The following is a 50,641-nucleotide window of genomic DNA, read 5'->3' as shown; positions in this document are numbered from 1 at the left end:
AAGATGATCTTCATACAATACATATTTGGTATACGTTCCATGCGTCAAACCATAAGAGAAATTGAAACAAATATGGCATATATAAAATACACGAAAAAAATTAGCAAATTGGACTTGGCAATCTGCTTGAAAGTGCTCAACTAGTTGATTGGAGCGGCAGGTGTTTGACTCCTCGAAAATGCTATGCATTTTCTTCGTGCGATGCTTACGCTGCCGTTGCCTTCCTTGTCCTGGGGGATTAGCGTTACAGGCGAGACCCCGCAGAAGCGGGAGCGCCGAGGAGGCTCGGCGAACGCCCCCCGGAAAGCAAACACCTGGAGCGGAAATCAACGTATTTTAATCGCAATTCCATCCCAAATTGACAAAAGACACCGAAAGGGAGTCCTCTCGATGCCTTTTGTCGACAATCTGAAACGGTAGTCCAATGACTACCGTTTTTTACGCAATACTATTTTGATGATTCAACCTCGGGTTTTTTATCCTTTTCAAATAAAACAATTAATGAAGGTAGTAATATCCCTCGAATTAGGAATGTATCCATTAATATTCCAACAGCTACGATGAATCCAAATACAAATAAAATTTCAACAGGCTGTGTCATTAATACAGCAAAGGTGGCTCCAAGCAGAATTCCTGCTGATGAAATGACACCACCAGTACTTGAAACAGCTATTTCTACCGCCTTTTTCACAGAATGCTTCCTTCGCTCTTCCTGGAATCTCGAAATTAAAATAATATTATAATCGATTCCAAGTGCAACTAAAAATACAAACGAATAGAGTGGTACACGATTACTTATTGAATCAATGTCAAAGAATAGATTGCTTAAAAACATTCCTAAGCCAACTGCTGCTAGAAATGAAATTAAGATTGTTCCCAACATATAGATTGGCATTTTAGCTGATTTTGTAAGAATAATTAACATTAGAAATATCAATATTGATTCTAATAACACAATCAGGATCAGATCCCGATTATTAATTGAGCGATCATCGACTTTCATCGCTGTTTCACCAGCAAAATATAGATCACCATTAAGGTTATTGTTAGAAACAATTTTATCTGCATGATCGATCAACTTATCCATTGCATCCATTGACTTAACCGAATAAGGACTCTCTTCAAACGTCAGACTATATTTCACTACTTTATCGTCATCTGCAGTTCCACTCATCCGAACAGTACTTACAAGCTCTTCATTCTCAAGGGAACTTCTCAATTGCTCTTGCTCATCAGTAGTAATTGTTTCTTTTGATTCAAACAACACCGTTGTTGGTGCAAGATCACCTTTATGAAATTCCTTTTCTAGTATTTCATACCCTTGTCTTGATGGCATATCATCTGGAAAAGACTTCATCGTATCAAACCCATACTTTAAATTAAACATATTACTAGCAGATACCAACAGAATAACACCAATTACTACAACAGATAAAATTGGTTTTTTTACAACAAAACGGCCAATTTTGCTCCAAATTGAACTAGTCTTAATGGTTGGATCCCCTACATGAGGAACTTTTGGCCAAAATGATTTTCTTCCAAATAGAGTAAATAATGCTGGAACAAGTGTTATTGAAGCCGCCATAATAACTACCATTGTCGTACCAAAAGTAGGCGCAAAGTTTCGATAGTCTCCAAATTGTGCAAAGAATAAAACTAGCATTGCCGCTAAAACTGTTCCACCTGAAAAGAATACAGGTAAGCCAGTTTCTCTCATTGCATGTTTCATTGCATCATACTTATTATCATAATGCTTTAACTCTTCTCTGAAACGGGAGAACACAAATAATGAGTAATCAATAACTGCTGCAAATAGAAGGATTGTCATAATCGAAAGGGTCTGATTATTCATTACTAATCCAGCTTTACCCATTAATCCGAGCACTTGATATACAACTTCATACACGAATACTGCTGCAAGTAATGGAATTAATGCAAGCAATGGTGAACGGTAAATAACGATTAATAATACGAGTATTAGACCAACTGTTGAAAAAAGTAATACAAGGTCTGCTCTTGAAAATAGATCCAATGTATCAGTAGCAATACCTGCAGGTCCTGTTACATACAATTTCAGATCTGATTCTTTTTTGACGAGAGCTTGTATTTTTTCTTTTGAATCCCTTATTTCTTTATTCTCAAGAGAGGATTCAAAGGTCAATGGTATAACGACAGTTTTTTGATCATCAGAGAAAAAGCCAGCTGTTGCTTGTGGTGGTAATGAGGCTAAAGGTATGATATCTTTTATTCCTTTTATATTTTCCTCATTTATTTTTTCCAGAATCGTTGCAATTTCCGTTAACTCAACCTCATCTTTAGTGGATTGAAAAACAAGAATCGCTGGAATTGCATCTTCATCTTTAAAGTATTCATCTACCTTATTTTGAGCAATTGTAGATTTTGCATCATCAGGAATTGAATCAATACTTGAAACCTCATAGTCCTTTGCACTCGGGGCAAAAACTGCTAATAACATGGTAATCAATAGCCAAGTTCCAAGCGTAATCCACATGCCTTTTTTCGTTGTTACTCGGTCAGTAATCTTATTAATTATTGACTTCATTTTTTATATCTCCTCACTGCTAAAACATTTTTAATGACACCAATGTCACTTTACGTAATATATAAATAAACACTATTGCCACTTAAATTATCTTTCAAAGTGACGTGTGTGTCAATTTATATATTTGTGAACATTCCATGACTTATAATTTCCTTGATAGATTGAATCCATTCTGATTGTGGTACACCGGAATGATTAGGAATAGCAATTGTTTGAAAGATCATACCTAAAATTAATCCATCAGGAATCGTTGGCTTTAAAAGTCTTTCATCTCTTCCTAACTGAATAAATGCCCCCAGTTGAGTATACATATCTAAATGAAGTTGATCGAGTGTAGCTCTGTTCGCTTTTACCTTTTCATTACTGTCTATTGGAATATGACGTGCAATTCCAATCATTTGAGGAACTTCATGATGCATTAATATAAAATCTAACAGGAAATCAAATTGAGAAGTAAATCCTCGATATTCATGTATGACTTTTAAATTAGTTAAAAACTGCTTCATTTCATAAATCATATAATCAGTAATTAACTCATCGCGATTTTCATAATATTTGTACAGGGTACCTCTTGCCACATTTAATCGATCAGCTAAAAGGCTAAAAGTAAATCCTTCATAACCATTTTGAAGTAGAAGTTGCTTTGTTTCTTGAAATAATTCATCCGTAGAAAATTTACGCTCTCGTGCCATTTTGTTCACCTCAATACGTATTATATATAAATTTACCATGAAAACAAGAAAACTCGAACGATTGATGAAATCGTTCGAGGTATGAGGTATTAATTCTGAAAGGTTGGTTTATAAAAACTTCGGTTATCTAGAGCAAATACGCGGTCAGAGAATTCTCCAGGCTTTACCCGTTCTAATGCACGATCAAGCATATTCATTTTTGCATCTAGATTGTCGATATAATGAAGAATTTCGGCCTCTTTAATCATTGGCGGTTTCGGACTCCCCCATTCTGCCTTTCCGTGGTGGGAGAGCACAATATGCTGGAGTACTGTTATTTCCTCACCTTCAATCCCAAGCTCTTTTGCTGCTTGTCCAATTTCATTCACCATAATTGAAATATGACCTAATAGGTTTCCTTCAATGGTATAACTTGTTGAGACTGGTCCAGATAATTCAGTAACCTTGCCGAGGTCATGAAGGATGATGCCACTGTATAATAGATCAGTATCCAATGATGGATATAGCGTTGCAAGCGATTTTGCCAAGTCGAGCATCGAAACGACATGATAAGCAAGACCTGATATAAATTCATGATGATTCTTCGTTGCAGCAGGATACTCAAAAAATGAGTGCTGATGTTTTTTTAATAAATGCCTTGTGATCCTCTGAATATTTGAGTTCTTCATATCAAAAATATATTGATTAATTTTATCAGCCATTACGTCCTTTTTAATGGGGGCAACTGTTAGAAAATCTGATAACTGCACTCCGTCTAAATCCGTCGCTGGTCTAATCGTGCGGATTTTTAACTGATTTTTTCCACGGTAGCTATTAACATCACCTAAGATTTTGACAATATTTTGGGCAGCATATGATGTTTCATCCTCTGGTGTTGCATCCCATAATTTTGCTTCAATCTCACCACTTTGATCTTGTAAGATCAGGGTTAAAAATGGCTTTCCATTACTAGCAATCCCTTTTGAAGCTGATTTGACTAATAAAAAAATATCTACTTGATTCCCTACCTCGTAATGGACAATCCCTTTTACCATTGTTCATTCCCCCTGAAATAAAATGATAGTATCGAAATTATAACATAGATAACTAGTATTCTAAGTCAAAAAATATGGCTCCACGCTTTGAAATTTATCTACCATGTGTTGATGGCAAGTAAATAGCAATACTTGATGATCTTTTGAAACTTCCTCTAATAATTGGATAGTTTGATCTAATCGTAAAGAATCAAAATTTACGAAACTATCATCGATAATAAATGGATACTTTTGGTTTGGGTGCATGGTACCAGCTAATGCAAATCGTAAAGCAATGTATAATTGTTCTGCCGTTGCCTGACTCAATTCATTTGGCTTATAACGTACTCCATTTTTCCCTTCAACAAGAAACCCATCATCTTCATTTGCTGGAAAAATCCTAACATACTTCCCATCTGTAAGAAGGTGATAGTATTTTTCAGCTTGATTCAAAACCATCGGAAGCCGTTCCTTACGATATTTCTCAACCGACCCTGTCAAAAGATCCTTGGCCACCGCATATACTGCCCATTGTTTTGCATATTCACGAGCAATTGATTTTTTACCTTCAAAGGAATGCAGCAGTTCTGAGTATGTGCCCCCTTCCTCAAGTTCTTCTATTCTAAGCTTAATTTCCGATAATTGCAGTTGACATTCCTTTTCCTGCAATGCAAGCTGTTCAAGTCTTGTTGTTCCTTCTTCTATCATCATTTGGTAATTTTGATGAACCTGACATTTCTCAACTATTTCCCCGTAACGATCTAACTGTGCTCTTAAAATACTCATCTTCTTTTTGATATCTTTCGCATGATCAGAAGCATGGCCTTTTGCGCGGAATTCATCTTCAGTTGCGACTTCTGCTTGATTCCATAACAAGATGCATTCTTTTCTGAGATGTTCTACTTCCAATTCCAAATGTGTGATTCTTTCTGATACCTCTTCAATCTTTCTTTCAAATTGTAAAACTTGTTCTTGTTTATGTTTTTCTTCGAGAAGCCTAGACACGACAGTATCTATCGCTAAAAACGGATCGTCAATGACTATCTTAAGATGACTACATATATTTTGTACTTTGTTCTGATATTGTTTGACCTCATCTTCGAGCATTTGAATTTCAATACCGTTACGTTCCTTTTGTTGAATTTTCCCTTTTAATCCTTCTAGCAATTGATAAGCATCTAGTAAAAGCTCATTTGATATATCAAGTGGTAGCTTGTATTTCTTTTTTAGTACTTTTGACTTCTCATTGACTTCAAAACTACTACTTTCCCATTCTTCATAGCTTACCAATACCTTCTCATATAATTGTTCATATTGTTTGTATGAGGCTTTTTCAACTTCTAGACGCTGTCTAATTTGTTGATCCTTCATCAGAGATACGGTAGCATCATGATTGTTCGTTCCTTTTACACTTGAAAGCTGTTCATCCAAACTGGCTAACCTTTTTAGTAAATGTAATTTATCCTTTTTCAACTCTTGGATGAAGTTTGTTTCGGCTTGAGAGCCAATCAATTTTGCAATCGGCAATAGTAATAGCATTAAAAAAATTGATAATATACCGAACAGCCACTCGGCTATTACAATCGCATAAACAGCAGCAGATAGGAGGGCTATCCCAATGATACCAAATAGGATATTAATCTTGCGTTTACGACCCTTAACTTGCTTCGTAAGTGAATCCATTTTTTTGTCGATTCTACTCATTTCATCATTAAGAAATCTTTTTTCCTTTTCGATTTCACTCTTCTCTTTTTCTAATTCAATGAATTCTTCTAGAGTATTTCTCTCACTTTCTGGCAGAACCTGTTTCTCTAATTCATTAATGATTGCTTCACAATTTTCAATTGCATCTTTAGCCCTATTAAAATTTTCATCTAGAAATTCCTTTCGCTGTTTGGAACGTTCTACTTCAGAAACTACAGTTGAGAACATTTCTTTTGCAGATATGCTTGTATCAAATGACAGAATTTCATCTTCTTTAATTTCAATACGCAAAAGCTCTTTTTGTTTTTGAACTTCGTCTTTTAATTGTTGATGTGAATCCTTTGCAGCCTGTAGTCTGTACTGCTTTTCCTCAAACATTCCTTTTTTTGAGCTCAACCCAATAATCGTAGTTTCATAGGTTAGGAATTCTGAATCTAGATTAATAGCAGCATGACCTTTCTGCCACTCATTTCTTTGGGTAGTTAATGCTGATAATTGCGCCTCATATGGCTTTAATTGTGCTTGCAATTGATCTAATTTATGCAAGCCATCCTCAGGGAAAGGCTCAAAAGCTGGCAATTGATTGATTTGAATTGCTAAAAGCTCATATTCAGAAAGAATAGGTTGTATTGATTGAAAACGCTCGCTATCTCTTATTTGTACTTGATATGAATTTTTTTGAAATTCATTTTCTGTTAATTTTTTCTCAAGATTAAGCTGTTGCTCAAGTAAAAATTGGTAGGAATTATTCTTCTCCTGCCACCTCATGAGCTGGCTATGATCTTCCTTCAAATCTATTAACTCGGCATTTAAAAGAGGCTTTTTTCCATTTGGTTTGAATAATGCTTCTTTTTCCTTTGTTAACTTTTGCTGTAAGGACATGAGGGCATCCGTTCCGATTACACCCGAAGAAAAAAGGAATCTACCTAAATCCTCACTTTTCAAGTGCTGTACCCCTTGAAGGCCATGGATATCAAAGGAATAAATGCTTTGAAAGAACTTCTTGTCCATACCGTTGACGAGCTTAGATAGAAACCCCTCCCCTTCGGTCATTCCATTAGGTAAATAAATCGTTACATCTCCTGTTGACTTTCCCGGAATCCGTTCGATGATAATTGTCCCATGTTCTTCAGTTAGGACAATTAGTTTACCACCGTACTTCATCCCTCTTTTTGGTATATATCTTTGCTCTTGTTGAAGCTTAGTTGGAAATCCAAATAAAATACTATGAATAAAAGACATCAACGTTGATTTACCAGCCTCATTTTTACCATAAATCACTTGTATATTCGATGAAAAGTTGCTAATTTCTAAGTTCTCTAGCTTCCCATAACCATATACATGTAGTCCAATAATTTTCAGCGTGCTCACCCCCGCTTCGTTTTATAAATTTCTTGTAAAATATAGTTTTCAGCATCTGTTAAGATTTCCGCTAATTCTTCCTTTGAGAAGCCAGCTAAAAACTTTCGAGCTCCTGAGTGGAGATGTAGAGGTGATAGAGCCTCATCAAACCCTTGATATCTATCAATACTTTCAAGTAGATCTCCTACAAAATGGGATTCTTGTTTTAGCTTGCTACGATCAATTAGGAGCTGACTTTTTATTTTTATCAAACAAATATAAATAAAATTCTCATCCTCTATTTCCTCATTTAATACAGCTAATAAATCATCCATCAAGCCTTTATCTAAAAGCTGATTATGTAATATACTTCCCCCTGTAAATTCTATTGTTAACAATATACCTTGCTGATCTCTACGTAATTCTTCTATTCTTTTAAAACAGTGATCTAGTAACTGATCATAGGTAGTTATTTGCGAAATATCGATTTGAGAATATTCCCAAATAATTTCTGCAGTTGGGATAAACGTATAGGAAACTCCCGAATTGGATAGTTTTACAAGATATCCCCCTTTTTCACCCATCTCCTTACGATGCCTTCCCTGAATATTTCCTGGGTAAACAATCAATGGATTCTCAGATAAAATCTGGCGTTTGTGAATATGACCAAGTGCCCAATAATCAAAGCCCTTATGTTGAAGATCCCTTATGGAAAATGGGGCATAGCGACTATGTTCATTTTCACCTTCCATACTTCCATGTAAGAGACCGATATGAAATGGTGGTCCCTCTTGTTTTAAGTATGATGAGGTTTTATTTTCGACGACAGCTTTTGTCAAATAGCTAAAACCATATAAATTAGCTAGGACTTCGCCATTTTTTACAAAGGTCTTTACCTCCACATTTGAGCTTGAAAAGACATGGACATTCGATGGCCACTCAAAGTGTGGCCAGCTACCGCCTAAATGATCATGATTACCGTGAATGAGATATACCGATATGTGATGTTTCTGTAAGCGTTCCATTTCTTTACGGAACCTGGATTGCGCCCGCAAGCTACGATCTTCACCGTCAAATAAATCTCCTGAAATAACAACAAAATCAACCTTATTCTCAATCGCAACATTGATTAATTTCGAAAAAGAAATAAAAGTACTTTCCTGTAGTCTCTTATATAATCTTGATGGCAGCTTTTGTAGCCCGACAAATGGGCTATCCAAATGTAAATCAGCAATATGTAAAAAAGTGAGTGACAACATCACAACTTTCCTTCCTAATCAATTAGTATCTCTATTCTACCACCTCTAAAATACGAATGCACGTTCTTGGTTGGAGGAAATTAATAAAAAAACACGTACCCTCTTAAAGAGTACGTGTTTCACTATTTCTATTTCTCATTTTTCGTAAGCTGTAATGCTTTTTTAATATCTTTGAATGAAGAGGATTTCCCGTACATGAGAACACCGCCACGGTATACACGAGCCCCAAAAATAGCTAATAATACAATTGTTAATACGAGTATTCCAATACTCAATCCAATTTCCCATGCTGGAATGGTCAGCATCCCAACACGTAAAAACATGATCATTGGTGTAAAGAATGGAATAAAGGATGTAACCTTAATAAATGATGCTTCAGGAGTACTTAATCCAAACATTGCAATCATGAAAGCTGCAATGATTAACATTGTCATCGGTGTAATCATTTGTTGGACATCCTCGATTCTACTTACTAATGATCCTAGGAATGCCGCTAATGTTGCGAATAAAAAATAGCCTAATATAAAGAACACAACTGCATATACAAAAGTAGATACAGGGAGACTGTCAAATCCAATGGCTTCAAAAATGCCGCCTTCAGTCTTACTCATGCTTTGTTTTATAGAAACAAAACCAATGCCTACAATAACTACAACCTGTGTCAAACTAAGTAATGCAATTCCTAGTATTTTCCCGAACATCTGCTTAATCGGTGAGACACTTGAAATTAATATTTCCATAACTCGTGATGATTTCTCAGTCGCTACTTCCATCGCAATCATGCTTGCATACATAATTACCGCAAAATAAATAAAGAATAATAAAATATATACTAAAACACGTGCTTGATTCAACTCATCTTCAGTTTTCGCATTCTCAGATAATGCAACTTTATCAAAGGTAACTGGTGCATACAGCTCTGTAATTTGTTCTGGGCTTAGCCCCGCTTTTTCAGTTGCAATCGCGACCTTTAATTGCTGTAATGCTTGTTCAAGCTGTCCATATACATCTGAGTCTGTAATTGATGGTGCCTTATATACCCCTTGTGGTAGACCTTCTTCACTTTCAGATAAAACAAGGATACCTTCATATTCACCCTCATCTACTTTGTTCTCTGCATCATCTTTTGTACCTTCAAATTTTTTGATTTGTAATTCAGAAGACATTGTAGAAAAAGTCTGTTCAAATGGAGCATATAGTTGACCAGTCTCATCGATTACCGCAATATTTTTAACTTCGTCTTTATCAAATGCTTTAATAATTGTTTCAATATTTGTAAGCCCTAGTACAAGAAGTGCAGTAATAATCGTTGTGATGATAAATGATTTTGTTTTTAATTTTGATAAATACGTATGGAATAAAATGATCCAAAACTTATTCATAAGAAGCACCTACCTTTTCGATAAAAATATCATTAAGTGAAGGCTCTTCTAATACAAATTTCCGAACAAATCCTTTTCCGCTTATGGACTCGAGGATTTTCTGCGATATTGCTTCACTTTCAACCTGCAGATGCAATCCTTCCGCAGTATTTTTCGATTTTGTCACACCGGGAATATCCTTTAGATGACTTAGATCAAAATCAGCATGAACGATTACATTTTTCTTTCCAAAAGAACGTTTTATTTCCTTTAGTGACCCATGAACAACCGGCTTTCCATGGTGCATAATACATAAATGCTCACACAATTCCTCTACATGCTCCATCCTATGGCTTGAGAACACGATAGATGTTCCATTATTTTTCAAATCAAGAACAGCCTCTTTAAGAAGTTCTACATTCACCGGATCAAGGCCACTAAATGGCTCATCAAGAATAAGAAGCTGAGGTTTGTGAATGACAGATGCGATAAATTGGATTTTTTGTTGATTCCCTTTTGATAATTCCTCTACTTTTTTTGTAGCATATTCCGGCACTTTGAACCGTTCTAACCAATAATCAACTTGCTTTAAGATTTCTTGCTTTTCCATTCCCCTTAATCTAGCAAGATACACAAGCTGTTCCCGTACCTTCATTTTAGGGTACAACCCTCTCTCTTCAGGTAAATATCCAACAAGATGACTCGTGCTATAATCTATTTTTTTACCATCCCATAAAATACTTCCATCAGTAGCGTCTAGTAATCCAAGGATCATTCGAAAAGTTGTTGTTTTTCCCGCTCCATTCGCCCCTAAAAACCCGAACATTTCTCGTTCAGGAATTTCAATTGATAAATTATCGACAGCAGTAAAATTCCCAAAGCGTTTCGTCACATTTTGTAATTGTAATGACATTTGTATTCCTCCCTTGCCACTTCTTAATACGAAATTCCTCTTAGAAAGTTTCAATTTTTTCACCAACTAATCATAACATATCCAATCTATTTTTTTATTGCATGAAAATTCCCAATCAACTACACTTTAACTATCATTAGAATTTTTTACAAAAGGGGAATTGAACATGAATTATGTATTAACTGTTTTTGATAAAAGCGGCGAAAAACTTTTAGAGGAATCTTTTGAAGCCGCTACAGAAAAAGAGGCAAAAGAAGTTGGAGAAGCAAAGCTAAAAGAAAAGGACTTCTTAGAAGCTACCCACCGTTGCACAAGTTCTGCAGGAAAACTCGTGTTGTTTCATCGATAAAAGGTTACCGAAAACGGTAACCTTTTTATTATCTGCCTACATAATTTGGTTGTCGCTTTTCCAAAAATGCACTGATTCCTTCTTGATGGTCAGCAGTTCTTCTCATAGCTTGTTGTCCTTGCTTCTCTAATTCTAGTATTTTTTCTAATTCTGGCAAGCTGGACTGAGCTAAAATTAACTTTGTTTGCACCATTGCTTTTACCGGTTTCTTTAACCAATTGCTTACTTTTTTAAGAACTGCACCTTGAAGGTCTTCCCTAACAACCTCATCAATTAGCCCCAATGTCAATGCTTCATCTGCAGACATTTGCTTCCCATCCCAAATAACCTGCTTCGCCTTTGATTCACCTAATCTCTTTTGCATGAAGAAATGGCCTCCACCATCTGGAATAAGGCCAATGCCAATGAAGTTCATTGCTAATACAGAATGTGTATCTGCAATGATATAATCTGCCGCTAATGCGAAGCTAAGACCTAGGCCGGCTGCCGGTCCATGGATTGCACTAATTACCAGTTTTGGCATCGTGTACAAAGTCGTCATCATTTCTGAAATCGTTTCCATTATTGGTGAAAAAGCACTTTCATCCGAGGAACTAAGCATTGATTTAATGTCACCGCCTGCTGAAAAACCACGTCCACTCCCTGATAATATCAAAATATCAATTTCATCATTTACTGCTACTTCCTTTAATTTTTGAACAAGCTCTTTTAACATATCAACGTCCATCGCATTTAATACTTGTGGTCGATTCAATGTTAGATGTGCAATCCTATTATCCATATGTAAAAATACTGTTTCAGTTGTCATTATCCAACCTCCTAATCGTTTCTGCTATTATTATACAATTATATCAAAATAATAGATATAATTTTCGGATTATTTAAGCCACCCCATTTTTCAATAGGGTGGCTAATGATGATTAATTTATCCCGCATTAACTGGCAGTAAAATCCCCACTTCAAAGCTTAAGTGGGGGATAACTGCCAGTAAAAGCCCGATTGGTTCAACTATCAATCAGTAGGGGATAGAACCCCCTTCTGATTGAAGTTTCACTTTATCTCTGTTAGATGTTCCTTTAATTTTTCGCGTAATGCCATCTTGAGGAACTTTCCAACAGATGTTTTTGGAATTTCATCAAGGAATACAATATCATCAGGCAGCCACCATTTTGCAAATTGTGGTTTTAAGAACTCATACAGATCCTCTTTTTGCAGATTATCTTTGGCAGCATCCTTTAAAACAACACAAGCAACTGGGCGTTCCTGCCATCTTTCATGTGGAACAGCCACAACTGCAGCTTCAAATACACCCTCATGAGCCATTAATGCATTTTCAATATCAACTGATGAAATCCATTCGCCACCACTCTTAATTAAGTCCTTTGTACGATCAACAATTTTTATATTACCTTCTTCATCAACGGTTACCACATCACCAGTGTGTAGCCACCCATCTCTAAATGCATCGTTCGTACGCTCATCCCGATAATATTCATCCGCAATCCAGTTACCTCTTAGTAATAATTCGCCCATTTCCTTTCCATCCCAAGACACTTCTCCATCTTTTCCAACGACCTTCATCTCGACTCCTGGCACAAGTCCTCCTTGTTTTGAGCGGATTTCAAGTTGTTCTTCAGTAGATAAATCCTGTTGATAGCTTTTTAACCTAGATACGGAAACGAGTGGAGTTGTTTCTGTCATCCCATATGCATGGATAAAAGGTATTTTATATTTTGTTTCAAATGCCTTTATCATTCCCTTTGGTGCAGCTGAACCTCCACATAAAATTCGGTTAACACTGCTAGTATCATAGTTACCTTGTTCTAATTCATTTAGAAGTCCAAGCCAAATTGTCGGTACTCCAGCTGTAGTTGTTACTCTTTGTGATTCAATAAGCTCTGCAAGAACTTTCGGGGTAAAATATGGACCTGGCATGACTTGTGTCGTTCCAAACCATGTTGCTGCAAAAGGAAGTCCCCAAGCATTAACATGGAACATCGGAACAACCGGCATTGCAATATCGCTTTCCGACAGACCAGCATTATCAGCTAATCCTAAGGCCATACTGTGTAATACCATTCCGCGATGTGAATATACGACTCCCTTTGGATTGCCTGTTGTTGCTGACGTATAACACATTCCAACTGGGTCATTTTCATCTAGATCTTTCTCAAACTCAAAATCCGGGTTTCCTTCTTCTAATAATTTTTCATAGTGATAGACTGGCTCCAAAGTTGTTTCTGGTAACTCCTCTTTATCTGTCATGATCACAAAAGCCTGAACAGCTGGTAATTTATCCTTTACAGCTTCAATAAGAGGTAGAATATCCTCATCAATTAGCAATACCTTATCTTCAGAGTGGTTGATAATGTATACTACATGGGCAAGTGCTAAGCGAATGTTAATTGTATGTAGCACTGCGCCGATACCAGGTATTGCAAAATAAGCCTCTAGATGACGGTGATGATTCCACGCTAATGTCCCAACACGCTCACCTTTTTGTACACCTAATTTTTGGAGTGCACTTGAGAGCCTCCTTGTCCTTTCACCGATTTCCTTGTAGGTGTGTGTAACGATTCCGGTTGACGTTCTTGAAATAACCGTTTTCTTTGGAAAATATTTTTCCGCGCGCTCGAGCATTGATGAGACAAGTAATGGTACATTCATCATTTTAAATTCCCCCAATTAATTAATTTTTGAAATAAAAGTACAGTTGCTCGTATTTCCCCCTTTACGAGATGTTTCTTGCATATGCCCCCCAACACCTGCTTTTAACCTCGTGGTGGTGATTCGGTTATTTGCACCACTGGACTTTCCACCTTCATCCTTTTTTGGTGGTGATCCTGGCTTTTGCACCACCATTTTTTCCACCTTTATCCTTTTCCAGTGGTGATTCGGCTATTTACACCACCATTTTTCCACCTTTACCCTTTTTCAGTGGTGATTCGAGTTTTTGCACCACTTGAGTTTCCACCTTTATCCTTTTCCAGTGGTGATTCGGCTATTTGCACCACCTGAGTTTCCACCTTTACCCTTTTTCAGTGGTGATTCGAGTTTTTGCACCACTTGTTTTACCCTTTTCTCAAAGCCCCATATTCTTTACAATAATCGTCTTCATAATTTCATTTGTTCCTGCGTAAATCGCTGAAACTGGAACATCGCGGTATCTTCTTGCAATCTCATATTCCTCCATATAGCCATAGCCACCATGGAGCTGCATACTTTCGGATGCAACCTTTTTCGCCATATCTGTAAGCCACCATTTTGCCATTGAGACCTTCGTTACGACATCCTTACCTTCAATATGTTGCTCAATTAAATCATCTAAGAAAGTCCGACCTATCTCAATCTCTGTTGCCATTTCAGCAAGACGAAATTGTACAGTTTGAAACTGACTGATTGATTTCCCAAAAGCCTGCCTTTCCTTAACATACTTAATTGCTAGCTTTAGCATCACCTCAGCTGCTGTTTGAGCGGAAATACAAACGAGCAATCGTTCTTGTTGCAGCTGCTTCATTAAGTAATAAAAGCCCTCTCCTTCCTTTCCTAATAAATTTTCCACAGGAACCTTTGCATCCTCAAATATTAATTCTGCGGTGTCCTGTGCATGCAAACCGATTTTTTCTAGCTTTCTTCCTCTTGAAAAACCGGGCGTGTCCCTTTCTATCATTAGTAAACTAATTCCTTTATGTCTTTCCTTTGGATTCGTTTTGCATACAACTAATATCAAGTCTGCATGGATCCCATTTGTTATAAAAGTCTTTTGACCATTTACAATATAATGGTCGCCATCTTTTACAGCTGTTGTGCCAATTCCCGCGAGATCTGAACCTGCACCAGGCTCGGTCATCGCAATTGCGGTAATGTACTCACTAGAAATACATTTTGGCAGCCATCTTTTCTTTTGTTCTTCTGTCCCATATTCATTTATATATGGAACAACAATATCATTATGAAGGCCTATACCGATTAGACTTGTGCCTACCTTTTCAAGTTCTTCATTAATGACGACAGAATAGCCGAAGTCAGTATTTAAGCCTCCAAATTTTTCATCAACCCAAGGACAAAGGAAGCCATTATCCCCCATTTTTGCCCAAAATGATCTTGGAATGATGCCAGTATCTTCCCAATCATTAAAATATGGATATGCTTCTTTATCTAAAAATTTTCGAAAAGCGTCACGAAAAATATGATGCTCCTCCTGTAAGTACCTTGCTGTCATCGGGAATCCTCCTATTTATTTTACATTTGCTGAATCAGGGCTAAATTGCTGCCTCAAGAGGAATTTTTGTATTTTTCCGCTTGCATTACGCGGAAGCTGATCAGCGAAAATATATTTTCTAGGCCGTTTATAATTTGCTAGTTTTTCATTATTTTTACAGAATACTTCTAGCTCATCTGCAGTAAGCGCTGGATCTTTTTTAACAACAACCGCAACTACCATTTCTCCCCATTTTTCATGTGGTTCTCCCAAAACAGCAACATCTAGAATTCCAGCATGCTCATACAATACATCCTCTACTTCACGTGGGTAGACATTCTCACCACCGCTAATGACCATATCATCAACCCTATCGGCAACAAACAAATAGCCATCCTCGTCTAAATAACCTAAATCCCCAGAATGATACCAACCTTTATACAATGCTTTCTCAGTCTCTTCTTCTCGATTAAAATAACCAATCATTGTGCTTGGTCCCTGAACAATTATTTCACCAACTTCAAATGGTGGTAATAAATCCTCTGGATCTGATGGTCCATCCTCATTTGGTCGAACGACACGAATTTCATGATTAAAGCATGCTTTTCCAGCAGAACCTGCCTTTGTTAATTGTTCATCCTCAAATTGGAATGTAATTGCCGGACCCATCTCGGTCATTCCATAAGCTTGAATAAGATCGGTACCTAATTTTTCCTTACACGCTTTTACTAATACAGGTGCCATTGGTGCGGCGCCATATAAGCCGAGTCTTAAAGTTGAAATATTATATTGTTCTAAATTCTCTTGAAGGAGCATATTCCACATTGTTGGAGCACCAAAGAACTCGCTAATCTTCTCATCCTCGATTACTTGTAAAACCTGTTTCGGCTCAAAATGATGGACAATAATATTACTGGCACCGACATGTACACGAGGTAGAAAACAACAATGAAGCTCAGCACAATGAAACATTGGTGCCATTACAAGACCACGGTCATTTGGAGTTAATCGTTTTGCCGCGATACAAGTAATGCTTTGCTCAACCATATCGCGGTGTCGATGCATAACTCCTTTCGCCTTTCCAGTCGTACCACTCGTGTACATGATTGCATATACATCATTTTCAGAAACATCTACTTTGGGTGATTTCGTTGAAGTGTGTTCGATACGCTCATAGTAGTTATCAGCATAGGTTGGGGTGTCATTTTCGATATACCAAAAAGAAGTTTGTGGAAAATCTTCTGCAATTGCAGCAATATTAGGCTCAAGCATTTTCTCAAATATGAATACTTTTGGACTTGCATCATTTATGATATATGCAATCTCCTGTGATTTAAGCCGGAAATTAATTGGATTTAAAATGACGCCTATTTTTGCACATGCAAAATAGGTTGTTGCTAATTCACTATTATTAAATAAATATGTAGAAACCCGGTCACCTTTTTTGACACCTGATGAAATGAAGGCATTTGCCAATTTGTTAACTTCATTGTTCCATTGTTCATAAGTCCACCGAAGCCCTTTTGTTACATCAACCAACGCCTCCTTTTTTGGGTATTTCGACACAGTCTGCTCGAATAGCCTGCCAATACTAACATACATTCGGTTACCTCCTATCGCTTTAGGAAAACGCTTACAGAATTAAAATATTAAAAATGTACTCTGTTAACTTTATATGGGACTAATAGTAGATTAATTCTCCATTTATAATGAAATATCCTGTTAAATTTCAAAATTTTCTAAATAAAAAAACTCCCATTCCTAAGATTGAGAGTTTGTAGTCGTGAAAAGCTCGTCTAAAATTTTTATTTTCTTTTCTGTATAATCAATAAAGCTATCATTATACGATTTTGGATCTTTCGGATTTGCAAAATGATTAATTTTCCCAGTCTGGTGATCAATGAACTTACTTGCAGCGCCACAGCCAAGGCCGATTATTGTTTGTTGCTCTTCCATAATCATGATGTTATAAATGCTTTCTTGTCCTGGGAATGCGTAGCCCACATTCTCTAAATTCCCTAGAATATTTTTCATTCGGTATAAATAATACGGGACGTAGCCATGCTCTTTCGTCCATGTGGATGCATTATTCATCATTTGTGTAATTTCTTCACGGTCGGCAACCTTGTACTTATCTTTGTTTTTTGTCATTTCAGATGCACGTTTAAAAGAAAGGGTATGGACGGTTAATGATTCAGGCATCAGTTTTTCAGTTTCGGATAGAGTGTAATCAAATTCTTCAATACCTTCGCCCGGTAATCCAATAATTAAATCCATATTTATATTATTCATGCCCATTTGGCGTGCAAGATGGAATTTATCAATCGTTTCTTCAACCGTATGATGACGTCCGATTGCTTTCAATGTTGCCTGGATATATGATTGTGGATTAATACTAATCCGGTCAATATTCCACTTTTTCAATACATCAAGCTTTTCAGGTGTGATTGTGTCTGGACGACCTGCTTCTACTGTAATTTCTCGGATATTTTCAACATCAGGAAATGACTGAACCATTTCTTCATACAACAAATCCATCTCTTCAGCAGTGATGCTTGTTGGAGTTCCCCCTCCATAATAGACAGTTGTAATTTTAACTTGATTGTCTTTTAACCAGCGGCCAATTTCCCGCATTTCATAATGGAGTCCACCTAGAAAAGAATCGACTGACCCTTGTTTTCCATTAATTGCATAAGCTGGAAATGTACAATACGCACATTTCGTTGGGCAAAATGGGATGCCTATATAAATACTAACTTCATTTTGAAGATCATATAAATCAGGTACCATTGCTAGCTGACGGTCAACAATATGCTGCATGAGGTCAATTTTATCATCAGTGATTAAGTAATCTTCTTTTAATTGCTTATGCGCATCTTGTTGCGAGATGCCCTCGTGCAGTTTTTTATGGAGTAGTTTCGTCGGTCGAATTCCTGTGAGTACTCCCCAAGGCTGGATCATTCCTGTTAATTCTTCTAGAACCTTAACATAGACAAATGTAGCAGAACGTTTTACTTGAATGAAACGTTTCTTTTCATTTTCGAATGGAGGAAAATCCTTAGCATAGTTCGCTTCATATGTTTTTCCGGTTGTCACTTCGATTAGCTTTGCATTTGAGGAGATGTTGTTTCCATCTTGTTTGCAAATAAGCTCTATTATTAAGCTGGGATCCTCTAAAGCTGTAATTGATATTTCACTTTCTTCATAAAAAAGATTTGTTATTAATTGTAGGGGTCGAATAAATCGTTCGTCCTCTATTCCTCTAAATAAAATACGCATTTTTTGTTCACCTTTTCTAAAATTAGCTTATTTTAGTGTACAGAATAAAGGTTTTTTTATCAATATGAATAAAAAAGGTAATATTTTTCAGGAAATTTGATTAACTTGCAAAATGCTGTGGGGTAGATCGCTAAATCTTCTGCGAAAATGCGGACTGGTAAGCAAGATATGTGCAATTCACTGGATTTATGCGCATTTGCATAGATATATGTGCGCTCAGCTAAATATTTGCACGTTCACAGGGGTATTTGCGCGCTCATTCAAATATTTGCTCGCTCACGCAGGTATTTGCACGTTCTCACGGATATATGCGCGCTCACTCGGATATTTGCACGTTCTCTCAGATATTTGCTCGCTCACGCAGGTATTTGCATGTTCTCACGGATATATGCGCGCTCACTCGGATATATGCACGCACTCTCAAATATTTCTCTCGCTCAAGAAAAAACCCACAATCAAAAATTGTGGGACCCAAATCATCTATTTCTCAATTTTAATTTGCTTTAAAAATTCAATTCGTTGTTGTTTTCTAAAATGCTCCTTAATCATATAGGAGACACCGTTCATATTATTAGAACGTGTGACCCAGTCTGCTGCAAATTTCACTTCTTTTGGTGCGTTCCACATGGCTACACCTAATCCTGCAGCTGCAATCATCTCGATATCATCTGGAGAATCACCAATGGCTACTGTTTTCTGCAGTGGGATGTCTAGATGATACGCCAGTGCTCTAAGTCCATTTAGCTTTGAAACACCAACTGGAACAATTTCAAGCTTTTTCCCATCTACAGCCTCAATTCGAATTCCTTCAAAATGGTCCTTTAACGTATCCTCCACATGTCGGAGCTCACTCTCATTTTGACAGAACACTTCAATCTTAGGCGGAGCAACGGGGTTATCTCGGAGTGAATCCCCTAATGAATCAACAAATTGCATTGGATAAAAAAGTGGATCACCTGAACCAAATACAGCTTTCGCCATTAAATTCCCCGGGAATTTCATTCGATTTCCTATTGAGAACTTCTCATGTAATAAGCGAATATTACATTTGTAATTTTCAAGTACTTGAACGATATTAAATGTTTTTTCCTCTGAAATTCGTCGTTCAAACATTGGTTCTTCAAGAGTTGAGCTAACAAATGCACCATTATGTGTAATGAGTAATGAATCTAGCTTTAATGCTTTCGCAATCTTCTTTGCTGATGGAAAATTCCTTCTTGTAACAAGAGTTACATATACTCCCTTATTCCGGACAAAATCAATTGCTTCCTTCGTACCAGCTTGCAACCGACCATTTGGACGTAATAATGTTCCATCAATATTTATTGCAAGTAACCTATACATAGTTGGATCCTCCTTCTAGGTGTTGCGTTCCTATATATATGGTTATGAATTAACGAAAGGCAATAGAACAAATAAAAACCCTACATTTCTGTAGAGTTTCATAGCTTACTTTTCAGTCATCGGACCATATAGTTCTTCTAATGGCTTCATAATAATTTGGTTTAATTCACCAATGATCATACTCATTCGTTGTTCTGCTTCCATTAATTTAGTAATTTTATCATGTTGTTGAACAAGTGCAACTTGTTGTTGTGCTTGCATAACTTCTTCCTCTGAAATATCCTCGCCCATCATTTGTTTTTGCTGAAGCCCCAATTGGATATCACGAAATTTCTCGAACATATTTTTAGCTTGTTCATCATTATTAACTTCAGCGTACATTTGCTTTAAATTTCTAAATTCTTCACTTTCTCTTATCGCCTTTTCTACACTATATGCAACATCGTATAAATTTACAGTCATCACATATCCTCCTTCATTCTTTTAATATTCATACAAAAAGATACCTTTCCACTATACCAAACTATTCCAGAAAATTCTTCTCTAGACGTAAGTCAATTCATAAACAAAGCGATTACGCCTTGAAATACCCCAATAATTCCTCCAAGCAATGCACCTAAATAGGTGATCATTTTAAATTCACGTTTAGAAATTGAAAGGATCATTTCCTCTAGTCGGTCTACAGAAAAAGTCTCTACTTGGTTCTTGACAATATCAGCTAGATGAAGACGCTCCATCATCTTTTCAACTCGGTTAGCTAGCATTTCTCCAGCTAATAAAATAACTTTTGGAATTCCCTCGTTAATTAGTCTATCTTTAAATGGTTGTAAAAGTGAATAAACTGGCCTCTCAAAATATGTACTAATCGGTAATAGATTTCTAGTCTGTTTTTTTACAATTGAAAGAATTTTATCTGAGCCAATTAATTCCTCAACCTTTCCAAATTCCCATGCTTTAACCTTATTCCATTCTTTATCGATTAATGATACTAAAAGCTCTCTTGTTCCAGGATTGCTTAAAAACTTTATAATCTCTGGTTGTACCTTGTCTACCATGCTTGAATTTCCTAAAAACATTTGAACCATGTTTCCAAGCATCCCACGGGTCGCCAGAAAATCATCAATCATTTTTCCTAATCGACGTTTTCCTTCTTCACTTTCAAAATAATCAATTCCTTTATCTGCAATATAATTTGCAATATCAGGAAATTTCATTTCAATTTTTTCTATTAGCCCAACAGGTAGAACCTCTCCAATTTCTTTCGTACGAAATTTATTACTTAACTCAACAAATTTCTTCTCAATAAAAGTTAGGATTTTTTCTTCTGTCTTACGATCAAGATTTTGTACTCCAAAAAATTCAGCAACTTGGATTATATTTTTATCAGAAGCTAATAGTCTCTCCGCTTCTTCCTTTGCCCATGTCTCCATCCCGTTAACAAAGCTCTCGTCCCGAAGCTTTTTCTTGATGCTTTCGGGTGTTAACAAATGCTCCACAACAAGTTTTCCCATCTGTCTAGCTAACTCGTCTCGGCGTTTCGGAATTAAACCTGGTGTAAAAGGAAGCCTCTTCCCACCAATATAGATTGCTTTATAAGGGTGAAATAACATTTTAATCGCCAAATGATTTGTTACTCCCCCAATAATTGCACCAATCACAACCATAAACAGTATTAATATTAATCCTTCCATATACATCACCTTTCAAATTTCAAGATTCCGCTCACAGATTTTTATGTATTATCATACGATACTCATATCAGCATTAGCCCAATTAGAAATGCGTAAGGCGCCTGGAGCTAGACAATTAGAAATGCGCAAGCCGCCTTATCCTTAGGCGCTGGAGCTAGATATTTAATAACATCTATATGCTTTTCACTTTATCCATTATAGAGCTTGTCTTTCAAGTTACGCAAATGGGGTTATCATATGACAGAGAAAATTGTAATTGAGATTATACCTGTTCCTGATGAACAGTTAACAAATAAAGAAATAAAAATAAGTGAAAATATCGTGCAGCGTTTGTCACTTCAAACCCAAAAATATATCGAACTATTTTGTAGTAGGAATAGTGCACTAGTTGAAATCGTATCTATAAAAGAGAGTGAAGATATTATATACGGCTCTCATTCCCTTTTAGGCAGCCTGAATCTTCCAATTGAAGAAATTACTTTATCAATTCAAAAAATAGCTAAAGATAAAATTTCAATTGGACCAATTGTATGTGTCCTAACCGAGATTCATGAAAAAGAGAATAAAATTTCCTTTGGCTCCATCGATGAGTTTTGTGCCGAAATGGCAATTTATTCACATCAAGTGGGAGTATTGTTTTATGTTACCTCATTAAAAACCTTTAAAGAAAATAGTGGCTATCTATTCATTAATTCTGTGTGGACAAAGACAGTTGTTCCTTACCCTGAGGTCGTTCACAATCGCATTCATTCAAGAAAGAAGGAACAATCAAATCAATTTATATCCTTCACAGATCAATTGAATGAACATCATATTCCCATTTTTAATGATCATTTTTTAAATAAATGGGAGGTTCATGAAATTCTCCAAGCCAATGATCACTTACTACCTTACCTACCTGACACCCACCTTTTAACAAATAAAAATAGCTTATATGAAATGATTGAAAGACATGAGTGTATTTTTGTCAAACCTGTTCATGGTAGTCAAGGCAGACATATTATTCGAATTAGAAAAAAGAATAACCACACTTATTTTTTAGATTACACATCATTTTCTGGTGACTTAGAGACCGTCTACCCTAGTATTAATTCTTTATTTCAATCATTGAAATCACGCTTCATCCAAAAAACCTTTATTATTCAAGAATGCTTACAACTCCTATTATACGATGAAAAACCATTAGATTTTAGATTTCTTTGTCAAAAGCAGAAACATGATAAATGGGAAATTACATCAGCCGTAACAAGAGTTTCCTCCAAAGGCCAATTTGTTTCAAATATTGCACGAGGAGGAGAAATAAGGAAGATAAATGAAGTATTACATGCCAATTTTGATATACAAAAAATTCCACATATAAAAAAAATGATGCAGGAGTTATCACTGGAGATTGCATCAATTATCGATATCTCATCAAATGGTTATTTCGCGGAGCTTGGAATTGATCTTGCACTTGATGAAAATGGGAAACCCGCTATTATCGAAGTCAATACAAAGCCTTCCAAAAATATGGAACAAGAAAAGGTTCCAGGAAAAATCCGGCCTAGTGCGAAGGCAATTATTCATCATTGTATTTTCTTGGCTACAAGAAAGGAGAGTTCAACATGATCTCATTTGGTTTTATTAGCTTATACCCTCATCAGGAGAATTTGCATGCAACTGAAATTGCTAAGCGTGCACAGCAATTTCAAATTCAGATGTATCGTTTTACGCCAACATCAATCCAGCCTACTACTGAACAAGTCCGTGGAGAAGTCTTCAATCAGCAAACACAAGAATGGCAGAAAGCACTTTTTGAGATTCCAACTTATTTATATGATCGATGCTTCTATAGTAATAATGATCATTCAAAAAAAAGTAAACCGATTATGAGCTGGCTTAAAAAACGACCAACATGCTATTTTTTAGGCCACGGGCTTCCTAATAAATGGGATATTTTCCAAGCATTAAAAAAGGATTCAATACTTAGTCCATATGTCCCCGTTACTGAGCGAGCCACAAGTAGTGGAAAGGTTATTCGAAAATTAAAGAAAGAGCAGCAACTCATCCTTAAGCCAGAATTAGGTTCGATGGGAAAAGGGATATTCCGCCTTTTTCTACACAAAAACTTTGTTGAAACAACTTATACAGAAAATCAGAAAGTACTAAAAAAACAGTATTCTAATAGAAGTGATCTAACAAAGTGGCTTGATCATTTATTTTCATCTCAAAATTATCTATTCCAACCATACCTACCATTACAGGATGAAAGTAAAAGACCATTTGACATTCGTATTTTAGTACAGAAAAATCAGCAGGGGCATTGGCAGGAAGCTGGCAGAGGTATTAGACGTGGACTCCCAGATCAAATTATTTCAAATATTGGTAGTGGCGGTGAAATCCTATCATTTGATAATTGGATTTCGGCATTACCGAAAGATCAACAATTATTATTAGTTGAAAATATTGAGTCCATTATTAACAGGCTACCCGCCGTACTTGAAGATGCATTTCATCCATTGTTTGAATTAGGGGTTGATTTAGGGATGGCAGACGATGGCTCTGTATGGATTCTGGATTCAAATTCAAAACCTGGAAGGAAAGTGATTTTAAAAACTTCCCCTAACTATCATGATGATATTTATTCTGCACCATTACGTTACTGCAAGTACTTGGAGAATAAGTTAAATATTAATATTTGAAATAAAGGAGTTGTATGACGTGATAGCACCTCTTTCCCTTACAATTCTACCGGATGAGGTAGGAACTATATATATACCTGCAACAATTGAATCCAACTCCACGATTCAATCTGTTGCATTTGGAGCTTCATCAATTAAATGTAAAGTCGTACATCAAGAAATTGAAGAGATTAAAATGACAGAGGATATTTTTCACGAGTTAAAAATACCGTACACTAATAATACACAAATTTTCCTTCATGACGATACATTATACCTCGGTCCTTTGGTCGGTATTTTCACAGCAGGATTCAGTGAGTCAACCATACGACCAATTGGTGAAAGATCACTATTTTTCGCAAAGCTTCTTGCTGCTGAAAAAGCAGTAGGTGCGTTTGTTTTCATATTTGGGGCCCAACATATCGATTGGGAAAAAGGAATTATTCAAGGATTCTTCTACCATAAATATGGCTGGGAACAGATAGAAGTTCCATTTCCAAATGTTATATATGATCGCCTTCCTAACCGAAGAACTGAAAGTCTCCGTTCATTACAAAAAATTAAGCAAAGACTGAATGATGAATATTTAATTCCATGGTTTAACCCTGGTTTTTTCAATAAATGGGAAATCCATCAGATACTAAAAAGTGAACATCAAGTATCTGACTTTTTACCTGAAACACATAAAAATCCTTCATTCTCATTAATTGAGCAAATGCTTGCTAAATATCATCATGTATACTTAAAACCTGCAAATGGAAGTCTTGGATTGGGGATTTATCAAATTCTCTATAGTCGAGAAGATGAAGCATATTATTGTAGGTATCGGGATGACAAAGATGTAAACCGGCTTCAAAAATTTTCAACTCTAGAAGCTCTTATCAATACTCTTTTCCAAAAAAGACGCTTAGATACTTACATTGTTCAACAAGGAATCACACTTATTCGACTGAACCATAAGTCGGTAGATTTTCGTGTTCATACGAATAAAGATCAAAATGGGAATTGGCAGGTTAGTGTAATTGCCGCCAAAATCTCTGGTCGTGGTAGTGTAACAACACATCTGAATAATGGTGGGGTAGTAAGGACCGTAGATGAAATTTTCCAAGACAGTTCAGAATGTCAACGAATTACAAAATCACTTGAAGATACAGTACTGACGTTAAGTGAAGTCATCGATACGAAGCAAGAAGGGAATATTGGAGAAATTGGTTTTGACATTGGTATTGATAAAAATGGGAAGGTATGGTTATTTGAGGCGAATTCAAAGCCTGGACGATCTATCTTTGCACATCCAAAATTAAAAAAATATGACACATTGTCAAATCAATTATCATTAAAATATGCGGTCCATTTAACAGAGAAAACAATTAAAAATCCACAGGATGTTTACAAATGATAACGATATATTATGATACTCAAACAAAAAATTGGTTTCATCGTGATTCATTAACTACCTACACTTTTGGGAAAAAACAGCAAACCATAGACTATTTTGGGAGCAATCATACACATTTGCTCCCTTTTCATCTTGCTAACAATGAAAAAAAAGTAGGTCCCCTTGTTGCGATACTTACTGGGGATTCTACTAATGAAAATGCCTTTTTGGGAAATATAAGAAATTTGCAGCGCCTTCTAACATCCCTTCAAACGAAAGGAGCTCTCGGTGTCGTTATTACTCCCTCATCTATTAATAAAGATTACATGGATGGCTTTGTTTTTTACACTCCACTTAAAAGTTGGATAAAGTTAAAAATCCCCATTCCTGACATAGTCTATAATCGAATACCGTATCGTCAAATTGAAAAAACAGATGATTACATTGAGACCATTCAGTATCTGAAGGACAATGATGTACCCTATTTTAACCCTTCTTTTTTTTCAAAATGGACTACTTACGAAGTTCTTATAAAAAATGAATTCCTTTCTACTTTTCTGCCCTACACAAGCTTATTCAGTGGGAGAGATCATCTTCTTGAAATGCTCTCCAACTATCAAAATATCTATATAAAATCTTCCACTGGTCATAAAGGGATTGGGGTATATCAACTTAAAGTTGATAAATATGCTTTTTCCATCCAATCCTCTAAAATCAATCAAACCTTCCAAACATTTGATCAGTTCTGGAAAGAATTTGAAAGTGTTTTTTCAAATGATAAATTCATCCTTCAAGAAGGAATTTCATCTGATACTTTTAATAGCAAACGTTATGATCTTAGGCTGCTATGCCACTTTCAAATTGATTCATATGTAATCAGCGGTATAGGAGTGAGAGTAGCTGGTGATCAAGAAGTGACGACCCATGTACCAAACGGTGGGAAAATTATTGCCTTTAATGAGATAAAGAACCGAATTAATATCAATCTTTTAAAAATGATTGTAGATGAAATTGGGAAGACTCTTTCGATTGAAACCGAAGAATTCATTGGTGAATTTTCAGTAGATATTGGTAGAACAGAAGCTGATACCTATTTTATCTATGAAGTAAACTCAAAACCAATGGTATTTGATGAACCTGATATTAAAGATCAGGGACTTGAAAATTTGACCAAACTCCTTATAATGAAGGCATATACAACCTAGGGGGCGCAAGGTATGATCTCACACTTTCAATGGAAACCATTATTTAAAAGCAATAAGATACCAGGATGGACGATTTCTTTTTATCATAATGGGATGAAATATCATGGAACTTATAATAAGGATGGCAGTATCAATTGGAATGGTGAAACTCCAGCCACAGATTCATTAGAAGATATTATCACACAAATTCATGAATTAATGCTTTTTCACGTGTACGAGTAACTCAAAACATGGATTATTTTTCATTCTCCTTCACAAACTAAGCTATATTTGAAAGGAGGACTATTTATGAGTGAAAAAGAGAAAGCACGTGAAGATTTAAAATATGAAGGAAAAGATGAAGTGTTTATGGATGTTGATCGTATGATCAATGAAGGCTTATCTGGAGGGAGCGTCCATCGATATGGAGATTCCCCTAATATAGAAGAGGCCCGCGATCTTACCCCCGAAGAACCCCCACATGAAATAGATTAATAAGCGATATCTCCTTCTGATATAATGGAAGGAGATTTTTAATTTCGGATACTTTAGAGGGGACAGGCAATGATGATTGAAAACTTAAAGAAATTTTATAAAGATGCATTAATTACTGCTAATACTCCTGAACAAATGGACAAGTTCATATGGTTTATTTCTGAAAAAGGTTCTTTTTTTGGAATTGACATAAAGGTCATTACTTCGCAAGAGATTAAGCTATTGTCATCACTCTTTACGCGATTTGATTCTCAACAAGCAGAAATGACTGATATTCAAGCTTCTTGGTACAATTTTTTATATCTTAATGTAGACTCCTTACTTTCATCTAATCATTCCTTTACTCAGAGTCAATTTATTCTATTTCAAGCAAGCAGACCTATATCTGATAGGTCTGAATTTCAAGTTGCCTTAGAAGCATTAATGCCATGTGAAATTATATTATTATGGGAAAATGATATGAATGGTGTAGTGATCGCGGTTAATAGTGGTGAGCTAATAGAAGATGTGGGCTATGACGAGATAATTGCTACACTAACAAGTGATTTTTATGTAGATATTCATCTATTTATTGGGCGTTATCATCCTATCAATCATTTACTTCCTAATGAATTCTCTTGGGAGAAAAAATGTTTTGAAAAAGCTCTACTATATCTACATAAACAAAAAGTGTCAAGACTCCATGATGTGATTCCTTTTATGATTCTTGAGAATATTGATCATAGTCTTAAAGACCGAGTTAAAAATGTGATTCTTCAGGAGCTGCAAGACGATCATGAGCTAGTAGAGACAATTAAAGTTTTTTTAGAAAGTGACTTAAATGTATCAAATGCATCTAAAAAGCTCTATATGCATCGAAATAGTCTCCAGTACCGAATTGATAAATTTATTGAAAAGACGGGTATTGATATTAAACATTTTCAAGGAGCAGTTACGACTTATTTGGCGATTCTTAGTCTTGAACATTTTTCTGATTCGTAGACTTGCACAAAACCTCCAGTTCACTTTGTGCACATTACACATTTACCATTCTGGACATGATGGATTAAACTAATAACAGATAGAAAACGATTACATTTTTCAGGAGGTAAGAAAATGGCTGAGTTAAAATTAGAAAATATTTATAAAGTATATGATAACAAGGTTACAGCTGTTGAGGATTTCAATCTTCATATTAAGGATAAGGAATTTATCGTATTTGTAGGACCATCTGGTTGCGGTAAATCTACTACTCTTCGTATGATTGCTGGACTTGAGGAAATTTCAAAAGGTGATTTCTATATTGATGAAAAACGTGTAAATGATGTTGCTCCAAAAGACCGTGACATCGCAATGGTATTCCAAAACTATGCGCTTTACCCACATATGAACGTATATGATAATATGGCTTTTGGTCTTAAGCTTCGTAAAACTCCTAAAGAAGAAATTAAGCGTCGTGTAAATGAAGCTGCTAAAATTCTAGGACTAGAAGAATACTTAGACCGTAAACCAAAGGCTCTATCCGGTGGTCAACGTCAACGTGTTGCATTAGGTCGTGCAATTGTTCGTGACGCAAAAGTATTCTTAATGGATGAACCTTTATCAAACCTTGATGCAAAGCTTCGTGTAGCAATGCGTGCGGAAATTACAAAGCTTCACCAACGTCTACAAACAACTACAATCTATGTAACACATGACCAAACTGAAGCAATGACGATGGCTACTCGCTTAGTTGTTATGAAAGATGGTATTATTCAACAAGTTGGTACACCGAAAGAAGTATATGATAATCCTGATAATGTATTCGTTGCAGGCTTCCTTGGATCACCAGCAATGAACTTCTTCCACGGCACATTAAAAGAAGATTCAATTTCATTAGGAGATGTTTCCGTTTCTGTTCCTGAAGGAAAAATGAAGCTACTTCGTGATAAAGGCTATGTTGGTAAGGAAGTTATTCTAGGAATTCGCCCTGAAGATATTCATGATGAGCCTGTTTTCATTGAAGCATCTCAAGGTACTAAGGTTACAGCATCAATCGAAGTAGCTGAATTAATGGGTGCTGAAACAATGCTTTATTCTCAAGTAAGTGGTCAGGAATTTGTTGCTCGTGTTGATTCACGTACAGATATTAAACCTGGTCAAACATTAGAACTTGCATTCGATATGAATAAGGTACATTTCTTCGATGCTGAAACTGATTTAAGAATTAGAGGTTAATAAAATCTTCTTAAAAAGTCGCCATTTTGGCGACTTTTATTATTCCTTAATCAGTCTTACTTCCCCATTCTTGCATGTAGAACAATAAAATAAATGAGCGCACTCATGTTGACTTAGTGTTGAAGCATAGCCATCACTTTTTTTCATATCATCTATCTCCATGTATGCACTATAATCATCAAAGTAATCGATGATTCGACCTGTATCCTCTAAATGATTACCACATTGATCACATGTAAAATTTATGTTTCTTAATCCATTACAGAGCGGACAAATATTCATATTTTTTCTCCCCTATTACATATTAATATTAGTTTAAGAAAAAATTTGAGCACTATCCTCGTTTTTTTTTAGGAATTAATTGCCACATACATTTTCGAATAGTACATACGAAAAAGCTCCATAATAGTTAGTACAAACACAGTAACATTTCAACAAGGGGCAAGTAAATTATAAATAAACGGGTTAGCCTAGAGGCTAAGGATACCCTTATCTGGTGCAATTCCAGAATGACCCACCAAAACAATCAAAGTTTAAGGAGATGAAAGGATATGGCAAGTAACAACAGTAACCAATTACTAGTAGCAGGTGCTCAGCAAGCGATCGACCAAATGAAGTATGAAATCGCTTCAGAATTTGGAGTAAACTTAGGTGCCGACACTACATCTCGTGCAAACGGATCTGTTGGTGGAGAAATTACAAAGCGTTTAGTTTCTTTCGCTCAGCAATCTATGGGCGGTCAATCACATTAATAAAAATTAAATATTTTGGCTAAGGGGCACCCTTATAGGGTGCCTCTTATTTATAGTTAGCGATATACCAAGTTTTGTCTTGATTGATAATTTGGTTTACTTGAAATACTAAAAGTGAATAAACAATGAGAAAGAGGAGTGTTTTTTTATGAAGGAAAATAACAATAAACAAGCCAATAATCTAGCTGGTAGACATTACAAAGCTGAGGATTATCAAAAAAATGATCAAGTTTCTTCTGGATTGGCCACAACACATGAACAAGTAAGTGATGCATATATGGAAGGTGAGATTAAGGCCGGGATTGATAATAATGAGCGAGCTGAATGAACGAATAAAGACGGTAACCACTAAGATACAAGGAAGATTAGAAAATGCCTCGCAAGTAGTTCTAGCAAAGGTGAATGAGTTCTTTCAAAAACCTTCTATATCACTAGAGGAACTTGCTTCTTTTATTTCTTCTCATCCAGATACAGGATGTGAAACGAAGGAGTTCCTTGGATTCCAATACAGTTTTTATCAACTGAATATTGAGGATCTTACTTTTTATTTAGAAACAAAAGGACAGCAAGGAGAATATATTCTTGATTTAACAGTCTCTGATCAGTTAAAAACACTATTTGAATATCATTCATTCGATAAAAAACACGCCCAAGATACAAAATTACACATACCTGATGCTATAAAAACCATCGTTCACTAACTCACTTTAATTAGAAAAGAGGAAAGCCGCTGGCTATCCTCTTTTCTAATTATTTATTCAGACTCGGTCAACATTGGTCTATTGACCTCCACCTTAACTTTTCGGATTCGGCGATTTTCAACTTCTGTTACAGTTATCGTTAAGTGCAAGTAATCCAGTGAATCACCTGCTATTGGAATTTTTTCAAAGGATTCAAAGATCCATCCACCTAATGTATGATAGGAGCTTTCTGGTTCTTCAATTTCCATAAATTCAGCAAACTCATCGAGTGGCATTTCCGCATGTATTTCATAAAGTTTTTCATCTATTTGGGTAATATTCTTAACCTTCTCATCGTGTTCATCCCAAATTTCTCCAACGATTTCCTCTAGAATATCTTCTAGTGTAATGATACCAGAGGTCCCACCAAACTCATCAACAACGATAGCAAGATGTGTCTTACTCTTTTGCAATTCGGGCAACAAGGTTGAAATCTTCATCGATTCAACAACAAAAAAAGGTTTTCGAAGTAATGTACGAATATTCACTTCCTTTTGTTGAACAAGATGACTTAAAAATTCTCGTTCAGATAAAACACCGATTATATTATCGATATTATCTTCATATACAGGTACTCTTGAAAAGCGTTCTTCTAATAATAGATCACGTATATGTTCAATTGAATCATTTACCTCAACTGCAACCATGTCAATCCTTGGAGTTAAAATTTCCCCAACCAAAATATCATTAAAGTCTAAAGAACGATGTACTAATTCTCTCTCTTTAGTATCTATGACTCCTTCTTCTTCACTCAAGTCCAGCATCACCTTTATTTCTTCTTCGGTAAATGATGGAGAATCATCCTTATTTTTAATAAACCTTGATGCTAAAGATTTGAGTAAACCAAATAAGAACGTAATTGGTGTTAAAATTTTCATTAAAGTAAATAGTACTCCAGAAACTAATAAGGAAAAGGATTCAGCATTTTCTTTTGCAAAAGATTTTGGTAATACTTCGCCAAATACTAAAATTAGTATCGTCATAACTACAGTACTAATGACCAGTCCAGTGTTTCCACCAAAAATATCATTCGCAACTTTTGCAGAAATGGATGCAGCAGCAATGTTTACAATATTATTACCAACTAGTATAGTTGAAAGTGCATTATCAAAATGCTCAGTAATGTAAAAGGCCTTTTTACTTCCTCTGCGCTTTTCATCAACGTAGTTTTTAAGTCTGATTCGATTCACACTTGAAAAGGCAGTTTCCGTTGCGGAAAAGAATGCTGATAATAAAATTAAAAACACTAACAAAATAATGGTACTCAGTGGCAAATCGTCCAAGAGACATTCACACTCCTATTTTTTTAGAAAAGTTCACTATTTTTAGTAAATAGATAGTTTTATAATAGCAAACATTTTCTAAAATGAAAATCATTGAGTGTCTATGTGTGATTTTAATCACTTTGTGTAGTTTTTAGTATTGATATAGTATTTATATTATAAATATAATGATGGTGGTGTGTTTTAATGGAAAATCTAAGTTTACAGTCCCTGTATGAACAAATTGGCGGTGCTGAAACAATCGAAAAATTGGTGAATACATTTTACCCTAAGGTATATGCCGATCCAGATTTAATTCCATTATTTGAAGGCGATATTGAAGAGATCAAACGGAAACAACGAATGTTCCTAACTCAATTTTTAGGAGGGCCTACACTTTATAGTAATGAATTTGGAGCTCCTGCAATGAGGATGCGACATCTTCCATTTGAGATTACACCAACTCGCGGTCTAGCTTGGTTACGGTGTATGAAGGAAGCATTTGAGGAAATTGAACTCACCGGTCCTATTGCCGATGCGTTTTACGCACGTCTTCAACAAGTTGCTGGAATAATGGTTAATACGGAGGAATAAAGGAAAGCGCAAGGGCCTTGAGCTAGACAGAAAAAAGACTCATCGCTTAATTGATGAGTCTTTCTCACGTCTTTTTAAGATTCGATAAAGATTGTACCGATGAAAAAGATAATAACTAAAACAGATGCAATATTAAATGTAACTGATAATTCTTCCATATGTATCCCCTCCAAAATTGTAGCCTTTTTAATATAAGACTACCACTTGAAGGGCTTTGAGCATTGTATACTTTTTGTCCATGGTGTGAATTTTTTTTGAACTTTTTTTGTAGTTATGAAGCCATTCATCCTAAATATCGATGATAGAGTGATTTTGCTACGGATATATCCTTCGTTCCATGGACCAATACTCGGCCATCCTTAAAAATAACCATCCTATGTTCACTCACTGTAAAAGAGAGTAAGTATGGATTTTTATCAACCTTCCCTTGTGCAGATAAAATTTCAGCCAACTCATCAAGATCACGCTCCATCCGTTCAGCAGGTCGAATTTGAACAGATTCTCTTCCGCATAACACTGCTGACTTCGTTTGATTTTCATATGACAAATACGGATAGGAGCGATCTGTTCCACAAGATAAACAGCTTTTCTTTTTTACCTTATCAACATTTATTGCAGTATGTTGATTTTTCCACAGATCAAAGGAAACTAGTTTGCCACGCAATGCATCAAAATCTTCCACTAAAATTTTCAGTGCCTCCGTTATCTGATAAGCAACAACCATTTGAACAGCAGGGCTTATAATCCCAGCTGTGTCACATGTTAAGCCGCCCATGGGTACTGTTTCTAATAAGCAGTTTAAGCAAGGTGTCTTCCCAGGTAAAATTGTATAACTTATCCCATAACTTCCTACACATGCACCATAAATCCATGGGATATTATATTTTTGTGATGTGTCGTTTAGCAACATCCGAATATCAAAATTATCCGTAGCGTCAATCATCAGATCAACACCTTGAATGAGCTGCTCTATTTCCTCAACAGATACATCCATAATATGTGCATGAATATCAACCTCAGAATTCACCTGTTTTAAACGCTCTTTTGCTGCAATTGCTTTTGGCAACCTTTTAACTGCATCTGACTCAACATAAAGCTGCTGCCGCTGAAGATTACTCCATTCGACATAATCACGATCTACAATCGTTACCTTTCCAATCCCTGCTCGTACAAGACCTTCAGCACTACCTGTTCCAAGAGCACCAGCACCAATAATTAACACATGCTTACTTCGTATTTTTACTTGTCCATCTACTCCAATTGGAGCAAATATCTCTTGTCGAGAATATCGTTCACTCAACCAATGCTCATCCCTTCCATAGGACTGCTTGCACTTGCATACTGTTTCTTAGGTATCCTACCCGCTTCATAGCCTAATCGTCCCGCTTCAATCGCTAGCTTCATCGCCTTCGCCATTTTGACTGGATCATTCGCTCCTGAAATAGCTGTATTCAGCAACACACCATCAGCACCAAGCTCCATTGCTATTGCAGCATCTGATGGTGCACCGATACCAGCGTCGACAATTACAGGTACCTTCGATTGTTCAATTATAAAGCGAAGATTGACAGGATTAATAATCCCTTGACCCGAACCAATTGGTGAAGCGCCAGGCATTATCGCGTGACATCCTAATTCTTCCAATCTCTTTGCAAGCAGAACATCATCTGAAGTATATGGTAACACAATAAAACCCTCTTTTAATAGCTCTTCAGATGCTTTTAATGTTTCAATTGGATCCGGTAATAATGTTTTTTGACAGCCAATTACTTCGACCTTTATCATATCGCATAAACCTGATGCTCTTGCAAGCTTTGCTATCCTTATAGCTTCTTCAGCAGTACTTGCTCCAGCTGTATTTGGGAGTAATTTGTAATTATTTAAATTTAGCTTTTCTAAAAAATTTGGTTGGTTCGCTTCAAATATATTCATTCGTCGGACAGCAAATGTTAAGATTTCCGCACCAGAAACCTCAACAGCTTCCTTTTGAATATCAAAATTTGGGTATTTCCCTGTTCCGAGAAGTAATCTAGATGAAAACTCATATGTCCCTATTTTTAACATCTCATCCGCCCCCTACAAAATGTACGATCTCTATTCGATCCCCATCAGAAAGTTGAGTATCTTGATGGTTAACTTTTTCTAAAATAACTCCATTGACCTCAACAATGACAACCTTTTGCTTCAAATCAAAATGCTCCAACAAACCGGTAACATTTCTGATTTGATTGGGAATATCTATTTTGTCACTATTAATTATTAATTGCATTCAACACACTTCCTTCAAGAATTAATTATTTTGGTAATCGATTAAGACCAAAAGCCTGTAATTCGGGAACTACGTTTCCAATAACAAGTTCTGCGACTAACTCGCCAGTTACAGGTGATAGTAATATTCCATTTCGAAAGTGCCCAGCAGCAATGAACAATCCTTTATAACCGGAGTGTTCTCCAAGGAATGGTAACCCATCCCCAGTTTGGGGTCGAATCCCTGCCCATGCCTTTTCCCACTCAGCATCGACTATTGAAGGTATAATCTTTTTTGCTCGTTCTAACAAAATCGAAATTCCGTCAAGACTTACTGTTTCATCAAACGTATTTTCCTTCATTGTCGCACCTACAATGATTCTGCCTTGAGATTTAGGAACGAGATAACAACCGTGAGAAAAAATCGTTTTCTCAAGTAGTGTTCGATGTGATTTAACGGAAAAACATTCACCCTTCACAGGTAAAATATCGAAACCAACACCTAATTCGCTTACTATCTTGCCACTCCAGGCACCACCTGCAATAATGACATTTTCAGCAAAAAATCCCCCTTCATTTGTAATGACTCCCTGAATCTGATTCGCCTTATCATTAATCGAAAAAACCTCAGTAAACTCCTTTATTTCCGCACCAAGCTTCAAAGCGGAATAAGCAAATGCAGCTGTCAGACGATACGGGGAGACATGCCCATCATTTGGGATATACATTCCCCCTCTAATTTCCTCCGAAAGAGTGGGTTCATCCTTTCGCAATACATCCCCATCTAGCCATTCCGCTATTTCTCCTGCTTGACGATGAATCTGAATAATCCGTTTATACTCATGCTCCTGATCTTCTGAAAAAGCTATTTTATACATTCCCTTATTTACTAGTTCAATATCAATACCACTGATTTCCTTTAATTCTTCTGCAAGATGTACGAACATGGCTCTACTTCTTCTTGCCAATTGAAAAAGTGGACCATTATTTTCTAACTCCGCTTGCGCCCCAAGCATTCCAGCAGCAGCACCTGATGATTTACTAGCAAGTCGGTTCTTTTCGAGTAAAAGAACCTTCATTCCCCTTTTTGTTAAATTAAAAGCAATAGCTGCACCATTCACTCCACCGCCGACAATAATTGCATCATAGCTCCTTTTCATTACTTACTTCCCCCTTCTAATTCACAAGCATATTCCTTCACAGCTTGTAAGGGATTATTCGCTTCCAGCACACCAGACATAATAGCAATACCAGAAGCACCTGCCTGAATGACATCTCTTACATGATTTGGTTTTATCCCACCAATTGCAATAATCGGTAGACTCGTATTTTTAGAGATTGTAGCTAATTCCACAATACCCTTTGGTTCTAATCCTGGTTTTGAAGTCGTCGTAAATATATGTCCAAATAATCCAAAATCAGCACCCGACTCATATGCAGACTTTACTTCCTGATTGGAATGTGTCGATTTTCCAACCTTTAATCGTGGAAAGAATTGCTTTACTACTTTAACATCTAAACTGTGATAGGCTAATTGAACCCCTGAAATTCCTTGAATAACTGCTACATCAACACGGTCATTCACGATAATCTTTGATAATGGAACACCCTTTACAGTCAATAAATCGATTACTTCAGATAGTTGCCTCGCATTTAAGTGCTTTTCTCTTATATGAAAATAATCTGCATATTCATGAATTTGACCAGCTATTTTCACAAATTTTTCAATTGATTGCTTACCTGTGGAGATGATATGCAGCTCTTTTTTTGCCATTCTCAATACTCCCACTCCCTTTAATGAAAATATGGGAAAAATACCGATACATAATACCCAAGTGTTAACATAATTCCGAAGTATAACAAGAATGTGATGTCATGTTTGGAAAATCCGATTTGATAAAAATAAGTTCTTGTTGCGTAATCAGAGAATCTTTTCGCCTCCATCGCTACTGCGATACGGTGGGCACGCCTAATGCTTTGTGATAGTAGTGGGATTGAATATGCTTTGAGCTTAAAATATATCGATCTTATTCCCCGTTGACCTTCAACTCCACGAACCTTCATCGCATATTGAATCGTCTGAAACTCTTCCATCATAATCGGAATTAGACGTAGGCCAGCCATAAAACTATAAGCATACTTTGGTTTTAGCTTTACTTGCTGCATTAGCGAATAAAAGAGATAGACTGGTCTCGTTGTTAATGCAAACATTAAACCTAAGCTTGCAAAAATGACAGCACGCAAGCCAACAAGTAACCCTTTTTGGAAACCTTCCTCTGTAATTCTGATAAGCCCCCACTCAAACCATGTCATGTCCCCTTTTCCAAACAGTATCATCGATGTTGAAGTTGAAATAAAAACTAAAAAAAATGGAAAAGAGAGTAAAAGTACCCTTCCTATTGGCTGCCCTGTAAAACCCCAATATAAGACGAGAACAGTAAGGGTAATATTCATTGTTAAATTTAGATCATCAATAAAAAATAGACTGGCACATAAACCTACTAACACTAATAACTTCAGGGTTGGATTTATTGAATGAAGCCATGTTTCTTTACTTGTAAAATCGAAATGCATTAATTTCCTCCATCATATACTTATACTTTCACTTTTTTTATAATCCATTGTGACCTTCTGATCCGAAAGAATTTCCCCATTACTAATTGTCCATACTCTTGTAGCAAAATACTTCTCAATATTTTCATCATGGGTAACCATTAAAATCGTACTTAAATTTTGACGAAACTCTTCAAGCAACTCTAATAGAGCAAACGTATTTTTTGAATCTTGACCAAAAGTCGGCTCATCAAGTAAAAGTAATCTTTGACCTCTAACGATAGAGGCAGCCACACTAAGCCTTCTTTTTTGCCCCATGGAAAGTTGAAAGGGATGCTTATCTTGATGGTTTAAAAGGTGAAACATGTGAAGGAAATACTGTACCTTCATTTGAATCTCTTGCTCTCTTTTGTTACCTAATCGTAATGAGAAAGCAATCTCCTCAAATACAGAGTTTGTTACAAATTGAAACTCTGGATTCTGAAAAACAAATGTCATCAAATCGGAGATTTTTTTTCCGTTCTTTATGATTTTCCCATTAAGCTTATAGACGCCAGATGTTTTAATGAATTGCATGAGCGAATGCAATAATGTGCTTTTTCCCGCCCCATTCTCACCCTTAATTACAATCCACTCTCCAGGATAGATTCGGATATTTTCAACATAGATTTTCTTTTGTTTTTTCCTATATCCCGTAAAATTAGAGAGTTGGAGAAGTGGCTCGGTATCCTGGATAATTTGCAAATTACCTTTATGAACTCCCTCGGTGTACTCTTCCCAAACACCGGGGTACCAAATTCCTTGGCTTTTAAAATTCTCCTTATATTGGGATAAAATATCTTCCTTTCGTCCATCAGCAATAATCTGACCAATTTCATTAAAGAGAATAATTCGATCAATAAACTCTAAAACATGGTCAATCTTATGCTCAACAACAATAATGGTTTTATCACTACCAACTTTTTTAAAAATCTCCCAAATTTCCTTTGTACCTTTAGGGTCAAGCATCGCAGTTGGTTCATCTAAAAATAACACCTCTGGTTCAAGCGCCAACACAGACGCAATCGCCAATCGTTGTTTCATTCCTCCTGATAATGTCTGGATATTCATGTGAATATCTTCAAGCTGTAAGCCAACCTGTTCTAAATGTTGCTTAATCCGGCCATTCATCTGTTCTCTTGGTATTTGTAGATTTTCAAGTACAAATGCGATTTCCTCATCTACATATGGCATGCAAAATTGTGTATCAGGATCCTGAAAAACATAGCCCCATGATTGGGGTACTTTAATCCCTTCTGCCTTCATTGGCACTTCAACTGAATGTGGAATTAGTCCACTTAATACTTGAAGCAATGTAGATTTTCCACATCCTGAAGGACCTAGAATAAGTACCTTTTCACCTTTTTCAAAAGAACAGGATAAGTCCTTAAATAATAAGGACTTTTCCCCTGGAAATTTTAATCTGACGTTCTTTACATATATGTTTGAATCCATAGCAATCATCCTTTATTGATCAAGAGCATCATAATCACTCTTTGATGCTGGGCGCACAAGATTTGTAACTCCTGTCGCTTCTAAAATTTTGACCAGGTAATATGCGAACACCCCTGCAAAAAGGACTGAGCCTATCAACCTAGCCGTCATGAACAACATCAAGTTCCATGCAGCAAGACCTCCTATTTCTCCATAGGCAAAATCCATAATGATCGAGCCAACACATGAACCGATAGCAGCTAAGACAACTACACTAGCACTATACCTTTTATAACGAAACGCCATAAATACTAGCTCTGCAAAAAGCCCTTGGATCACTCCGTATAAAAGTACGGTTAAGCCAAATGGTGAGCCTAAGATGAATTCCCCAGATGCAGCTGCTATTTCGGCAATTAATGCAACACCAGGCTTCCGAATGATAAGGTAGGCAACCGTTGCTGCGATAAACCACATTCCATATATTAGTTGGTCAGCATGTAGGCCAATCGGCTTTACTACATAATACAAAGAACCCCATAAAATATAGACAATCCCAAATGCAATCGCGATTACAATCGTAACTAATATATCTGTTAGTTTTAAGCCTTTTTTCATCAACTAAACTCCTATTCTCTTATCATTTACCAAGCTTCTATTCCCTGTTGCTGAACCGGCCATTTTTCTAAACGGAAGGCCATTTCCCAAAAAGAGTACTCATATTGGCTACTGATGATAAAATGCTCCTTCATTCGATCCCTATCTTCTTCCGTTACTTTTTCAGCAAGTTCATCAATTCGTGCAATTTGTTCCTCTACTAAGACTCTGAACCAATCCCCACCATATGCAGCAATCCACTCTTGATAGATTGGCTCATCTGGTGTACATCCTTGAAGCTTTTCGCCGATTTCATAATAAAGCCAATAACAAGGTAGAAGTGCAGCAACAATATCACCAAGATGTCCCGAATACGCGGCTCTGTATAGATGTGATGTATACGCATAAGCAGTAGGTGCCGGCTTAAAATTTTCCTGTTCCTCTTTTGTGATTCCGAGTCTCTTTGAGAAGTTTTCGTGAAGTGATAATTCAGCCTCCGATGTACCTTGAGCATGAATTGCAAATCGGTTTGTAGTATGTAAATCTGATGCCTTGGCTGCTCCTAATGCTTGGACACGTGCAAAGTGAGAAAGATAATACGCATCCTGGAGTACATAATAACGAAAGCTTTCAAGTGACAGTGTCCCATCACCAATTCCTTTTACAAATGGATGCTGAAAGCTTGCTTCCCAAATGTGATCTGCTTCTTTACGGATTTCCTGTGAAAATTTCATACGAACTACCTCCTGTTTTTTTAATTAAATCAAATGTGCCTTGCCGTATTTGCGCCCAGATTTTTTCGAGCTTGCTCGAAAAGCTTCCTTTAAAAATCTGAGGCATCCGCCGGAGGCTTTGGGCCCACACGATGTGGGTCACTCAGACGTTGCCACAGGATGTGGCGTTCTTAGTCTGAGTTCCTTAATTTCAGTCAGGGTTTGAACCCACACTGAATTGGAAACTGATTTGCATTCATCTCACCACTTATTGAAGTGGGAGACTTCTGCTGAATAAAGGTAAATACAAAAAACCACCTTCTCTACATAGCGCAAAGAAGGTGGTTGTAATTGGCAATACAAAAAAAAGTATAGACCCTACGTCCACTTCCCTACGCTGGTATAATCCAGATCAGGTTCTAAGGGTCTTAAGGTTTCATACATAACCTCAATCTCAGCCTTTCTTAAAGGCACCCCTAGTGGTATATCGTAAAACTTATTAAATTGTATTCGATACCTATACTAACATGATTAAAATTGTTGTCAACCAAACTTTCGAACTATTCAACATATACTGCTGTACCATAAGCAATAATCTCAGAAGCATTTTGCATGACCGCTGAAGATTGAAGTCTCATACAAATAATTGCATTTGCCCCTTTTGATTTGGCATCCTCAACCATTCGGTGAATCGCCTTTTGACGGGCCTCATCCATCATTTCGGTGTAGTCAGTTATTTCGCCACCAACTATTGTCTTTAGCCCTGCCATAATGTCTCTACCGATATTTTTGGATTGTACGGTATTTCCCTTAACAAAGCCTTTTAGTTCTCTAATTTCCATACCTGGTACTGTTTCAGTAGTCACGATAATCATTCTGATCATCCTCCCGTTTTTCTTTTATTCTTTCCCGAATTAATAATACAAATAAAAGTATAATAGCAATGATGTAGCATACATAAAAAAGGAGAGCTGCTTTAAGATTAACAAAAAGAAAGATAATCCCAATTATTTGTCCAACTGTTGCGACCATCATAACAATATATTTCGCCTTATTCTTCATAAATTCCTACCTGCTTTTCGATTGAAAAATTCTTCTTGCAAAAATAAGATAAAAAATAGTAGGCATTGGTGCCTGAATTAATCCTAATATTCCCCAAAACCAATAATTATGGCCATTTTTTCTGGCATTCAAAAATAGCCATAGGCTCTGAATCATCAGAATGATTGCTGCTAATATGATGATTATGATTTCATGGTCGGTCATGTCCGCATCACCCGTTTTTTATATTGGAAATACACATAGACAGGCAGGCTAATGCTTGCTACTCCTTGAACGATAAAAAACGCAATCGGTACTTGAAGCAACGCGGTCAGTAGACCACTCATAATGAGTAAAGCAATTAGGATAAATGAAAGCAACTCACGGACGAATTTTTTCTTTTGTCTTTGCTGTTCTGCGATTACCAAATGCTCAAACACTTGTAAATCAGGAGTGAACACCTGATAATGATCATCAATCTTTGAAAGGGCATCCTTTATTTCTTGAATAGATTCAAAGTCTTCCTGCTCATGTTCTTGTTTGTTTTTTAGTAGAATTAGCTTGTTTTTCTTCATCGGACTTCAACTCCTTTCTTACTGATTGAATACCATTATGAATGCGAGATTTAACAGTACCTAATGCTATTTGCAACATATCAGCAATTTCCTCGTATGAATAGCCATAATAATGCTTTAAGACAATGGGTATTCGAATTTCATTTGAAAGCATTCCAAGTGCAACCATTACATCATTCCATTCCTCGGTACGGCTCTCAAACTGCCATTTCATTTTCCGTAGTGCCTGTTCCTGCAGCTGATAATTTTGTTCACGTTTCTTCCTTCGAAGATTATCTATATACAAATTAGTTGCAATCGTTATAAGCCAAGAGGAGAATTTTGATTTTCCGTTATATAGCTTGATCTTTTCAATACTTTTCATCATTGTTTCTTGCGCTAAATCTTCCGCTATATCTGGATTCATTGTGATCTTTATTAAATACTTCACTAAAAAAGGATAATGCTCCTTAAAAAGCATCGCAAACGCGAGCGAATCACCCCGCTTTGCACTCTTTATTAAATCCTTATCATCCATGCAATAAACTCTCCCCTGAGCAAAAATAAATAGACTTTCCACCTATTTTATCTAAGTTTCAGTAATAATACGAATAAGGTTATAAAAAAGTTCAGTAGTAAATAAATTTTTTCACATAAAAAAACCAATAACCATAGCTTGGTTATTGGCTTTTTAACTTATTCTTTATCCTCAGCTTTCACTTTTTTCGCTTGAACGAGTTCCTCTGTCAAGCTATCAATGCTGCTTCTAACATTGCCTTTGCCTGATAGATTTTCCATTAGTTCCTTTACGTCAATTCCTGATGTTGCTTTTAATGATTCCTGAAGGGTTGACATTAAATTCGTTGCATAGCTAGTAACTTTATTGGCACCGCCGTTTTCACCACTGCTTCCAGTATCAACAACTGTAATTTTATCAATATTCGATAATGGTGCAGCCACTTCTTTCGCATATTCAGGTAGCATTTTAATAACCATATCGAGGATAGCAGCCTTGCCGTATTGCTCGAATGCTTCGGCAATTTTTTCCTTCGCTTCTGCTTCTGCAAGACCTTTTAGACGAATTACATCTGCTTCCGATTCCCCTTGTGCACGTTGTGAATCAGCTTTTGCCATACCATCTAAGCGAACTTTTTCAGCTTCAGCTTTTGCCATTGCTTCAATTCGATATTTATTTGCATCCGCTTCTGCAAGCTGTTTTGCTTTGTCTGCTTCTGCTGCTTGAACAACTGCATAGCGGTCTGCATCAGCTTTCTTTTTAACTTCAGAATCATATTGTTTCTCACGACGAAGAATCTCTTTTTCTTCTAATTCGATTTGTTTCTGTCTTTCAATAATTTGAATTTGCATTTGCTGTTCAGTTACTTCTTGCTTCGCTCTAGCTTCTTCTAGATGATACGCTTGGTCAGCACGAGCTTTTGCAATATCTTGCTCTCTGCGGTATTCAGCCATTTTAAGTTGATTAATTTTTTCAGCTTCAGCAACTTCAGTAGCACGTTCTAGTTCCGCGGTTTGAGCATCCTTATCTGCTTCTGCACGTTTAATACGTGTTTCTTTGTCTGCCTCAGCAGTTGCAATATCAGCATCACGTTTTACTTGAGCAATTCTAGGCTTACCTAATGAATCTAAATATCCATTCTTATCGCGTACATCTTTAATTGTAAATGACACGATTATGAGACCCATTTTTGCTAAGTCCTGAGACGCAACTCGTTGAACCTCTTGCGAAAATTTATCACGATTTTTATAAATCTCTTCAACCGTCATGGAACCAAGGATTGAACGGAGATGACCTTCCAACACTTCTCTCGCTTCGTTTTCACGATCTTCTTTTCTTTTTCCTAAAAATTGTTCTGCAGCTGTCGCAATTTGATTAATAGAACTACCAATCTTAATGATTGCTGTACCATCTGCCATAACTGGTACACCTTGCTCTGTGTAAACCTCAGGAGTTGAGACATCTAGTTTACTAGATAGGAGACTGAGTGGTTCTGCTTGTTGAAAGACAGGTAGTACAAAAGTACCGCCACCACGGACAATTTTTATCCGATTTCCTGATTCATCAACATGAACACTTTTTCCACCTAAATAGCTACCTGTTACGATAAGTGCTTCATCAGGTCCTGCAGTTCTGTACTTTGTGATAAATACACCTAGTAGAGCAAGTATTAAAAATGCTACAATTCCTACTACAATCCAAATCATATCCATTCATGTTTCCCCCTTAAATTAATTTAAACTACTATATGGTAAAACGTATAATACGCTTTCCTTCACATCGATTACGAGCACTTTTTCATCATAGGGAACAGGCTCATTTTTATAACTTTTTGCCGGCATTGCAATCGTTCCACTGATTCCGTCAATGACTACTTCACCAAACCCATCAACAGGAATAGATGTAATCACTTTCCCGACTCTCCCTTTCAAATCCTCTTCCCTGAATGTAATTGATTCCTCAGCAGAGGAAAGGGGTATTAAAACAAATACATTAAGTAAAGTAACTAAAATTAGGGCTAATACGAGAGAAATACTTAAGATAATAAAACTATTCAATGTTAGTATCTTTTCAAAGATATACCCTGATGCGCTCAAAAATGTGAGGAATGAAAACACTAGTGTTGGACTAAAACTTTCAGGAAATATCCCTTCTAAAACATCCCCAAAAAGTATAAGAAGAAGGGTACATATACCACTTACAACTAATCCGAAAAGATAAATCGTCTGGATATCATATCCGAATAATTCCATAGCATTCCTTCAACCTCCTTTATGAAAAATTCAAAACATTCCAAGTATATATTAAGTATAACGTTATATTTACATTTACGATACAAATGATTGAAAGGTTTCATTTTTTTGTAAAAAAAAAGCACCTCAGAACGAGGCAACTAACATTTTTAATCATCATGATGTTTTTTCTTTTTTTCTTTCCACTTATGCTTCCCTTTGTCTTTATTCTTGCCTTGCTTTTTACCGTGATCTTCATATTTGTTCTTATCATTATTTTTCTTCTTCTGAGTGTAGGGTTGTTGGTAGACTGGTAGATTAAATGAACTAACTGGTGTATTAGATAAAGCCTGCTCTATGATTTCTTTAAAGATAAATGCAGCTGTCGCTCCGCTAGTTGTTGTTAGGTAATGGTCTTTATCGGTATTGTCATATCCTAACCAAATCGCACCGACTAACTCAGGTGTATAACCTACCATCCATTGATCCTTCGTCCCACCAATTCCTTCAATCGGAAGCTGAGTTGAACCTGTCTTTCCTGCGAGTTCACGTCCATTGATTTTGGCATTTTTACCCGTACCATGGTCAATAACCCCTTTTAACATAAAGGTTATTCTGTTCGCGACATCCGGGGAAGTTACTACTTCGGGTTCTTCCTTCCATTCTGCAATTATAGTACCCTTTGAATCAATGATTTTAGTAATCGCGTGTGCTTTTGTCTTCTTTCCTCCATTTGGAAATGTTGTATATGCCTCAGCCATGTGAATCGGGGCTACTCCCGTGTCTAAGCCACCTAATGCAAGGCTTAAATTATGGTCTTTTTCAGTAATAGGAAGACCGAATCGTTCGATTGAATCGATCCCTGCTGATAATCCGATTTTATTAAGAAGCCAAACAGCCGGGACATTATCAGAATTCGTTAATGCGTCATAAATTGTTTCACTGCCTTTATATCTACCAGTCACATTTGCCGGTTGATAACCATTAAAATCCATGGGTTGATCAGGGATAACATCATAAATACTATAGCCTTTCTCCAATGCAGGTGTATAGACAGCAAGTGGCTTGATTGAAGAACCCGGTTGTCTCTTTAATTGTGTCGCATGATTGAATCCACGAAAAACATGCTTACCTCTGCCACCAACTAGTGCATTTATCCCACCTGTTTTTGGATCTATTAAAATAGCACCACTTTGTAGAAGCTGATCTTCTGTACTTGCAGGGAATAAGCCTTTGTCACTAGCGAATACATTTTCAATTGATGTTTGCATATGAGAATCAAGCTCTGTATATATTTGAAGACCACCATTAAGTACCTCGTTTTGCGTTAAATGATACTTGGTGATTGCTTCATCAATTATATGGTCAATATAATGAGGATACTTTCCTTCATATGGATCAATCTGTCTTCCTTTGAATGTCATTTCTTGTGCTTTTGCTACCTTTACATCCTGTTTATTGAGAAAACCATTTGCCTCCATCTTTTCAAGTACCAGGTCTCTTCTTTCAAACGCTAAATCAAGATTTTTCAAAGGATTCATTTTTGACGGTGCTTTAATTAATCCTGCTAAAATAGCACCTTCACTAACCGTTAACTCCTTAACATCCTTTCCAAAATAAACAAGTGCTGCATTTTTAATCCCCCATGCACCTTCTCCAAAATAAATTTGGTTTACGTACATTTCGAGAATTTTTTCTTTAGAAAACGTGCGTTCAATTTTTTGAGCAATAAAAAATTCATCTATTTTTCGGTCAAGCGTTTGTTCCTGGGTGAGCAAGACATTCTTGGTTAGTTGCTGGGTAATAGTGCTGCCACCCTCTACGATACCACCCGCTTTAATGTTTCGGAATAGAGCACGAAAGATACCGACATAATCGACCCCTGGATGTTCATAAAAACGGTGATCCTCAATAGCGATTACTGCATTAATGACATGATCTGGAATTTGATCAAAGCTAACCCCATCAATTTTTGGACCAGGAACTTTACTCGCAATTTCACCATTTTTATCATAAATAATGGTTGGTTGTGGAAGTGGATGATGTAATGAACTAACATCTCTTGAGTTAATGTACATATTGATTCCAATGATTGTTACTAAAATAAAAGATAAAATAAGTAAGATCGCAATTTTTAATTTTCCTGTTTGCCGAAAGTTTTTTCTGATTCTTTGTCTCATATGAAATCCTCCAAATGAGTTTTTCGAGTTATCTGTACCAAAAAGATTCAATACATATAGTCATTCGAAGGGTCTCCACTCTTTTGGGGGTTATTTCATTTCTTTTAAAAAATCATGTATTCGGTTGGTAAGTGCTTTGCGCTCATAGCCTCGATATAGATTACTTGCAAGTCTTACAGGGTCACCAAAGAAAAAGCGCTCATACAAGATTTGTCTTGAACCAAAGGCACTTAGACAAATATCCCATGCAAGTCGAAATAACTTAACTCTATCAATCGCACTTGCATTTGCTGCTTGGAGATACGTATGGAGATCACTTCCCTTGTCAGATAGAAAGTCTTTTTCCGTAGGAATGGAAACAAGTCCACTAGCTCCTAACAATTGTAGGATTTCAGTGAAGCGAGGATACATTCGCGGAAAAAGGTTAATTGCACTATAGAGAGGATGTTGTTCCGGTACCATTGTTCCCCATTTGTCTATTTTCGCGTTCACTTCTGAGGCTATTAACAATGCTTTTAATGTTTCTAAACCGACGATTATTTCACTTATTTTCTCTTGAACATGCTGGTATTCACTTATATTAATCGTGTCCACAATTAGCTGAGCTACACCAAGCAAGCTTTCAATTTTTATTACTTGTCTTGAAACGACTTGATGGAGAATAAGTGGGTAGAAGCTCGTTTCAGTGTACAATTTATTGACACATTCAATACTTTCATATAAAAATACTCTTTCCCATGGTACAAGAACATGATCAAAAACGATAATCGTATCCATTTCTTCAAATCTTGAACCAAGTGGATGGTTAAATGTTGAATTACTATATACAAAGGATTCACGACAAAGAAAGGTCAACCCTTTTGTATTACTTGGAATTGAAAATGCATAGGCAAAATCCTTACTGTACAAATTACCTCCAGAGGGGAAGACGATTAATTCATCGGTGATTCCACCTTGTGTAGCTAATAACCTCGCACCATGAACGATAATTCCATCCTTGTTTTTATCAATTACCTTTGCTGCAATAATTTTTTCCCCATCTTCAAAATGTAATTGGGATCGGTTTGTTTGAGGATTAATAAATGTGTGTGTGAAGGAGTAGTCGTTTTCACTGGCTTCTTCATAAAACCTCGTTATATTATTTGCAAATTGGGGGTGACTTGATGAGAATACCTCTGCACCTGCATAAACTGCCATTAGTGCAGTATTCATATAATCAGGAGAACGCCCCATCATTCCGAGATTTATTCTCGCCCACTCACTAGTCATAAGTCGACGTTTTTCTAAATCCTCCTTTGTTTTCGGTTCTAAGAAAGATGTGCCAATCCTATTATCTGTCGTAGGTGATTTAAATGTCATGATTTCACTTTTAGCATGTTCACTCTGAAGGTCATATAACCTTGCCTGACTCTTCATCACCCCGCTAAAGGCATTGTGTTCCGATATCATTCCCTTAACTTGCTCACCATCGATCCACACATCTGCCTCCAACGCATTAATTCTATCTATATACTCCTGCCCTGTAATAATTCCCAATTCCGCACCTCCATAATTCTAATACAGTAATTTATGCACGAATCATTTTCACAGTGTAGGTCCTACTTCAGAAATCCCTTTAATCCACACACCGTACAAATTGAGGTCTGGAACCAAATGATTTTCACATATTTCATAACTATAAGGGCAATGTATTAGTAGGGATTATATGGGAATCTTTATTAACATATAAATGAAATGTTACGTTTTTGTAAATTTAGGACAAAATTATTGTAAATTCGACAAAAATAAATAAAAATAGATAGGTACTATTATTTTATTTTAATTATTGGAGGAACAACTACTATGTTCACAAATAAGAAAAAAGACCCTTTTTTCGAAATGCTATCAGCAATTTCAGCGAATGTGAAAGACGCTGCTGATTACTTTGTACAGTATAAAATAAAAAATGTTAGTGACTTAAAGGAATTTTCTGTCGAAATGAAAAGATACGAAAATAAAGGTGACGACATCATTCATGAATTAATTGTTGCACTTAATAAGTCATTTATTACACCGATTGAAAGAGAAGATATTCTCGAATTAGCTATGAAAATGGACGATGTTCTTGATGGGATGGAACAATGTGTTGCAAGATTTGAAATGTATTCATTTACTGAAACAGACGAATATATGACAACCTATGCAGATTACATACATAAATGTTCAATTGAGATTTACGAAGCAATTGAATTGCTTTCAAGTAAGAAACTACTTGATATGAGAAAACATACAATAAAAATTAATGAATATGAGTCAAATTGTGATGAACTACTAAGGGTTTCAATTAAACAATTATTTGCTAAAGAAAAGGATCCAATCAAAATTATTCAATTAAAGGAACTCTACGAGATTCTTGAAGAGATTTCAGACTTCTGTGAAGATGTTGCTGATACACTCGAAACGATAATCATGCGTAATGCATAAGAGGAGAATCTAAGTGGAATGGACACATTTTTAATATTAACAATACTAATCGTTTTCTTTGCACTTGCATTTGACTTTATCAATGGGTTTCATGATACAGCAAACGCAATTGCAACAAGTGTTTCAACAAGAGCTCTCTCCCCACGAAGAGCGATTATTCTTGCCGCAACGATGAACTTCGTTGGTGCAATTACCTTTACAGGAGTAGCTAAGACGATTACAAAAGATATCGTGGACCCATTTGCAATCGATAATGGATCAGTCGTTATTTTAGCAGCACTTATTTCGGCAATCATTTGGAATCTAGTTACATGGTATTTTGGGATTCCGAGCAGCTCATCACACGCATTAATTGGTTCAATTGCAGGTGCAGCCATTTCTGCTGCTGGTTTTGGAATCCTTAATTATAAAGGGTTTATTAAAATCCTTGAAGCTCTAATACTTTCTCCATTTATCGCACTAGCAATTGGGTTCTTAATGATGACCTTATTTAAAAAGCTCTTTAAGAGAACAAGTCTTTATAAAACAAATAAAGGATTTCGGATATTTCAAATTTTCACTGCTGCCTTGCAATCATTTACCCATGGAACGAATGATGCCCAGAAAGCAATGGGTATCATCACAATGGCATTAATTGCGGGAGGCTTTACAACCTCTACTGATATCCCAATGTGGGTCCGATTAGCAGCTGCAACCGCAATGGGGCTTGGAACATCGATTGGTGGTTGGAAAATCATCAAAACAGTTGGTGGGAAAATTATGAAGATTCGCCCTGTAAATGGGGCAGCAGCTGACCTATCTTCTGCTTTAATCATATTTGGAGCAACTACCATTCATTTACCTGTAAGTACTACCCATGTTATTTCTTCAGCTATCATGGGTGTTGGATCTGCCCAACGTGTAAAAGGGGTTAAATGGGGGGTTGCTAGAAAAATTGTTCTTACTTGGGTTATTACCCTTCCAATTTCAGCAATAATGGCAGCACTCATCTATCAAATCATGAATTTATTCTTTTAAAAGAAAAAAATCCTAAGATACATGTCTTAGGATTCAGACTGTAGACAAACTCGAAGATTTTCGAGTTTGCCTACAGTTTTTTTTCAT

The 50,641-nt window shown here is 36.3% G+C and carries 51 protein-coding genes, 1 pseudogene and 1 riboswitch; of the genes and pseudogenes, 16 read left to right on the top strand and 36 right to left on the bottom strand.

The annotated features are described in order from the left end of the window. Positions 1-81, top strand: a pseudogene (locus MJG50_RS17395) (transposase); the annotation flags it as partial. Between the two features lie 367 nt (positions 82-448). Here MJG50_RS17395 and MJG50_RS17390 read toward each other — a convergent pair. From MJG50_RS17390 to MJG50_RS17360, 7 genes are all read right to left on the bottom strand, one after another. Continuing rightward, positions 449-2,563, bottom strand: a complete 2,115-nt coding sequence (locus tag MJG50_RS17390; protein ID WP_240257031.1) for an MMPL family transporter — start codon at positions 2,561-2,563, stop codon at positions 449-451. 116 nt (positions 2,564-2,679) lie between these two features. Then, positions 2,680-3,255 carry a TetR/AcrR family transcriptional regulator gene (locus MJG50_RS17385; protein WP_240257030.1) on the bottom strand — a complete coding sequence of 192 codons (576 nt, stop codon included), beginning with the start codon at positions 3,253-3,255 and terminating at the stop codon, positions 2,680-2,682. Between the two features lie 89 nt (positions 3,256-3,344). Next, on the bottom strand, positions 3,345-4,289 hold the full coding sequence (yhaM, locus tag MJG50_RS17380; protein WP_240257029.1) for a 3'-5' exoribonuclease YhaM: 945 nt from the start codon (positions 4,287-4,289) through the stop codon (positions 3,345-3,347). 60 nt (positions 4,290-4,349) lie between these two features. After that, positions 4,350-7,343: an ATP-binding protein gene (locus MJG50_RS17375; RefSeq protein WP_240257028.1), complete on the bottom strand. Its 2,994-nt coding sequence runs from the start codon at positions 7,341-7,343 to the stop codon at positions 4,350-4,352. Further along, positions 7,340-8,572 (bottom strand): metallophosphoesterase family protein, encoded by a 1,233-nt coding sequence (locus tag MJG50_RS17370; RefSeq protein ID WP_240257027.1) that lies wholly within the window; start codon positions 8,570-8,572, stop codon positions 7,340-7,342. The genes MJG50_RS17375 and MJG50_RS17370 overlap by 4 nt, the downstream gene beginning before the upstream one ends. A gap of 128 nt (positions 8,573-8,700) precedes the next feature. Further along, positions 8,701-9,954, bottom strand: a complete 1,254-nt coding sequence (locus MJG50_RS17365; RefSeq protein WP_240257026.1) for an ABC transporter permease — start codon at positions 9,952-9,954, stop codon at positions 8,701-8,703. Next, entirely contained in the window at positions 9,947-10,846 is a 900-nt protein-coding gene (locus tag MJG50_RS17360; protein ID WP_240257025.1) for an ABC transporter ATP-binding protein, read from the bottom strand. Before MJG50_RS17360 ends, MJG50_RS17365 begins: the two co-directional genes overlap by 8 nt. A 166-nt stretch (positions 10,847-11,012) precedes the next feature. On the opposite strand from MJG50_RS17360, the gene MJG50_RS17355 reads away from it, so the two are divergent. Further along, positions 11,013-11,195, top strand: a complete 183-nt coding sequence (locus tag MJG50_RS17355) for a YhzD family protein (RefSeq protein WP_240257024.1) — start codon at positions 11,013-11,015, stop codon at positions 11,193-11,195. A 28-nt stretch (positions 11,196-11,223) separates the two neighbouring features. On the opposite strand, the gene MJG50_RS17350 is transcribed toward MJG50_RS17355, so the two are convergent. The 9 genes from MJG50_RS17350 to MJG50_RS17310 all read right to left on the bottom strand — a co-directional run bounded on the left by MJG50_RS17350 (position 11,224) and on the right by MJG50_RS17310 (position 21,710). Next, positions 11,224-12,003, bottom strand: coding sequence for an enoyl-CoA hydratase (locus MJG50_RS17350; protein ID WP_240257023.1), 780 nt, complete (start codon positions 12,001-12,003; stop codon positions 11,224-11,226). A gap of 242 nt (positions 12,004-12,245) precedes the next feature. Next, positions 12,246-13,865: a long-chain fatty acid--CoA ligase gene (locus tag MJG50_RS17345; RefSeq protein WP_240257022.1), complete on the bottom strand. Its 1,620-nt coding sequence runs from the start codon at positions 13,863-13,865 to the stop codon at positions 12,246-12,248. A gap of 15 nt (positions 13,866-13,880) precedes the next feature. Next, the gene (locus MJG50_RS17340) at positions 13,881-14,054 is read right to left on the bottom strand and encodes a hypothetical protein (RefSeq protein WP_240257021.1); all 174 of its coding nucleotides are present in this window, start codon (positions 14,052-14,054) and stop codon (positions 13,881-13,883) included. Positions 14,055-14,277: 223 nt separating this feature from the next. Next, positions 14,278-15,417 (bottom strand): acyl-CoA dehydrogenase family protein, encoded by a 1,140-nt coding sequence (locus tag MJG50_RS17335; RefSeq protein WP_240257020.1) that lies wholly within the window; start codon positions 15,415-15,417, stop codon positions 14,278-14,280. 15 nt (positions 15,418-15,432) lie between these two features. Continuing rightward, positions 15,433-16,998: a fatty acid--CoA ligase gene (locus tag MJG50_RS17330; protein ID WP_240257019.1), complete on the bottom strand. Its 1,566-nt coding sequence runs from the start codon at positions 16,996-16,998 to the stop codon at positions 15,433-15,435. A gap of 159 nt (positions 16,999-17,157) precedes the next feature. Continuing rightward, positions 17,158-18,675 (bottom strand): coproporphyrinogen III oxidase, encoded by a 1,518-nt coding sequence (locus MJG50_RS17325; protein WP_240257018.1) that lies wholly within the window; start codon positions 18,673-18,675, stop codon positions 17,158-17,160. Between the two features lie 480 nt (positions 18,676-19,155). Next, positions 19,156-20,019 (bottom strand): Cof-type HAD-IIB family hydrolase, encoded by an 864-nt coding sequence (locus MJG50_RS17320; protein ID WP_240257017.1) that lies wholly within the window; start codon positions 20,017-20,019, stop codon positions 19,156-19,158. A 105-nt stretch (positions 20,020-20,124) separates the two neighbouring features. Next, positions 20,125-20,481, bottom strand: a complete 357-nt coding sequence (locus tag MJG50_RS17315; protein ID WP_240257016.1) for a YlbF/YmcA family competence regulator — start codon at positions 20,479-20,481, stop codon at positions 20,125-20,127. 92 nt (positions 20,482-20,573) lie between these two features. Continuing rightward, a complete protein-coding gene (locus tag MJG50_RS17310) occupies positions 20,574-21,710 on the bottom strand; it encodes a DUF445 domain-containing protein (RefSeq protein ID WP_240257015.1) in 1,137 nt (378 codons plus the stop codon). Positions 21,711-21,947: 237 nt separating this feature from the next. Here MJG50_RS17310 and MJG50_RS17305 point away from each other — a divergent pair, with 237 nt between their 5' ends. From MJG50_RS17305 to MJG50_RS17270, 8 genes are all read left to right on the top strand, one after another. Further along, entirely contained in the window at positions 21,948-23,318 is a 1,371-nt protein-coding gene (locus MJG50_RS17305) for a YheC/YheD family endospore coat-associated protein (RefSeq protein ID WP_240257014.1), read from the top strand. Next, positions 23,315-24,391 (top strand): YheC/YheD family endospore coat-associated protein, encoded by a 1,077-nt coding sequence (locus MJG50_RS17300; RefSeq protein WP_240257013.1) that lies wholly within the window; start codon positions 23,315-23,317, stop codon positions 24,389-24,391. Before MJG50_RS17305 ends, MJG50_RS17300 begins: the two co-directional genes overlap by 4 nt. A gap of 19 nt (positions 24,392-24,410) precedes the next feature. Next, positions 24,411-25,769, top strand: a complete 1,359-nt coding sequence (locus tag MJG50_RS17295) for a YheC/YheD family endospore coat-associated protein (RefSeq protein ID WP_240257012.1) — start codon at positions 24,411-24,413, stop codon at positions 25,767-25,769. Further along, positions 25,766-26,953, top strand: a complete 1,188-nt coding sequence (locus MJG50_RS17290; RefSeq protein WP_240257011.1) for a YheC/YheD family endospore coat-associated protein — start codon at positions 25,766-25,768, stop codon at positions 26,951-26,953. Before MJG50_RS17295 ends, MJG50_RS17290 begins: the two co-directional genes overlap by 4 nt. Before the next feature lie 12 nt (positions 26,954-26,965). Further along, positions 26,966-27,175, top strand: a complete 210-nt coding sequence (locus MJG50_RS17285) for a YheE family protein (RefSeq protein WP_240257010.1) — start codon at positions 26,966-26,968, stop codon at positions 27,173-27,175. Between the two features lie 66 nt (positions 27,176-27,241). After that, positions 27,242-27,427: a hypothetical protein gene (locus MJG50_RS17280; RefSeq protein WP_240257009.1), complete on the top strand. Its 186-nt coding sequence runs from the start codon at positions 27,242-27,244 to the stop codon at positions 27,425-27,427. Between the two features lie 72 nt (positions 27,428-27,499). Then, positions 27,500-28,408, top strand: a complete 909-nt coding sequence (locus MJG50_RS17275) for a PucR family transcriptional regulator (RefSeq protein ID WP_240257008.1) — start codon at positions 27,500-27,502, stop codon at positions 28,406-28,408. A gap of 114 nt (positions 28,409-28,522) precedes the next feature. Continuing rightward, positions 28,523-29,623, top strand: a complete 1,101-nt coding sequence (locus MJG50_RS17270) for an ABC transporter ATP-binding protein (RefSeq protein ID WP_240257007.1) — start codon at positions 28,523-28,525, stop codon at positions 29,621-29,623. Between the two features lie 39 nt (positions 29,624-29,662). On the opposite strand, the gene MJG50_RS17265 is transcribed toward MJG50_RS17270, so the two are convergent. Next, complete coding sequence (locus MJG50_RS17265) at positions 29,663-29,905, bottom strand: hypothetical protein (protein ID WP_240257006.1); 243 nt, start codon at positions 29,903-29,905, stop codon at positions 29,663-29,665. A gap of 269 nt (positions 29,906-30,174) precedes the next feature. Between MJG50_RS17265 and MJG50_RS17260 the strand changes: the two genes are divergently transcribed. From MJG50_RS17260 to MJG50_RS17250, 3 genes are all read left to right on the top strand, one after another. Further along, positions 30,175-30,375 (top strand): alpha/beta-type small acid-soluble spore protein, encoded by a 201-nt coding sequence (locus MJG50_RS17260; RefSeq protein ID WP_240257005.1) that lies wholly within the window; start codon positions 30,175-30,177, stop codon positions 30,373-30,375. A 148-nt stretch (positions 30,376-30,523) separates the two neighbouring features. After that, entirely contained in the window at positions 30,524-30,703 is a 180-nt protein-coding gene (locus tag MJG50_RS17255) for a YozQ family protein (RefSeq protein WP_240257004.1), read from the top strand. Next, positions 30,687-31,076, top strand: a complete 390-nt coding sequence (locus MJG50_RS17250) for a hypothetical protein (RefSeq protein WP_240257003.1) — start codon at positions 30,687-30,689, stop codon at positions 31,074-31,076. The genes MJG50_RS17255 and MJG50_RS17250 overlap by 17 nt, the downstream gene beginning before the upstream one ends. Before the next feature lie 53 nt (positions 31,077-31,129). On the opposite strand, the gene MJG50_RS17245 is transcribed toward MJG50_RS17250, so the two are convergent. Continuing rightward, a complete protein-coding gene (locus MJG50_RS17245) occupies positions 31,130-32,398 on the bottom strand; it encodes a hemolysin family protein (protein WP_240257002.1) in 1,269 nt (422 codons plus the stop codon). A gap of 186 nt (positions 32,399-32,584) precedes the next feature. Here MJG50_RS17245 and MJG50_RS17240 point away from each other — a divergent pair, with 186 nt between their 5' ends. Continuing rightward, on the top strand, positions 32,585-32,971 hold the full coding sequence (locus tag MJG50_RS17240) for a globin domain-containing protein (RefSeq protein ID WP_240257001.1): 387 nt from the start codon (positions 32,585-32,587) through the stop codon (positions 32,969-32,971). A gap of 283 nt (positions 32,972-33,254) precedes the next feature. Here MJG50_RS17240 and MJG50_RS17235 read toward each other — a convergent pair whose 3' ends face one another. The 18 genes from MJG50_RS17235 to hpaB form a co-directional block, all read right to left on the bottom strand. Then, on the bottom strand, positions 33,255-34,271 hold the full coding sequence (locus MJG50_RS17235) for a thiazole biosynthesis adenylyltransferase ThiF (RefSeq protein WP_240257000.1): 1,017 nt from the start codon (positions 34,269-34,271) through the stop codon (positions 33,255-33,257). Beyond that, positions 34,268-35,035: a thiazole synthase gene (locus MJG50_RS17230; RefSeq protein ID WP_240256999.1), complete on the bottom strand. Its 768-nt coding sequence runs from the start codon at positions 35,033-35,035 to the stop codon at positions 34,268-34,270. The genes MJG50_RS17235 and MJG50_RS17230 overlap by 4 nt, the downstream gene beginning before the upstream one ends. 1 nt (position 35,036) lies before the next feature. Then, positions 35,037-35,240, bottom strand: coding sequence for a sulfur carrier protein ThiS (gene thiS, locus MJG50_RS17225; protein WP_240256998.1), 204 nt, complete (start codon positions 35,238-35,240; stop codon positions 35,037-35,039). A 25-nt stretch (positions 35,241-35,265) separates the two neighbouring features. Continuing rightward, entirely contained in the window at positions 35,266-36,378 is a 1,113-nt protein-coding gene (gene thiO / locus MJG50_RS17220; protein WP_240256997.1) for a glycine oxidase ThiO, read from the bottom strand. After that, positions 36,378-36,992 carry a thiazole tautomerase TenI gene (gene tenI, locus MJG50_RS17215; RefSeq protein WP_240256996.1) on the bottom strand — a complete coding sequence of 205 codons (615 nt, stop codon included), beginning with the start codon at positions 36,990-36,992 and terminating at the stop codon, positions 36,378-36,380. The genes thiO and tenI overlap by 1 nt, the downstream gene beginning before the upstream one ends. A 20-nt stretch (positions 36,993-37,012) precedes the next feature. Further along, positions 37,013-37,792: an energy-coupling factor transporter transmembrane component T family protein gene (locus MJG50_RS17210; protein ID WP_240256995.1), complete on the bottom strand. Its 780-nt coding sequence runs from the start codon at positions 37,790-37,792 to the stop codon at positions 37,013-37,015. Positions 37,793-37,804: 12 nt separating this feature from the next. Beyond that, the gene (locus MJG50_RS17205; protein ID WP_240256993.1) at positions 37,805-39,265 is read right to left on the bottom strand and encodes an ABC transporter ATP-binding protein; all 1,461 of its coding nucleotides are present in this window, start codon (positions 39,263-39,265) and stop codon (positions 37,805-37,807) included. A gap of 12 nt (positions 39,266-39,277) precedes the next feature. Further along, positions 39,278-39,859: an ECF transporter S component gene (locus MJG50_RS17200; protein ID WP_240256992.1), complete on the bottom strand. Its 582-nt coding sequence runs from the start codon at positions 39,857-39,859 to the stop codon at positions 39,278-39,280. 26 nt (positions 39,860-39,885) lie between these two features. Beyond that, the gene (gene tenA / locus MJG50_RS17195) at positions 39,886-40,572 is read right to left on the bottom strand and encodes a thiaminase II (RefSeq protein ID WP_240256991.1); all 687 of its coding nucleotides are present in this window, start codon (positions 40,570-40,572) and stop codon (positions 39,886-39,888) included. A 351-nt stretch (positions 40,573-40,923) separates the two neighbouring features. Then, positions 40,924-41,039: riboswitch (TPP riboswitch) on the bottom strand. Between the two features lie 72 nt (positions 41,040-41,111). Then, on the bottom strand, positions 41,112-41,426 hold the full coding sequence (locus MJG50_RS17190) for a YbjQ family protein (RefSeq protein WP_240256990.1): 315 nt from the start codon (positions 41,424-41,426) through the stop codon (positions 41,112-41,114). Next, positions 41,407-41,613 carry a hypothetical protein gene (locus MJG50_RS17185; RefSeq protein WP_240256989.1) on the bottom strand — a complete coding sequence of 69 codons (207 nt, stop codon included), beginning with the start codon at positions 41,611-41,613 and terminating at the stop codon, positions 41,407-41,409. Before MJG50_RS17185 ends, MJG50_RS17190 begins: the two co-directional genes overlap by 20 nt. 6 nt (positions 41,614-41,619) lie before the next feature. Next, entirely contained in the window at positions 41,620-41,817 is a 198-nt protein-coding gene (locus tag MJG50_RS17180) for a sigma-Y antisigma factor component (RefSeq protein ID WP_240256988.1), read from the bottom strand. Then, complete coding sequence (locus tag MJG50_RS17175) at positions 41,814-42,167, bottom strand: YxlC family protein (protein WP_240256987.1); 354 nt, start codon at positions 42,165-42,167, stop codon at positions 41,814-41,816. The genes MJG50_RS17180 and MJG50_RS17175 overlap by 4 nt, the downstream gene beginning before the upstream one ends. After that, positions 42,121-42,684 (bottom strand): RNA polymerase sigma factor SigY, encoded by a 564-nt coding sequence (gene sigY, locus MJG50_RS17170; RefSeq protein WP_240256986.1) that lies wholly within the window; start codon positions 42,682-42,684, stop codon positions 42,121-42,123. Before sigY ends, MJG50_RS17175 begins: the two co-directional genes overlap by 47 nt. A gap of 158 nt (positions 42,685-42,842) precedes the next feature. Further along, the gene (gene floT, locus MJG50_RS17165) at positions 42,843-44,375 is read right to left on the bottom strand and encodes a flotillin lipid rafts scaffold protein FloT (RefSeq protein WP_240256985.1); all 1,533 of its coding nucleotides are present in this window, start codon (positions 44,373-44,375) and stop codon (positions 42,843-42,845) included. Between the two features lie 18 nt (positions 44,376-44,393). Continuing rightward, on the bottom strand, positions 44,394-44,915 hold the full coding sequence (locus tag MJG50_RS17160; protein ID WP_240256984.1) for an NfeD family protein: 522 nt from the start codon (positions 44,913-44,915) through the stop codon (positions 44,394-44,396). Positions 44,916-45,064: 149 nt separating this feature from the next. Continuing rightward, complete coding sequence (locus MJG50_RS17155; RefSeq protein WP_240256983.1) at positions 45,065-47,074, bottom strand: transglycosylase domain-containing protein; 2,010 nt, start codon at positions 47,072-47,074, stop codon at positions 45,065-45,067. A 90-nt stretch (positions 47,075-47,164) separates the two neighbouring features. Beyond that, positions 47,165-48,610 carry a 4-hydroxyphenylacetate 3-monooxygenase, oxygenase component gene (gene hpaB, locus MJG50_RS17150; protein ID WP_240256982.1) on the bottom strand — a complete coding sequence of 482 codons (1,446 nt, stop codon included), beginning with the start codon at positions 48,608-48,610 and terminating at the stop codon, positions 47,165-47,167. 306 nt (positions 48,611-48,916) lie between these two features. Between hpaB and MJG50_RS17145 the strand changes: the two genes are divergently transcribed. Both MJG50_RS17145 and MJG50_RS17140 read left to right on the top strand, forming a co-directional pair. Further along, complete coding sequence (locus tag MJG50_RS17145; RefSeq protein ID WP_240256981.1) at positions 48,917-49,537, top strand: DUF47 domain-containing protein; 621 nt, start codon at positions 48,917-48,919, stop codon at positions 49,535-49,537. 18 nt (positions 49,538-49,555) lie between these two features. Then, positions 49,556-50,554, top strand: a complete 999-nt coding sequence (locus MJG50_RS17140; protein ID WP_240256980.1) for an inorganic phosphate transporter — start codon at positions 49,556-49,558, stop codon at positions 50,552-50,554. Positions 50,555-50,641: the final 87 nt, after the last annotated feature.

It is taken from the genome of Fredinandcohnia quinoae (assembly GCF_022427965.1).
Taxonomy (GTDB): Bacteria; Bacillota; Bacilli; order Bacillales; family Bacillaceae_L; genus Ferdinandcohnia; species Ferdinandcohnia quinoae.
Note: the sequence above shows the minus strand (reverse complement) of the source record. Positions and strands in the feature narration are given on the sequence as shown.

Bases quoted from the DNA above. Each gene is read 5' to 3' on its own strand.
- MJG50_RS17205 (WP_240256993.1), bottom strand. From the start codon at position 39,265: ATGGATTCAAACATATATGTAAAGAACGTCAGATTAAAATTTCCAGGG.
- MJG50_RS17310 (WP_240257015.1), bottom strand. From the start codon at position 21,710: ATGGAAGGATTAATATTAATACTGTTTATGGTTGTGATTGGTGCAATT.
- tenI (WP_240256996.1), bottom strand. From the start codon at position 36,992: ATGGCAAAAAAAGAGCTGCATATCATCTCCACAGGTAAGCAATCAATT.
- MJG50_RS17260 (WP_240257005.1), top strand. From the start codon at position 30,175: ATGGCAAGTAACAACAGTAACCAATTACTAGTAGCAGGTGCTCAGCAA.
- MJG50_RS17365 (WP_240257026.1), bottom strand. From the start codon at position 9,954: ATGAATAAGTTTTGGATCATTTTATTCCATACGTATTTATCAAAATTA.
- MJG50_RS17320 (WP_240257017.1), bottom strand. From the start codon at position 20,019: ATGTATAGGTTACTTGCAATAAATATTGATGGAACATTATTACGTCCA.
- MJG50_RS17270 (WP_240257007.1), top strand. From the start codon at position 28,523: ATGGCTGAGTTAAAATTAGAAAATATTTATAAAGTATATGATAACAAG.
- thiS (WP_240256998.1), bottom strand. From the start codon at position 35,240: ATGCAATTAATAATTAATAGTGACAAAATAGATATTCCCAATCAAATC.
- MJG50_RS17290 (WP_240257011.1), top strand. From the start codon at position 25,766: ATGATAACGATATATTATGATACTCAAACAAAAAATTGGTTTCATCGT.
- MJG50_RS17330 (WP_240257019.1), bottom strand. From the start codon at position 16,998: ATGTATGTTAGTATTGGCAGGCTATTCGAGCAGACTGTGTCGAAATAC.
- floT (WP_240256985.1), bottom strand. From the start codon at position 44,375: ATGGATATGATTTGGATTGTAGTAGGAATTGTAGCATTTTTAATACTT.
- MJG50_RS17240 (WP_240257001.1), top strand. From the start codon at position 32,585: ATGGAAAATCTAAGTTTACAGTCCCTGTATGAACAAATTGGCGGTGCT.
- MJG50_RS17305 (WP_240257014.1), top strand. From the start codon at position 21,948: ATGACAGAGAAAATTGTAATTGAGATTATACCTGTTCCTGATGAACAG.
- MJG50_RS17385 (WP_240257030.1), bottom strand. From the start codon at position 3,255: ATGGCACGAGAGCGTAAATTTTCTACGGATGAATTATTTCAAGAAACA.
- MJG50_RS17300 (WP_240257013.1), top strand. From the start codon at position 23,315: ATGATCTCATTTGGTTTTATTAGCTTATACCCTCATCAGGAGAATTTG.
- yhaM (WP_240257029.1), bottom strand. From the start codon at position 4,289: ATGGTAAAAGGGATTGTCCATTACGAGGTAGGGAATCAAGTAGATATT.
- MJG50_RS17280 (WP_240257009.1), top strand. From the start codon at position 27,242: ATGAGTGAAAAAGAGAAAGCACGTGAAGATTTAAAATATGAAGGAAAA.
- MJG50_RS17355 (WP_240257024.1), top strand. From the start codon at position 11,013: ATGAATTATGTATTAACTGTTTTTGATAAAAGCGGCGAAAAACTTTTA.
- MJG50_RS17370 (WP_240257027.1), bottom strand. From the start codon at position 8,572: ATGTTGTCACTCACTTTTTTACATATTGCTGATTTACATTTGGATAGC.
- MJG50_RS17200 (WP_240256992.1), bottom strand. From the start codon at position 39,859: ATGAAAAAAGGCTTAAAACTAACAGATATATTAGTTACGATTGTAATC.
- MJG50_RS17390 (WP_240257031.1), bottom strand. From the start codon at position 2,563: ATGAAGTCAATAATTAATAAGATTACTGACCGAGTAACAACGAAAAAA.
- MJG50_RS17275 (WP_240257008.1), top strand. From the start codon at position 27,500: ATGATTGAAAACTTAAAGAAATTTTATAAAGATGCATTAATTACTGCT.
- tenA (WP_240256991.1), bottom strand. From the start codon at position 40,572: ATGAAATTTTCACAGGAAATCCGTAAAGAAGCAGATCACATTTGGGAA.
- MJG50_RS17285 (WP_240257010.1), top strand. From the start codon at position 26,966: ATGATCTCACACTTTCAATGGAAACCATTATTTAAAAGCAATAAGATA.
- MJG50_RS17265 (WP_240257006.1), bottom strand. From the start codon at position 29,905: ATGAATATTTGTCCGCTCTGTAATGGATTAAGAAACATAAATTTTACA.
- MJG50_RS17325 (WP_240257018.1), bottom strand. From the start codon at position 18,675: ATGCGTATTTTATTTAGAGGAATAGAGGACGAACGATTTATTCGACCC.
- MJG50_RS17145 (WP_240256981.1), top strand. From the start codon at position 48,917: ATGTTCACAAATAAGAAAAAAGACCCTTTTTTCGAAATGCTATCAGCA.
- MJG50_RS17190 (WP_240256990.1), bottom strand. From the start codon at position 41,426: ATGATTATCGTGACTACTGAAACAGTACCAGGTATGGAAATTAGAGAA.
- MJG50_RS17360 (WP_240257025.1), bottom strand. From the start codon at position 10,846: ATGTCATTACAATTACAAAATGTGACGAAACGCTTTGGGAATTTTACT.
- MJG50_RS17255 (WP_240257004.1), top strand. From the start codon at position 30,524: ATGAAGGAAAATAACAATAAACAAGCCAATAATCTAGCTGGTAGACAT.
- MJG50_RS17185 (WP_240256989.1), bottom strand. From the start codon at position 41,613: ATGAAGAATAAGGCGAAATATATTGTTATGATGGTCGCAACAGTTGGA.
- MJG50_RS17180 (WP_240256988.1), bottom strand. From the start codon at position 41,817: ATGACCGACCATGAAATCATAATCATCATATTAGCAGCAATCATTCTG.
- MJG50_RS17250 (WP_240257003.1), top strand. From the start codon at position 30,687: ATGAGCGAGCTGAATGAACGAATAAAGACGGTAACCACTAAGATACAA.
- MJG50_RS17315 (WP_240257016.1), bottom strand. From the start codon at position 20,481: ATGACTGTAAATTTATACGATGTTGCATATAGTGTAGAAAAGGCGATA.
- MJG50_RS17230 (WP_240256999.1), bottom strand. From the start codon at position 35,035: ATGTTAAAAATAGGGACATATGAGTTTTCATCTAGATTACTTCTCGGA.
- MJG50_RS17350 (WP_240257023.1), bottom strand. From the start codon at position 12,003: ATGACAACTGAAACAGTATTTTTACATATGGATAATAGGATTGCACAT.
- MJG50_RS17210 (WP_240256995.1), bottom strand. From the start codon at position 37,792: ATGCATTTCGATTTTACAAGTAAAGAAACATGGCTTCATTCAATAAAT.
- thiO (WP_240256997.1), bottom strand. From the start codon at position 36,378: ATGAAAAGGAGCTATGATGCAATTATTGTCGGCGGTGGAGTGAATGGT.
- MJG50_RS17160 (WP_240256984.1), bottom strand. From the start codon at position 44,915: ATGGAATTATTCGGATATGATATCCAGACGATTTATCTTTTCGGATTA.
- MJG50_RS17345 (WP_240257022.1), bottom strand. From the start codon at position 13,865: ATGATGAATGTACCATTACTTGTCTCATCAATGCTCGAGCGCGCGGAA.
- sigY (WP_240256986.1), bottom strand. From the start codon at position 42,684: ATGGATGATAAGGATTTAATAAAGAGTGCAAAGCGGGGTGATTCGCTC.
- MJG50_RS17335 (WP_240257020.1), bottom strand. From the start codon at position 15,417: ATGACAGCAAGGTACTTACAGGAGGAGCATCATATTTTTCGTGACGCT.
- MJG50_RS17140 (WP_240256980.1), top strand. From the start codon at position 49,556: ATGGACACATTTTTAATATTAACAATACTAATCGTTTTCTTTGCACTT.
- MJG50_RS17175 (WP_240256987.1), bottom strand. From the start codon at position 42,167: ATGAAGAAAAACAAGCTAATTCTACTAAAAAACAAACAAGAACATGAG.
- MJG50_RS17155 (WP_240256983.1), bottom strand. From the start codon at position 47,074: ATGAGACAAAGAATCAGAAAAAACTTTCGGCAAACAGGAAAATTAAAA.